Below are 54,544 nucleotides of genomic sequence, written 5' to 3'. Positions count from 1 at the left end.
GATTGCGGGCGGCCTTCTCCACAATGATAAAGGCCTCGTCAGGGCCGATATCCAGCGTGAGCGGCGCGATCTGCACATAGGAGGCCCGCTGCATCTCCCGCGCCTCTGGGGCGACATCCGGAGGGATGCGCCCATCACGAGCCTGGAGCGCGGCGCGCGAGCGGGAAAAGGCGGGCGGATCGTCTGTATCGGTGCTGACATCGGTGATCGGCGGCAGGGTAGCAGCCTTGAGAGCCATGAAGCCCGGATAGGCGAGAACGAGCCCCGCGATGATCAAGCCCCTGACGGCACTGCCCAGACCCCGGCGCCCCTCCTGCCAGATGCGGACGAAGCCCATGAAGGACATGGCCACCGCAAGGAGCGCAATCGCAATCCCCGCGCTGAGCGCGATGAAACCCGATTGATAATCGATTCGGCCGAAGCGGATCAGCAGCATGGCGAGCACGCTCACGACGAGCGCGAACGATGCCAGGGCGGGAGACCATTTCGCCGGACGAGAGACCGGTTCTTCGATGATGAGACGGCGCATCAGGTCGTCTTACAAATCTCTTTGAGCGCGCGCCACTCCTCTCGTGACAGAAGCGGCTTGCCTTGATGGATGTCACCGGCTTTTTCCAAAAGGACCAGCCGGCGCGCATAGCGGGATGGACAGGAAAGCAGAAGCTTTGCTTTTCGTTCCAATCAGGCTTCATAAACTTGAGTACGAGACCTCCTCGGCTCTTCAGCAGGGGTGACGGGGCGGACGGTTTCAATATAAACTATTCGCCTCTACCAGGAGCCAGAAGCCTTTGATGTCTCTCTCGCCAGCCCCTGCCCCGTTCGAAATCGCGGATCCTCTACGGATCTGGTTTCGCTTCATCCGCCTGAACCGTCGGGCGACCAATGCGGTCGCCGCGGAGCTGAAGGAATTGGGCCTGTCGATTCCCCAGTTCGATCTGCTCTCCACGCTCACCGAGCGCGAGGGCATGAGCCAGCAGGAGTTGGCGGAGCGGCTCTACGTCACCAAGGGCAATGTCTCGGGACTTCTCGACCGCATGGTCGAGGCGGAGCTTGTCGAGCGGCGATCGATTCCTGGCGATCGGCGGTCCAATGCCCTGTACCTAACCTCGAAAGGCCACGACCTGGCGAATCGGGGAATGGCTGCGCAGCGGGCCTATGTGATGCGCACGCTCGGAACCCTTCCGGCTCAGGACCTGGCCGAGTTGGAACGCATCGTCCTGGCTTGGCGCGATAAGGCGCGGGTCGAGGAAGCTGCGGCCGATCCCAAAGCCCGATAGGACCTCGATGTTCGACGCGGTGGCCTTCGCAGGCGGCGGTAACCGCTGCTACTGGCAGGGCGGCTTCTGGGAGGCCGCTTCCCCGCTGCTCGGCCTGAAACCCGACATGGTCGTCGGCGTGAGCGCGGGCGCCTGGTCGGCCTGCTACAGCCTTCTTGGACTTGGTCGGCGCGTCAACGAGATGGTGGCGGAAGGCTGCAGCCTCGGGCGCCGCAATTTCGAATGGCGTGCCTGGCGCAGCGAAGGCTCACCCTGGCCGGTCTCGCTCATGTACCGCAGCCTGATCGAGGCCATCATCGATGAAACAGCCCTGGACCGACTGAAGCAGGGACCGGCCATCGTGATCGGGCTTGCCCGCAAGCCGCGCCGCCTGCCCCTCTCGCTCGCTATTCCGCTGGGCATCGCAACTTATCAGATCGAGAAGAAGTGGCGCTCTCCCGTTCATCCGCGTGGCGGCCGGGCTCTGGGGTTCCGCCCGGAATTCGTCCAGGTACGGGACTTCGCATCGCCTGCGGAACTGTCGGCCGCCCTGATGGCGAGTGCCAGCGTGCCGCCTTTCATGCCAGTCGGCCGAATCGGCGGCATGGCGGCCCTCGATGGTGGGCTCGTGGACAACGTGCCGACAGAGCCTCTGCTTCCGGTCGAGGAGCGGGGCGGCAGGACGCTCGTCATTCTCTCGCGCCTCTATCGCGCCTTCCCGCAGGTGAAGGGTCGCACCTATATCCAGCCCTCAGAACCGGTACCCATCGGTCAGTTCGACATCACCAATCCGGCCGGAATCCGCAAAGCCTACGAAATGGGTTTGAGGGACGGCGAGGCTTTTGCAAAAGGTGCGGGCGCGCACGGCATCTAGCGAGGCTTGGCGCTACAGGACACAACGCAGTGCCCATTCACAGATGTGGACGTGAATTCGTCCGCGCCCGAACTCGAATGTTGCACCGTTAAGGATTGATTCAGCTTGAGCAGTTCATCTGCAGCCAAGCCAGCACATGATCACAGCTCTGCCCCAAAGCGGTCACAGCCCTGCAGATCATGAAAACAGGTTGCCAAGACAACCCCATTTCCGGAGAGGATTCATGACCCAGCCAGTTTCAGACCGCGACGTACGACCAGGCGAACAGAACACCGCTACCTCTATCCCGGCCTTCAAGGCCGTGGCCTTGCCTGCCCTTGCGGCAGCGGTCCAGGCCACCAAGAAGCAGCAGGATCCTCCAAAGACGTCGGAGCTTCCCGCGATCCTACGCAAGGAAGCCATGCTGGGCTAAACTTCAATCCCGAAACCAAAAGAGCGCCCTCGAGGCGCTCTTTTCATATCCGGCCGGCTCACACGCCTTATCGGACGACGACCTTCGTGTTCAGGGCGACGCGATTGTAGAGATCGATCACGTCGATGTTGCGCATCCGGATGCAGCCCGACGACACCGCGTGGCCGATTTTCTCCGGCTCATTGGTGCCGTGGATGCGATAGAGCGTGTCCTTGTTGCCCTCGTAAAGATAAAGGGCCCGCGCGCCGAGCGGATTTTCTGGACCACCCTTCGTATACTGCACGTGCGGCCAGCGCGCCTTCATCTCGGCCGGCGGATGCCAATCCGGCCATTCCGCCTTGCGGGCGATCGTGGCCGTGCCGGTCCAGCCATAGGCCTCGTCGCCGACGGCAACGCCGTAGCGGATCGCCTTCTTGTTGGACTGCACGTAGTAGAGCTGGCGCTCCTTGGTGTCGACCACGATCGTCCCCGGTGCCTCGCCCGTGGGATCGTCGATCATGTAGCGGCCGAAACGAGGATCGTCCTCAGCCGTCGGGACCTGCGCCATCCACTCGGTGTCGCGCGCCGAGACCTGGGGGTCAGGGACGCCCTTGAAATTACATCCGGCGAGGGCCGTGATCATTGCCAAAAGAAGGGGCAGACGGGAAAGGCGCATTGTGTAAAGCTCTGCAGGCTCAGCTCGGGCCAAGACGGAGGTCCGTTTGAGCCGGGTTATAGACCCCAAGGTCACCAAGTCGAATCGAAACACACCATGGCACGGCTCCGCCTCGAAGAGTGTTGCATCGCAACAACATAGACAGCCGCTCGTGACGCTGCGACACTCCCGGCGGCCTCTTACTCAAGAATGCACATGTCCACGCTTTACATCGCCCATCCGGCCAGTCTCGACCACCAGACACCGATTGGGCATCCCGAACGGCCCGACCGCATCCGCGCCATCGAGCGCGCCCTGGAGAAGGAGCGGTTCACCTCGCTCGTCCGCGAGCTGGCACCGATGGCCGAGATGGAGAGCCTGACTCTGGCTCACCCGCAAGACTACATCGTCCGGCTGCGGGACATCAGCCCCCGAGAAGGGTTAGTCAGGATTGACGAGGACACGGTGATGTCTCCCGGCACTTTCGAGGCGGCCCTGCGGGGTGCCGGCGGCGCGGTGCTGGCGGTCGACGAGGTCATGTCCGGCCGGGCGACCAACGCCTTCGTGGCCATGCGCCCGCCCGGCCACCATGCCGAGCGCGCGCGGGCCATGGGCTTCTGCTTCTTCAACAACGCGGCCGTCGCGGCCCGCCATGCCCAGAAGCGGCATGGCGCCGAGCGCGTCGCGATCTTCGACTGGGACGTCCATCACGGCAACGGCACGCAGGACATCTTCTGGTCCGATGCCAGCGTGCTCTATTGCTCGACCCACGAAGCCCCCCTGTATCCCGGGACCGGCGCCCTGTCCGAGACGGGCGAGCACGGCACCATCGTCAACGCGCCCCTCAATGCGGGCGACGGCAGCGAGGCGTTCCGGGAAGCAGTCGAGACTGCGATCCTGCCCCGGATCCACGATTTCAGCCCGGACCTGATCGTCATCTCGGCGGGCTTCGACGCCCATTGGCGCGACCCCCTCGCCAGCCTGAACCTGATGGAATCGGACTTCGCCTGGGCCACCCAGAAGCTGATGGATCTGGCCCAACGCCATTGCGGCCAGCGGATCGTCTCGGTCCTGGAAGGAGGCTACGACCTCGAGGGCCTGGCGAGATCGACGGCCTTCCACCTCGACGCCCTCATGGGGCGCGAGACGTGCGTGTGAGCGAGGGATCGTGAGCCACCGCCGTCATGGCCGGCCTCGTGCCGGCCATCTCGATTGCCTGAAGCTCCGGGCTTTTCTCGTCGGGATCACCGGCACGAGGCCGGTGATGACGTAAGGGTTTCAAGCAGCCCAGGACCTCAACACTCGATCGGCTCTTCACTGAGCAGCTCGATCCCGAAGCCGCTGAGCCCCACATAGGACCGGCTCGACGTCGCGAGGTTGCGGATCGACGCGACGCCCAGATCCCGCAGGATCTGCGCGCCGAGGCCGATCTCGCGCCACTGGCTGGAGCGCATGGCCTCCGAGCCCGCCTCGTCGCTGTCGGAGAACGAGGTCGTCGGCACGCCGGCGGTGCCGTCGCGCAGGTAGACGAGGACGCCCCGCCCCTCCTTCACGAAGCGCTGCAAGGCCGCATTCACCGTCTTGCCGCCCTCGAACACATCGGTCAGCGCATTGGCGCGGTGAAGGCGCACGGGAATGTTCGTGCCGTCACCGATGCGGCCGTGGACGAGCGCGATGTGCTGCACGCTGTCGAACGGCGTCGAATAGGCATAACCCGTGAAAGAGCCCCATTGCGTCTCGACCGGGAAGGTGGCGATTCGCTCAACGAGCTTTTCCCGCGCTTGGCGGTAGGCGATGAGATCGGCGACCGAGATGCGCTTGAGCGCGTGCTTCTCGGCGAAGGCGTCGATCTGCGCGCCCTTCATGACCGTGCCGTCGTCGTTGGCGAGTTCGCAGATCACGCCGACCGGCGGCAGGTTGGCGAGCTTGCACAGATCGACCGCCGCCTCGGTATGGCCGGAGCGCATGAGGACGCCGCCGTCCTTGGCGATCAACGGGAAGACGTGGCCGGGACGCACGAAATCGGCCGCGCCCATGTTGTTGTTGGCGAGCGCCCGCACCGTATTCGAGCGTTGCTCGGCGGAGATGCCGGTGGTCAGCCCGTGCTTGACGTCCACGGTGACGGTGAACGCCGTGCCCAGCGGCGCGTCGTTCGACTGCACCATCGGGTCGAGCCGCAGGCGGCGGGCCTCGGACACGGTGAGCGGCGCGCAGACGATGCCGCAGGTGTTGCGGATGATGAAGGCCATCTTCTCCGGCGTGCAGAGGGAGGCGGCGACGATCAGGTCGCCCTCGTTCTCGCGGTCGTCGTCGTCGGTCACGATGACGATTTCACCACGGGCGAAAGCCTCGATGGCTTCGGTAACGGAGTGGGACATCCATGTCTCCTTGGCGGATTCGGGCAGAAAATCGTTGGGCGTGACCGCCCCTCGGGTTTCACGGGCGATCAATTCGGCAGTGTCGCGGGAAATCCAGGCCTGATCGGAATTGCACATCTGGGTGATGGCCCCGGGAGTCACGCCGATCCGGCGCGCGAACGCGACGCGCGACACGCCATTGCGGGACAACCATTCGGCCAGTTTCATGGGGCTGGCTTAGCCGAGGAGCAGATTTTAGTAAAACTAAAATTTGCAAACTTAGGTTTGCGCGCTCGCGCAGCCCTCATCCTGAGGAGCCGCGCAGCGGCGTCTCGAAGGAGGATCCAGAGGGCCCTGAAGATGCCCTGATCCTTCGAGACGCTTCGCTCCTCAGGATGAGGGCTCAGGGAGAGCCGAATGGTGAGCCAAGGGCTCTCCTCCCTTGTGGCAGGGAACACCCCGCAAGCCCATGATGAGCCAGTCTCTCAGGATGAGGCTATGGTGGCGGGAAGGGCCTCAGGCCTCGAATGGCCAGGAGGCGCCCTGCCCCACCTGCCCCCGATGGCGCAAGAGGTGATCGGCCAGGACGCAGGCGACCATTGCCTCGCCCACCGGCACCGCCCGGATGCCGACGCAGGGGTCGTGACGGCCCTTGGTCCGCACCTCGGCTTCGCCGCCCGTGCGGGTGACGCTCGAACGGGGCGTGAGGATCGAGGAGGTCGGCTTCACGGCGAAACGGCACACCACGGGCTGGCCGGTGGAGATGCCGCCGAGCACGCCGCCGGCATGATTCGACAGGAAGGTCGGCGCCCCCTGGTTGCCGGGGCGCATCTCGTCGGCATTCTCCTCGCCGCGCAGGCTTGCGGCCGCAAAACCGTCGCCGATCTCCACGCCCTTGACCGCGTTGATCGACATCAGGGCCGAGGCGAGGTCGGAATCGAGCTTGCCGTAGATCGGCGCGCCGAGGCCCGCCGGCACGCCCTCGGCCACGATCTCCAGAACGGCACCGATGGAGGAGCCGTCCTTGCGCAGGCCGTCGAGATATTCCTCGTAGAACTGGGCCGCCTTCGCGTCCGGGCAGAAGAACGGATTGCGCGCCACCTCGGCCCAATCCCAGTTGCCGCGGTCGATGGCATGCGGCCCCATCTGCACGAGCGCGCCGCGGATGGTGACACCGGGCAGCACCTTGCGGGCGATGGCGCCAGCCGCCACGCGGGCCGCCGTTTCGCGGGCCGAGGAGCGCCCGCCGCCGCGATAGTCACGGATGCCGTATTTCACGTCGTAGGTGAAATCCGCGTGTCCCGGACGGTAGGAATTCTTGATCTCGGAGTAATCCTTGGAGCGCTGGTCCACGTTCTCGATCAGCAGCGCGATCGGCGTTCCCGTCGTCACCTGCTGGCCCGTGCGCTCGTCGATGAACACGCCGGACAGGATCCTGACCTGATCCGGCTCCTGGCGCTGGGTGGTGAAGCGCGACTGCCCCGGACGGCGGCGGTCGAGTTCCGCCTGAATTTCTGCGACTTCGAGCGGGATCATCGGCGGGCAGCCATCCACCACGCAGCCGAGGGCAGGCCCATGGCTCTCGCCGAAGGTGGTGACGCGGAACAGGTGGCCGAAGGTGTTGTGGGACATGGTGCTTCTTCGATGTTCAGGGCGTCTTAAAACCAAAGCGCCCCGGTGTCACGCGCGAGCCGCGTTGGAATGCTTCAGGAGGACCTCTGCAAAACGTGCAACGGCCGGATTCTCACGGTTCCGACGCCAAATGAGAAACGTTGTGGCCGTATTGAAATCGGTCTCGCGGATGGGATGAATGCTGAGGCTCGATCTCTCGGAATAGGTCTGGAGCACGCTCAATGGCATCAGGGCGACTCCCATGCCGGCCGCGGCACAGCCCAACATGGCATGATACGAGGTCAGTTCGACCATCCGCTCAATGGGAGCATCAACACGTCCGAACCAGCCCTCAAGGCGAGAACGATGAGGGCAGCCCGGGTGAAAGATGAGCACGGTGCGAGGCTGCACATCCAGCGGTGAGGCGATGAGCGGATGCTTCGCATTGCCGACGAGGACCAATTCCTCCTCAAAGATCGGCAGGGTGCTCAAGCGTTCGTCGCGCTCGGGGTCGGCGATGAGTGCCGCATCCAGTTCCCCGCCAAGAACGAGATCGATCTGCTCCCGCGGCGATCCTGTCCGAAGTTCGATCGAGACCTCGGGATAGCGCTCATGATATTCGCAGAGCGGCCGCGGCAACCGTGCGGCAGCAGTGCTCTCCATCGTCCCAAGTCGCAGCAAGCCGAAGGGTTTGGCTTCGTGGACGGCCAACCTCGTCTGCTCTACCAAAGCGAGAATCTGCTCCGCATAATCCAGAAGAACCCGGCCTGCGGACGATAGCTGAAGTCTCTTGCCTTCCCGTATGAAGAGCAGAACGCCAAGAGCTTCTTCGAGATTTTGGATTCGAGTGGTTACGTTGGACTGGACACGGTTCAGCTGCTTGGCCGCTGATGTGATGCCGCCTCGCTGAACGACAGCTCGAAAGATGCGCAGGTCGGAAAGTTCCATATCTCACTTAAAGAACGATATAATCTAATATTATTATTTTACAAGATCGATTGGCCGGAGCAACTCTCCTTCCTAGGATTCCGAGGAGATTGACCATGATCGTTGCCGTGTTCCGCAATCGTCTTAAGGAAGGCATAGAGGCGGCTTACAAGAATGAGGCGCAGGCCGTGGCTGCCGTAGCCAGGGAAGTGCCTGGCTACATTGCCCATAAGTCGTTCCTGGCCGAAGACGGAGAACGGGTAACGATTGTCGAGTACGAGTCTGAAGAAGCCCTTCGAGTTTGGGCTCGCGATCAGCGCCATGTGGCGGCCAAAAGGCGCGGGCGCAAAGAATTCTATGCGGAATACAAGGTGCAAATCTGCAGCCTTATCCGCGAGGGCAGCTTTACTGATGAGGCAAGTGCCTGAAGAGGTTGAAGCGCCTCTGCGTCGCGCGCCATTCAGGCCGCCACTTGATCTATTCCCGATCCCAGATCGACAGCCGCCCGTCCGGCGTCACTCCACGCGGATCTTATAGGTATAGGTCATCAGCGTCTGCTGGCCGAGGTCGTTCCAGCTCCAGGGAATGTCGAGCACCACTTCGTCCATCCCCTTAAAACCCTTCTTCGGCGTATAGACATAGGCGAGGCCGCTCACCTTCCTGCCCGGGCACTGCGAGTCCTTCCCCAGGGCCTGCTCGTGCGGGCGGATCTGGATGGAGCCGTTGGCGGGCGCTTGGCGCACCTTCACGTCGGGGATAACCGAGGGGTAGCAGGTATTCACCTCATAGCCGAGAAAGCCGCCGATCGCCGAAATCGTGTTGGCCCTGACGGTCCGCTCGATGGTTTCGGCGGATGCGGAAGATGTCAGCAGTGCCAAGCCCGCCGCGAGAGCAATCGTATGATTCATGGGAGACTCCAGGAAATGCAATATAGTTTCCACTAAGAGCATATTCCTTGGACAAGCTCAACGGCAGCGGCAAAAAAGCTGTGATCATGCACGCAGCAGTGGCTAAAGCATCGGACCCAAAAGTGGATTTGCACTTTTGGGATCGAATCCGATGCTTCCTCTATGAATGAGAGCATCGTTGTCGCGGAAAACCGGGGCCACTTTTCCGCACGATGCTCTAGGGCGCGCTATCCGGTTCGGTCTCTATGGGTCTGTCAAAGAGCCAGCACCTTGGGGCCCGCAGCTTGCGCTGCGAGCCTGTCAGGGATCGAGGGAGGGCGCGAGAAGGCGTCCGGCTCGGTGTGAGTTAAGTGAAGAACCCGACGGCTCCTCGCGCACGGTTCTTTTAGGCGTTTAAACTTGGACCAGCACAGGGCTGCCAAGGGCCTCCTGCCACCGGCTGCGTGACCGGCGGGCAGGACCGTGCCTGCTCCCACAACTTGCGACGCCTCGCGAAGCGCGCCCCTCGTCGGATCAGGCTGTGCAACGATATAGCCAAGGCTGCACGAGCTGTCAAGAACAAAGTGAGAACATAACATTCGCTCATCGCCTCCTCGCCGTCATCAGCGGCCTCGTGCCGGTGATCCCGATGGGTTGAGGCGCGGCGCTTCACAGCAGCGGGATGGCCGGCACAAGGCCGGCCATGACAGTGGAGAGGATGGAACTGGACCGTTCACCGGTAGGGATAGCAATCCGCACGGTTGAGGGTGAGACCGTAATGGTGGCCCAGGGCCGCGATGGCCTCCTCGTGGTCCGGATAGGGGTCACGGTTCGCGGGACCGACGATGATGATCCTGAAGCCCGGGTCGCGGCGGCCCTCCGGCGGCAGCATCACCGTGACGAGGGTCTTGCCTTCCGCGTCCCTCAGGGTCAGAAACAGCGGCATCACGCGCTGCACGTGAGCCTTCAGGCCGATATTGCGTTCGATGAAGGGGCTGGAGGCCGAATGGTAGCTTTTCGCCGCAGCCTCCCAGGCATTGCGAAAGTGCTTCTCGACCGCATGGCTCATCGCGTCGGATTCGAGCGCGGCCTCGCCTTCCGTCTCGATCCGGAACCAGGTCTTCGCCCCCGGGGCATCGCAGATGTATTGCATATCTTGATAACGCAGGAGCGCGGCGAAGGTTGTTCAGCCCCATTTAGATTTCCCTGCGAATGGAAATTATGTAACATATATAAACTCAAGTCTAAATTGAGATGAGGACCTCAGCGGCGATGCGCAACTTTCACATATTGTGTGTTTTTGGATTGCTATTGCTTCCCTTCGAAGCAGACGCAACAGGCATCCAAGCTAGGCGCGAATACATCGCGCGTAATTATGAAGCAGCTTTTACAGCTGCTCAATCGGCTGCCGAGAACACAGACAGCATTGCAATGCTGATATTGGGGCGACTGTACTTCGAAGGGAAAGGCGTTGAGCGAGACTACGCAGCCGCCCTCAAGTGGTGGCGGGCCTCTGCCGATCTCGGGAACAATAAAGCACAGAATAACATTGGCCTTCTATATCAATATGGCCTCGGAGTCTCAAAAGACTACAAGGAGGCCGCTAGGTGGTTCGAGCTCTCTGCAACCAACGGCGAGCCTACTGGTTATTATAACCTCAGCACTTTCTATATTCATGGGCAGCATTATAAGGTCGACTACCAAAAGGCCTTAGAATTTTTGAAAAAATCTGAGGCTCTGTATAACGAAGAATTGCTAAGTGACCCTGAGAATTCAGAAGCAATAAAGAAGGGTCTCGACAGAGTTTCTCGAGAACTTGCGCTTCTGACTAACCATTTGGACAATCTAGCCGCCGTTGCCGCAATTAACAGGGCCAAGGCTAATAACAATTCAATGTTGAAGCCGCAATAAGCCTCCGTCTCACACATACATATATAAAAATGTTCAGGCTGACTCTAAGCCTCCAGTTAGCCCGTCACACCCAGCGGTAGCTGCGCCCTTCGATCACGAGCACCCTGCCCTGCCAGATGTCCATGCTGGCGGCCTGGCGGGGATTCACCCCGCAGCAGATCGACAGGAAAGCCCGGGCGACGCCGCCATGGGCGACGATCACAGTGTCGCGGGTGAGGTCGTCCAGGATCGGGCGGACGCGGTCGACCAGCATGGCGTAGCTCTCGCCCCCGCCGGGCGGCGCATAATGCCACTTGTCCTGCTCGCGCAGGGCGGCCAACGACGGCTCGGCCTTGCGGACTTCCTTCCAGGTCAGCCCCTCCCAGGAGCCGAAGGTCAGTTCGACCAGACGCTCGTCGAGCTTGTAGGTTTCCGGGTGCAGGCCGAGCGTCTCACGGAGGATCTCCATGGTCTCGCGGGTGCGGGTCATGGGGCTCGCCACATAGGCGAGGTCCTCGACATGCGGCACGAGGGCCTGGAGCTTGCGCCCCGCCTCCTCGGCCTGGACCCGCCCGACATCATTGAGCGGAATGTCCTTCTGGCCCTGGAGCCTGCCCTCCAGATTCCAGTCCGTCTCGCCATGGCGAATGAAGTAGATCGTGGGGCGGGACGGGGTCACAGTCTCAATTCCAATACGCTGACGTTACTCTTTGTCGAGGGAGAGGTCCGGTGCTTCCGGGTTCTTCATGCCGACCACGTGATAGCCGGCATCCACATGCAGGATCTCGCCGGTCATGCCGCGGGACATGTCGGACACGAGGTAGGCGGCCGTTTCGCCGACCTCCTCGATGGTGACCGTGCGGCGCAGCGGCGAGTTGTACTCGTTCCACTTCAGGATATAGCGGAAATCGCCGATGCCGGAGGCCGCGAGCGTCTTGATCGGGCCCGCCGAGATGGCGTTGACGCGGATGTTCTTGGGGCCGAGATCGGCCGCCAGATAGCGCACCGACGCCTCGAGCGCAGCCTTGGCCACGCCCATGACATTGTAGTGCGGCATCCACTTCTCGGCGCCGTAATAGGTGAGCGTCAGCAGCGAGCCGCCGTCGTTCATCAGCTTCTCGGCCCGCTGGGCGATGGCCGTGAAGGAATAGCAGGAGATCAGGAGCGACTTGGTGAAGTTGCCCTCCGACGTCTCGACGTAGCGGCCGGTGAGCTCATCCTTGTCCGAGAAGGCGATGCAGTGGATCACGAAGTCGATGGAGCCCCAGAGGCGCTTCACTTCCTCGAACACGGCGTCGATGGTGGCGCCGTCCGTCACGTCGCAATGGCCGACCACATGGGCATCGAGCTCCTTCGCGAGAGGCTCGACGCGCTTCTTCAGGGCATCGCCCTGATAGGTGAAGGCGAGTTCCGCTCCGTGCTGGCGGGCAGCCTGGGCAATGCCCCAGGCGATCGAACGGTTGTTCGCCACGCCCATCACCAAGCCACGCTTACCGGCCAGAATGCCGGTGGCCTTTGTCTCCGCCATGATTCACCTAGATCGTCACTGGACAGGTCAAGAAAGAACGGCCTCTTTAGCCGACACGGCGGCGGGGGGGAAGACCTCTTGAGACAGCTTGAGGCGATCCGGCTATTCCTGAGACATTCTCTCCACGTCATCACCGGCCTCGTGCCGTCCCCTTGACGCCCTCCTCCGTCATCACCGGGCTCGTCGCGGTGATCCCGATTGGAAAGGCGCGGCGCTTCACCGTATCGGGATGGCCGGGACTGGCCCTGCCATGACGTCGAGAGCGTCGTCCAGGCCTACGCTCGGCAGCAGCGCTTTGTGCCCCGCCCCTACTTCGCATTCGCCGAGCGGCGCTTGCGGGCGTATTCCATCAGGTCCTCGTCGACGACCTCGGGCAGCCTGATCTCCGTGGTCACGAAGAGGTCGCCGTGGCCGGTCTTGGTGGGCAGGCCCTTGCCGCGCAGGCGGAAGGTGCGGCCGGAATTGGTCATGGGCGGGATCTTCATCTCCACCGAGCCGGTCAGGGTCGGCACCCGCACGGAGCCGCCGAGGATCGCCTCCTCGATCTCGACCGGCAGGCGCAGGCGCAGGTCGGAGCCCTCGGGCGTGAAGCGCTCGTGAGAAGCAAAATTGATGGTGAGCAGCGCATCGCCGGGATCGATGCCGGGGGCGCCCTGCCCCAATCCGCGCAGGCGGATCACCTGGCCGTTGCTCACGCCCTTGGGGATGACCACGTCCACGTCGCGGCCGGTCGAGAGCCTGATGCGCTTCTTGGCCTCCTGGGCCACCTCCTCCAGGGTCACGGTCAGGGTGGCGGCCACGTCCTCGCCCTTCTGGGCGCGGGCGCGGCCCTGGCGCGGGGCCTCGCCGCCCGAGCGGAAGGCATCGGCGAAGAACTGGGAGAAGAGGTCCTCGCCGAAATCGGCGCCGGCATTGCTCCGGCTCGAACGGCGGGCGCCACCGCTAAATCCGGAGAAGCCGCTGAACCCGGAAAAGTCCTCGGGCCGCGCTCCGCCGCGTCCGCCGCCGAAGCCTTCGAATCCCTGGAAGCGCGGCTTGCCCTCCGCGTCGATCTCGCCCCGGTCGAACTGGGCGCGCTTTCCGGCATCGCCGAGGATCTCATAGGCGGAATTCGCCTCGGCGAACTTGTCCTTCGCCTTGGGGTCGTCCTTGTTGCTGTCGGGATGATAGGTCTTGGCGAGCTTGCGGAACGCCTTCTTGATCTCCGCTTCGCTCGCAGAGCGGGATACGCCCAGAACGTCGTAGGGGTTTCGCATCGTGGATTCCATGAACCGTCGGAAATGAGGAGCCTGAACGCTCAACGGATTTGACGGTCATATGGGCGAAGTGTTGCGCCTTTGCAACGCCTTTGCCCCGAAGAGCTAGGCCTTGGCGGACGCCTTGAGAGGCTTGACCTCCTTGATCGCCCAGTCGCCCCCGGAGGGCCGGCAGGCGGTGCCCTGCAGGGAGGAGGCCGAAGGCCCGCTCAGATGGGCCGAGAAGGCGCGGCAGATCTCGTCGTTCTTCACGAAAGGCGCGCCCATGGGCGTGAAGGTGCCTTTCATGGTGGTGGCGGGGTTGTCCCACGACACCTGGGTGCCCGCCCCCTGCGGATCGAGGGCGACGGCGAGCGCCGCCTTGGCCCGGCGCCAATCCTCCACGTCGAGGTCGGGGGATAAAAGGGTATCCGCCTTGGCCGCGATGGCGCCGGTGGATTTAGGCTCCTCGTCGTCGAGAGCCGAGAGGCCGAAGGAGAAGCTGCATGCGCTCGTGGACAGGGCCACCAGGCCGACGGCCAACAGCTTCATGGCTTCGCTCCGGACGACATCTGATCTATAACGGCGCGCATTGATCCACGTCACGCGTCGGATCCCCCAGAACCTCAAGTCACAGTACGAGATAACCATTGAACCCGTTAACAACCGGTGACTTCACCGAATCGGAAGAGCCCTTCGACCTCTTCAAGAGCTGGCTCGCGGAAGCCGAGGCCTCGGAGCCGAACGACCCCAACGCCATGGCGCTGGCGACCGTCGACGAGACCGGGCTGCCGAACGTCCGCATGGTGCTGCTGAAGAGCTTCGACGAGAACGGCTTCGTGTTCTACACCAACACGGAATCGAACAAGGGCCGCGAGCTCCTGGGGCAGAAGAAGGCGGCACTCGTCCTGCACTGGAAGAGCCTACGCCGGCAGGTGCGGGCCCGCGGGCCCGTGACGCTCGTGTCCGACGAAGAAGCGGACGCCTATTTCCAGAGCCGCGCCCGCGACAGCCGCATCGGCGCCTGGGCGAGCCAGCAGTCGCGCCCGCTGGAGAGCCGCTTCGCCCTGGAAAAGGCGGTGGCGCTCAACACGGCCAAATACGCCATCGGCGAGGTGCCGCGCCCGCCCTACTGGACGGGCTTCCGCATCGCTCCGGTGTCCATCGAGTTCTGGCAGGACAAGCCTTTCCGCCTCCACGACCGGGTCGTGTTCACCCGCCAGGGCGACGGCTGGCGCAAGGTTCGGCTCTATCCGTGATATGCGCATGGTGCCGTAGACCCTGATCCCGAACCGGGATAAGGGTCTGCCCCCTCTCACAAGAGAACCCAGATGTCCGCTTCGCCCAGCAATTCCCGCCGCATCATGCTGCTCACCGGTGCCAGCCGGGGGATCGGGCATGCGACCGTCAAGCGCTTCTCCGCGGCCGGATGGCGGGTCATCACCTGCTCGCGGCACGGCTTTCCGGAGAACTGCCCCTGGGAGATGGGGCCGGAGGACCACCTTCAGGTCGATCTCGCCGATGCGGAGGATACCCGCCGCGCCATCGCCGAGGTGAAGGATCGGCTCGCCGCCGAGGGCGGCTGCCTCCACGCGCTGGTGAACAACGCGGGCATCTCCCCCAAGGGAGACGGCGGCTCGCGGCTCGACGCCATCCACACGACCCACGACGATTGGCTGCGCGTGTTCCAGGTGAACTTCTTCGCCTCGATCATGCTGGCCCGCGGCCTGCAGGACGAGCTCACGAAGGCCAAGGGCTCGGTGGTGAACGTAACCTCCATCGCGGGTTCGCGCGTCCATCCCTTCGCGGGCGCGGCCTACGCCACGTCCAAGGCGGCGCTTGCCGCGCTGACCCGCGAGATGGCGGCCGATTTCGGACCGTTGGGCGTGCGCGTGAACGCCATCTCTCCCGGCGAGATCGACACCTCGATCCTGTCCCCCGGCACGGAGAAGATCGTCGAGCAATTGCCGATGCGCCGCCTCGGCACGCCGGACGAGGTCGCCAAGGCGATCTATTTCCTCTGCACGGATGCGAGCTCTTACGTGACCGGCGCGGAACTCCACATCAACGGCGGCCAGCACGTCTAGAGCATCGAACGAAAAAGCGGAAACCGGTTTTGCGTGCAAAGATGCGAGCAACCGAAATCTTAAAGCATTGGATGTGCGTCCGATGCTTTAGGCCTGTGACAATGCCTCGTTCGCACGCGGCACGAAGCCTCATGCAAGCGTTCATGGCCGTGCTGGTCGTCGGCTCGATCCAGCCCGTGCGCAGCCAGGAAGAGCCTGAGAAAAATCCCTTCGCCGACCCGGACATGCAGCCCTCCTACAGGGCGCAATGCCATGAGGTCCGGGAACTGACCAAGGATCGCGAAACCGGAGAGACCCGGATCGACTTCAGCGTGACGGGGCCCCTAGCCCTCGTGCATTTCGACGGCACGCTGGCCTATCTCGGCCTGTGCGGCACCGGGTCCGAACCGAAGGTTCTCTGCGTCACCTACCAGACCAACGACATGAAGGTCGGCGAGATCGTGACCGTTGCGGGCGGCTACAGCCGCCCGAACCCGGATTTCATCGTCCTCGATCCATGTCTGGCGCGGCGTCCGGAGGAGCCCTGACGAAGGATGCTTCGACTTGGTGGAGCTACAGCATCGGACCCAAAAGTGGATTTGCACTTTTGGGATCCATCCGATGCTTTTTCTCTTGGCTGGCGCATCGGATGGAGCGGACCCGCAGGGCCGCGTCAGCGAATACCGGGTCCACTTTTCCGTCCGATGCGCTAGTTCACTTGGATGCCGAGAGACAGTTCCTTCTCGAATGCGCCACTGAGGCTCCTGGCAAAAGTCGCGGTCAAGTGGTGCCGATCCCGGTAGACGATGATGCCGCCGACCACGACCGGACACCGCTCCCGGTCGCACAGGTAGCTCGTGATATCCAGGATGGACAATTTCAGTTGACTGGCGGTCGTCCCAGGAAGATCCGGTTTGAAGGCGACGTCCCGCTTTGGCGCGCAATCGATGCTCCAGTTCCTGTGATTGATGAGACATTTGTCGGGATCGAAGTCGAGCCAGGGTGTCGGGCGGACAAATCGGACGTCCAACCCCATCGCGAGCAGACGCGACCAGGCTTGCACAATTCCCGGGCTGGTCGTTTCGGGATAAAGGGGAGATTGCGAGATCAGGACGAGATCGGGCCGCTCCCTTTCCAACCAGGCGATGACGTTTTTCGACCATTCGAGGCACTCGGTATAGAGGCGCTTGAAGGTCGGATGGTAGAACGCTTCCAGCGAAAACAGGCATGCCGATTTGGACAGGCCCTGGAAGTAGATCGATCCTTTGCGCGCCAACTCCTCAAAGGCCGGATAGAAATGCCCGGCATGAGAATCTCCGATCATGACGATCTTTCGCTTGGCGTTCGGATCTCCATAAGCGCAGGCTAGGACCTCTGTTTCCCGTTCGTCCTGGTGGCATCCTTTCGTGCTTGAGTAGATCGCCGCCACATCCTTTCTGACCTTCTCCGGCCTGGGGATCACGCTGCCGATATCCTCGTTCCGCCAATCGTACTGAGGATCGGTCATCGCCAGCGCTCCGCGCCTGCTCTGGCCTGAAGCTTGTGTAGCCAGTCCGCTCCTGTCGAGATAGCTTGCACCCAGTAGAAGCGTCGCTGCGATGCAGGTGACGCTGGCGGCAATGGTGCGTCCGATGGACATAGATGGCGTTCGAAAACGATCCTCGACATGGACCTTGCTCAGATGCGCAACGCCGCACGACACCACGAGGAGAATGACACCATCGGCAAGCCCGATGACACGGCCGGTAACCTCGCCATAAACGACGATCAGTGGCCAATGCCAGAGGTAGAGGGAATACGAGATATCGCCGAGATACTGGAATGGTTGCGAACTCAAAAGTCGGCGCGCAGACCACGACGTCAGCGATCCGCTCGAGACAATGACGGCAGCCGCAGCGACGGTCGGAAGAAGCGCGGAATAACCGGGAAAAAGGGTGCTTTCATCATAGGCCAAACAGGCGGCCATGATGCCGGCGATCCCCAGCAGCCCAACGATTGCACGCTGGAAATCGGTGAGCGCATTCTTGGTGAAGACGAGGGCGAGAGCTCCGCCGAGCGCCAGTTCCCAGACCCGGGTGGTGGTCGCGAAATAGGCCACCCCAGGATCAAGCGGTGTGAAGACCATGGACCAGGCGAGTGACACACCGACGATGCCGGCAATGATCCATCCGAACAGGCGTCGGGGGGCGAGGCCAATTCGACCGGCCATTGCTGCAACGGCAGCAAGGATCAGAGGCCAGACGATATAATACTGCTCTTCGACCGAGAGGGACCAAAAATGGTTCATCGGCCCCTTAACGTCGCCGGCCAGGTAGTCCACGGCCTGCGCAGCCAGAAACCAATTCTGGACATAGGCGACGCTTGCCACGATGCTGATGACGGTTTCGTCCCAGTAGCTCCTCGGGAAAAGAGGGATGGACAGCATGACCGCCACGGAGACGAGCGTCGCTGCGGGAAGCAGCCGCCGTATGCGGCGGGCATAGAATCCGAGGATGCCGATCCGTCCCTGAGTTTCGAACTCCTTGACAAGCGACCCTGTGATCAGAAAACCGGAGATCACGAAGAACACGTCGACGCCGACATACCCACCTGGAAGGATCTTCGGCCATAGGTGATAGATCAGGACGGACAGGACCGCGATGGCCCGGAGTCCCTGAACCTCTTTGACGATGCGATCGCGGGCATGATGCATGGGAGCCCCGCTCCGGCGGCCAAGGGACTGGACCAAGTCCCGCAAGCCGATTCTCAGGTTCTCAACCGATCAAGAGCCGCCACTCGCCGCCGCCCGGCAACGACCCAAGGCCCGCTGAGGGCAAAGGCTCATGCGCGGCGCCGTGTCCGATCCGTTCAGCATCATCCTCCGCCATCCAGGAAGCGATTTTATGGCAAAGCCGCCTGGTTCGGACTCGTAAACGGATCACGGTGAAGATCATCGAGCCATTGCCGATGCTCTACTCGTTAAACGGCGCATCGTTCGGAGCGGGAAAACCGGATCCACTTTTCCGCACGATGCGCTAGGTTGTCCCGGATCCAAAGACGCTCTGGGAACCCATCAAGCCGCCTCGGCGGGCCATGCTCCGACGTAGCGCGACTGGGGCCGGATGATGCGGCCGGTGCGGGTCTGCTCGACGGCATGGGCTACCCAGCCCGCCGTACGGCCTGCGGCGAAGAGGGGTGTGAAGCCCTCGCGCGGGACACCGAGGGCATCGAGCAGGATGGCCGTATAGAACTCCACATTGGTGTCGAGCCGGCGACCGGGCTTGCGGCGCTCCAGCACCTTCAGGGCCGTCACCTCCACGGCCTCGGCGAAGGCGATGCGGTTGTCGCGTCCCTTCAGCCGCCCGACGGCGGCCATGAGGACATCCGCCCGCGGGTCGCGCACCCGGTAGATGCGATGGCCGAAGCCCATGAGGCGCTCGCCCCGGGTCATGGCGTCGTCGAGCCAGGCTTCCGCGTTCTCGACGGAGCCGATCGCATCCAGCATGTCGAGGACGGGACCGGGCGCTCCGCCATGGAGCGGCCCCTTCAGGGCGCAGAGCCCCGCCACGACCGCGGACAGGATGCCGGCCTGGGTCGAGGCGACGACGCGCGCCGTGAAGGTCGAGGCATTGAGCCCGTGATCGATCACCGTCACGAGATAGGTGTCGAGCCCCTGCGCCTCGTCGGCCGCCGCGGGCGCGTCGCGCATCATGCGCAGGATATCGGCCGCATGGCCTGCCGAGGCATCGGGCTCCACCGGCGCGAGTCCCTGAGCCCCACGCACCGCCATGGCGGCCGCCACCCCGGCGGCTCCGACCGCGAGGGCCGGATGATCCTCCTCCGCATCGGGCAGGCTCGAGAGCAGCAGCCGCATCCCTTCGACGGGGGTGAGTCCGGTCAGTTGTCGTGCGAGCGGAGCCAGATGCCCGTAGGCCCTGACCCGTGCCTTGCCGATAACCGCGCGAGGATCGGCGACATCCCCAACGAGGCCGCTCCACAGCATGGCCACCACGTCCTCGAACGTTACACGGCCTGCAAGCTCCTCCAGATCGTGTCCGCAGATGATCAGGCGTCCCGCCTCGCCGTCCACATGGCTGAGGGCGGTCTCCGCCGCCACGACGTCGTCAAGTCCGATGCTCATGAACCTTCTCCTGTGTCGCAGGGAGCTTCACGCCGGCCTTGCGCAATCGTCAATCTTGAATCAACATATCAACATATGGACGCCGCATCCCTCGATCTCGCATCTGCCGACGAAGCCTCGTCCCGCCTCGGCGTCAGCCGGGCGAGCCTCTACGCCTATGTGAGCCGGGGCCTGATCCGCTCGTTCTCGTCGCCGCACGATCCCCGTCAGCGGCTCTATGCCGTCGAGGACGTGGAGACGCTGGTGGAGCGCAAGGCGCGCTTCCGCCGCCCCACGGCGGCGGCAGCGACTGCCCTCGACTGGGGCTTGCCCGTGCTGGAGACGAGCATCACCCAAATCCGGGATGGCCGCCTCTTCTATCGCGGGCAGGATGCTATCGCCCTCGCCCGGACTGCTACTCTCGAAGATGCCGCTCGACTGCTGATCGGCGTCTTGAGCGACGACGCCTTCCTTGATCCCTCCCGGATCCCTGTTGCGCTGCCTGGCCCGACCTTCAGCCTCCATGACTTTGTCGCGCAGGCGGTTCGCCTTCTCTCGGAGCCTGTCCCGAAGGAAACCCGTGGCGCGGAAGTCGCCGCGATCCTGCGCCTGATGACCGCCGCAGCCAGCGGCGGCGACCCGGGGACCGCGCCCATTCATCGGCACCTGGCCCTTGCCTGGAAGGCTTCCCCGCAGGCGACCGACGCCATCCGGCGCGCTCTCGTGCTCTGTGGCGACCACGAACTCAGCTCGTCGACCTTCGCCGTCCGGGTCACGGCTTCGACGGGGGCATCCCTGCGCCATGCGGTGATCGCGGGCGTCGTCGCCTTGAGCGGCCCCTATCATGGCGGCATGACGGAGCGGGTCAGGGCCTTCCTGGACGATCCTGCGAGAGTTCCCCGTCCCGGCTTCCGGCACCGCCTCTATCCTGACGGCGACCCCAGAGCCGAGGCCCTTCTGGGAAACGTGCCGCTGCTGGCCTCGGACGCCACGACCCTGAAGATTTTGGCCGAGGCTTCCGGCGGCAGCCCCGGCATCGACGTGGCTCTCGTCATGATGGAGCGGGCCTATGGACTGCCGGCCGGGGCGGCGTTTACGATCTTCGCCATCGGTCGCACGGCCGGATGGCTCGCCCATGCCATCGAGCAGCGCGGCCAGGCGGCCCTGATCCGGCCGCGGGCCCGCTACGTGGCGGCTGATGAACTCCCGTCCCAGAAGCCTTCCCCATGACCTCCGACCGCCTCTATCCCGCCCGCCCGATCCTCGCCGCCTCCGTGGCGGTGATCCGGGACGGGCGCATCCTGCTCGCCGCACGAGGCAAGCCGCCGAGCGAGGGCCTGTTCTCGCTGCCCGGGGGCATGGTCGAGACGGGCGAGACCCTGGGAGAAGCCGCCTTGAGGGAACTTCGCGAGGAGGTCGGGGTTGAGGCCAAGCTTATCGGTCTGATCGCCCCGGTCGAATTCATTGAAAGGGACGAGAAAGGCCATATAAAGCATCACGTCGTCATCGCCGCCCATGCAGCCCGCTGGGTTTCGGGCGAACCCCAGACAGGTCCGGAAGCAAAGGAAATCCGTTGGGTCACGGAACGGGACATCGCCGATCTGCCGATGACGGCAGGCCTCACGGGGATTCTGGAGCAGGCCTTCAGGCTCGCGGGCGAGGCCTCATGAGCGTGAAGCGCTCCGGCCTCCTGCTCGCCCTTCCCGCCCTGCTGCTGGCGACGGCGCAGCCCGCACAGGCTCAAAGCTTCTTCGAACGGCTGTTCGGCATTCCGCCACGGCCGCAGCCGGGCCAGCCTGCCCCGCAGCAGCAATATCGGCCTTCGCCGCAATCGCAGCCGCAATACCGCCAGCAGCAGCCGCAACAGCAGCGGCGTCCCCAGCCGCAGCAGACGCAGAAGCCGGCCGCTCAGCCCCAGCAGCAGGCGGAACCCGCTCCGGCGGCCGAGCCGCCGCCGGCACCTTACGAAAAGGAATTGCTGCGACTTGCCGAGATCATGGGGTCGCTCGCCATGCTGCGCCCCCTCTGCAGCGCGCCCGACGCCCCCGAGTGGGGCCGCCGGATGCAGGTTCTTCTCGATGCGGAAGGGACGACGCCGGGCCGGCGCGAGCGCCTCGCCGGGGCCTACAACAAGGGCTACCAGGCCTATGCCCTCACCTACCGGGTCTGCACCCCGTCGGCCCAGGAAGCGTCCGTCCGGTTCCTGAGCGAAGGCGAGCACCTCGCCCGCAACATCACCGGCCGCTACGGCGGGTGATGCACGAAGAATTCGTTCAGAGATTTCAGTCGGGAAGTCTGGCTCAGAAGGCGGCACGAACCTGAGCCCTCATCCTGAGGAGGTCACGTAGTGACCGTCTCGAAGGATCAGAGCGCTTCCAGTGCTCTCTGGATACTCCTTCGAGACGCCGCTTGCAGCGGCTCCTCAGGATGAGGCGAGAGGGTGATGAGCCATCCTCCGGTGGAGGAGCACAGGTGAGACCGGCACGCAGACATGAGTGTTGCACCGACGCCTCTTATCCACATTTTTCGGGAAATCCCCTCTCGCGTTAACCTCCTTGCAAGGTGATGCTGGCGGTGGGTCGGCGCGACGTCTAGAAATGGTTCAACCGAACTCGCGCGCCGCCCCTCAAAGGGGCCTGGATCATGAACGACAACAACGTCCCTCTCGACGAGCTGCCCGAACTCAGCGCCCTCAAGCAGGCGGCCCTGAGCTATGTGACCGAGGCCTTCGCCGAGGCCGAGCTCGACGGGCTCGACGGCGACTGCATGGCGCAGGCCGCCCTCTTCGCGGCCTTCACCGAACTCGTCGCCACCTATGGCGAGGATGCCGTTGCGGAATACGCCACGTCGCTCGCCGACAAGATCCGCAGCGGAGCCTTCTCCATGGTGGGCGCGCTGAAGCATTGAGGGCACTTGGAAGAGGTAACCTCATCCCAGGTAACTGTCTCACGCTCGGCTTTCCTGAAGCCCTCATCCTGAGGAGGTCACTTCTGTGACCGTCTCGAAGGACGAGGGCGTCTCCAGGGCGTGCTGGATGATCCTTCGAGACGCAGCTCCGCTGCTCCTCAGGATGAGGTCGGTGCGTTGTGAGCCTGCCTCTCAGGATGAGGCCGTGGCGATGCTGTATAGGGCCGAAGAATGGATGGCTGCTGGTTCTATATTCTTCGTTGCGCTGATGGCAGCTACTACGTCGGCACAAGCCGGTCGGAGGATCTGGAAGCGCGCCTCAGCCAACACAACCAAGGCACGTTTGGCGGCTACACAGCGAAGCGACGGCCTGTTGTCCTTGTTTACTCAACGCACTTTGCCAGCATCATCGAGGCGATTGCATACGAAAGACAAGTCAAGGGCTGGTCGAGAGCAAAGAAGGAAGCTCTGATAAGAGGAGATTTCGACGCTCTTCCAGGATTGTCGAAGAGCTATCGATCGGGTCGCAGCCCTGCGAGTACGCCCATCGAGAACTAGAAGCCCATTCCTGTAACCTCAACCTCATCCTGAGGAGGATTGCGCAGCAATCCATCTCGAAGGAGGATCCAGAGTGCACGGGAAACGCCCTCGTCCTTCGAGACGCTCCGCTCCTCAGGATGAGGGCTACGTGAATATAAACATAAGCCGGATCTTCAGAATGAAGCCGCGACGCTTCAAGCTGCTCTCAGAGACGGCCCCTGTCGCTTATTACCCGCCCACCGTCTCCTCGAACCGCACCACCTCGCCCTGCGACGGCGCTTCCAGCGAGCCGTCCCACATCACCACGTTGCCGCGCACGACGGTGCCGATGGGCCATCCGGTGACCTGCTTGCCGTCATAGGGCGTCCAGCCGCATTTAGAGGCGATCCAGTCGTTGGTGATCGTCTCGGTGCGCTTCAAATCGACCACGGTGAAATCGGCATCGTAGCCCACGGCGATGCGGCCCTTGTTGGCGATGCCGAAGAGGCGCTTGGGGCCGGCGCTCGTGAGATCGACGAAGCGCTCCAGCGTGAGCCTGCTCGCATTCACGTGGTCGAGCATGATGGGCACGAGCGTCTGCACGCCGGTCATCCCGGAGGGCGTGTTCGGATAGGTCTTGTCCTTCTCCTCGCGCGTATGCGGTGCGTGGTCGGAGCCGAGAACGTCGGCGATGCCTTCGTCCAATCCCTGCCAGAGAGCGGCGCGATGCAATTCGTCGCGTACGGGCGGGTTCATCTGGATATAGGTGCCGAGGCGCTCGTAATCCTCCGGCCCCACCAGCGTCAGATGATGCGGCGTGACCTCGACCGTGACGAGGTCCTTATGGTTCTTCAGGAGCGCCATCTCCTCGGCCGTGGTGATGTGCAGCACGTGGATGCGTGCGCCCGTCTCCCGGGAAATGCGCACGAGACGCTGTGTGCAGGCGAGCGCCACCTCGGCCGAGCGCCAGATGGGATGCGAGCGCGGATCGCCTTCGACGCGCAGACCCTTCCGCTCACGCAGCATCGCCTCGTCCTCGGAGTGGAAGGCCGCGCGGCGGCGGGTGCGGCTCAGGATTCTGGCGATGCCCTCGTCGTCCTCCACCAGCAGCGAGCCGGTCGACGAGCCCATGAACACCTTGATGCCGGCGGCACCCGGCAGGCGCTCCAGCTCCGGCACGTCGGCGGCATTCTCATGAGTGCCACCGACCCAGAAGGCGAAGTCGCAATGCATGCGGTGATGGCCGCGCCGCACCTTGTCGGCGAGCGCCTCCGGCGTCGTGGTCTGCGGATCGGTATTGGGCATCTCGAACACGGCCGTGACGCCGCCCATCACGGCGGAACGGGAGCCCGATTCGAGGTCTTCCTTGTGGTCCAGGCCCGGCTCGCGGAAATGCACCTGGGTGTCGATGACGCCCGGCAGGATGTGCAGCCCCCGGCAGTCGATCTCCCGCGCGGCGGAGGCCCGGGACAAGTCGCCGATGGCGGCGATCCGCCCATCGCGCACGCCGATGTCGCGCTCGACACGTCCGTCGTGATTCACGACGACGCCGCCTTTGAGCATCAGGTCGAAGGTTTGGGGCATGGCAATCTCATCCCTTGAGGCCGCTGCGGAACGGGCATATGTCACGCTCGTATCAGTGCAAGGAGAGCGGGCACATGCCGTCAGTCCATCTGGCCGACCGGGGCGTGGTAAGGGTTTCGGGCGAGGACGCCAAGAGTTTTCTCGACAACCTCATCACCTGCGACCTGGACCGCGTGTCCCCGCACGCCGCGCGCCTCGGCGCTCTCCTGACGCCGCAGGGCAAGATCCTGTTCGATTTCCTCGTCTTCCAGGCTCCGGCGGAGATCGGCGGGGCCTATTACCTCGACGTGCTCAAGGTCTTCGCCCCCGACCTCGCCAAGCGCCTGGGCTTCTACAAGCTGCGGGCGAAGGTGGCGGTGGAGGACCTGTCCGAATCTCTTGCCGTCATCGCCGGCTGGAACGCGCCGCGGCCGGAGGACGAAGCCGGCTTCGTGGTCGAGGACCCTCGCCTGCCCGAGCTCGGCTGGCGGGCCATCGTGGCGGCCCAGGACGCGGCGGAATTCGGCCGGGACCCGGCGGGAGCCTATCTCGCCCATCGCATCGCGCTGGGCGTGCCGGAGGGCGGGCGCGATTTCCTGTTCGGCGATGCCTTCCCGCACGAGGCCCTGATGGACCAGCTCCATGGGGTCGACTTCGACAAGGGCTGCTACGTGGGCCAGGAGGTCGTCTCGCGCATGCAGCACCGGGGCACGGCCCGCACCCGGATCGTGCCGGCCGTCTATGAAGGCGGGTTCGCGGCGGATGTGGGCGTCGAGGTGACGGCCGGGGGGAAGACCTTGGGCCAGACCGGCACGGGCGCGGAAGGCCGAGGGCTCCTGATGATCCGCCTCGACCGCGCGGCGGACGCGGTTGCGGCCGGCGAGACCATCCGGGCCGGGGGCATTCCCGTGACGCTCGAAAAGCCCGACTGGATCCGCTTCCCGTTTCCGGGCGAAGCGGAGCTCCGGCCTTAAGTTTTGGCCAAGCTTGCGGAACAAGCAGGATCACATCTGCGTTATACGCAACTGGGCCAGGCCACGCGCCGAAGAAGCGCACGAACGGCCCCGCTGGGGAATGTCTGGATGAATGCAGTGTCAGGTGAAACGACAACGTCGCAGGAGAGGCGCTTTCAACTCCTCGTCGACGCGGTCACGGATTATGCCATCTACATGCTCGATCCGACCGGCACCATCGTGAGCTGGAATCCCGGAGCCCAGCGCTTCAAGGGCTATGTGGAAAGCGAAATCATCGGCGAGCACTTCTCGCGCTTCTACACCGAAGAGGATCTTGCGACGAACCTGCCGAAGCGGGCGCTGGAGACGGCTGCGCGCGAAGGCAAGTTCGAGGCGGAGGGCTGGCGCGTCCGCAAGGGCGGCACGCGCTTCTGGGCCCACGTGGTCATCGATCCGATCCGCGATTCCCAGGGCAACCTGCTCGGCTTCGCCAAGATCACCCGCGACCTCACCGAGAGAAAGAAGACCGAGGAAGCCCTCAAGGAAAGCGAGGAGCGCTTTCGCCTGCTGGTCCAGGGCGTGACGGACTATTCCATCTTCATGCTCGACCCGCAGGGCCTCGTGACGAACTGGAATGCCGGGGCACAGCGCATCAAGGGTTATACGGAGAGCGAGATCGTCGGACGCCATTTCTCGCAGTTCTATACCGAGCATGATCGCGCCAACGGCCTGCCGAAGCGGGCGCTGGAAACGGCTGCGCGCGAAGGGAAATTCGAAGCGGAGGGCTGGCGCGTCCGCAAGGACGGCACGCGCTTCTGGGCCAACGTCATCATCGATCCGATCCGCAACGATCGGGGCGAACTGATCGGCTTCGCCAAGATCACGCGCGACATCACCGAGCGCCGGAAGGCGCAGGAAGCGCTCGAAGAGGCGCAGGCCGCGCTTTTCCAGGCTCAGAAGATGGAGGCCGTCGGGCAGCTCACGGGCGGAGTGGCGCACGACTTCAACAATCTGCTGACGATCATCGTCAACAACCTGGATCTCCTGACCCGCAACGCGCACAATGCCCGCGACATCAAGCTGATCGAAAGCGCGCAGCGCGCCGCCGAGCGCGGCGCGAAGCTGACGCAGCAGCTCCTCGCCTTCTCGCGCCGCCAGCCCCTGCAACCCAACGCACACAATCCGAACACGCTCATCGAAGGCTTCGAGGCCGTTCTCCGCCGGGCCTGCGGCGAACTGATCCGGCTGCAGCTGTCGCTCGCTCCGCGGGTGCGGTGGATTTCCGTCGACGCGCCGCAATTCGAATCGGCCCTGCTCAACCTCGTCGTCAATGCCCGCGATGCCATGCCGGACGGCGGCTCCCTCAAGATCATGACGGGCAATGTCGCGCTCAGTGAGAAGGACGCCGCTTCGACAGCCCTGCCGCCCGGCCAATATGTCTCGATCGCCGTGCAGGACACGGGCACGGGCATGTCGCCGGATGTCGTGTCCCGTGTCTTCGAGCCGTTCTTCACCACCAAGGAGATCGGCAAGGGAACGGGCCTGGGTCTGTCCCAGGTCTATGGTTTCGTGACCCAGTCGGGGGGCCACATCAAGGTCGACAGCACGCCCGGCCAGGGAACCAAAGTGATCATGCTCCTGCCCGCTCAGGAAAGCGGAGAGGACATATCCGAGGAGAGCGGAGACGACGCGGAGCGTCCGGTCCGGGACAGCGCGGGAACCGTGCTGATCGTCGAGGACGAGCCGGCGGTCCGGGAGGTGGCGAGCGACATCTTCGACAGCCTCGGCTATGACGTGGTGACGGCGAACGATGCCAACGAAGCGATCGAGGTCCTCGAGAGCAACCCCGCCATCGACATCCTGTTCAGCGACGTGATCATGCCCAACGGAATGAACGGGGTCGAGCTGTCCCGCAAGGCCCGCGAGATGCGACCGAACCTCAAGATCCTGCTCGCCTCCGGCTATCCCATGTCGGCGCTGCCCTCGGACGGCCTGGGCACGGGCGTTTCCTTCATCAGCAAGCCCTACCGTTGGACGGAGCTGGCCGAGATGCTGCGGGTGCTGCGGACCGGCGCGTGAGGATCATTGCCTCACGTGATGCGGCACATCGGGATTTTTGATTGGTCCGGGCCTTCGTGAATCGCTAGCATTCCTGCTCCATTGCTCGGGAATGCCATGTACCAGCCGCCCCATTTTCGCGAGGACGACCTCGCGGTGCAGCACGCTCTCATCAAGGCCCATCCGCTCGGGCTCCTAGTGACTTTCGGCAGCGCCGGCCTCGAAGCCAACCCGATCCCCTTCGTGCTGGAGGCTTCCGCCTCGTCTCTCGGAACCCTCAAGGCGCATCTCTCCCGCGCCAATCCGCAATGGCGGAATGTCGACCGCGAGCAGGAAGCTCTGGTGGTCTTCCAAGGCCCCGAGACCTACATCACGCCGTCCTGGTACGCGGCCAAGCGCGAGCACGGCAAGGTGGTGCCGACCTGGAACTACGCCATCGTCCAGGCTCGCGGCCGCCTGACGATCCGGGACGATCCCGACTGGCTGCTGCGGCAGATCGGCGCCATGACGGACGCGCAGGAGGCCCCGCGGCCGGAGCCCTGGGCCGTGAGCGATGCGCCTGAGCCCTTCGTGGCCGCGCAGCTCAAGGGGATCGTCGGCATCGAGATCGAGATCACCCGGATCGAGGGCAAGTGGAAGGTGAGCCAGAACCGCCCCGAAGCTGACAGGCTCGGCGTGTCGGCGGGCCTGCGCCTCTCCGACGACGACGCCTCGCACCGGATGGCCGATCTGGTCGATGCACGCGGAGCCCCGCCGCGTGAATGATGGGTGGACCCCGAGGATCGAACCCTGCACCCTCCAGTCGCTGGAGGAATGGGCGAGCCTGCGCCATGCGCTCTGGCCGGACGGCCCGGTGCAGGAGCACCGCTCCGAAGCGCAGGCCATGCTCTGGGAGCAGAAGAAGGCCGTGGCCTTTCTCGTGCGCCTGCCCGACGGAACGGCCGCCGGCTTCGCCGAGGCCGCCCAGCGCCATGACTACGTGAACGGCTGCGCGACGTCGCCCGTGGCGTTCCTGGAAGGGATCTACGTCGAGCCGCAATACCGCAACCGTGGCCTCGCCCGGCTGCTGTGCCGCGCCGTCGAGGATTGGGCGAGGCGCCTCGGCTGCCGCGAATTCGCCTCCGACGTCCTCCTCGAGAACACCGCCTCGCAGAACATGCACAGGGCGCTGGGCTTCGAGGAAACGGAACGGGTCGTTTACTATCGCAAGGCGCTGCCGTCCGGGTGATTGGATTTCCGAAGGGCTTAGCCCTTCATCCGGCTGTTCCTGAGCCCTCATCCTGAGGAGGTCGCGTCAGTGACCGTCTCGAAGGACGAGGGCGCCTCCCGTGCGCACTGGACCCTCCTTCGAGACGCAGCTGCGCTGCTCCTCAGGATGAGGTCAGAGGGGGTGAGCACGAAGTTGCAAGGCCCGTGATGACGTGAAGGAAGTGAATTCCCCGTCCACCCCGCATCGCCATCTCTTCCCGTTTCCCCGCCGCCCCGCTACACACGTTCCATGACCGACGGACTGATCCTGCATCCCGACCACAAGACCCGCTGCTGGTGGCCCGGCACCGACCCCTTCTATGTCGCGTATCACGACACCGAATGGGGCGTGCCGGAATTCGATGACCGCGCCCTGTTCGAGAAGCTCATTCTCGACGGCTTCCAGGCCGGCCTGTCCTGGATCACGATCCTGCGCAAGCGCGAGAACTTTCGCCGGGCCTTCGCCGGGTTCGAGCCCGCGGTGATCGCCCGTTTCGATCAGGCGCAGGTCGAGGCGCTGATGCTCGACACCGGCATCGTGCGCAACCGCGCCAAGATCGAGGCGACGATCGCCGGCGCCCGCGCCTGGCTCGTCATCCAGGAACGCGGCGGCTTCTCGCGCTTCCTGTGGGATTTCATCGACGGACGGCCGGTGCAGACGAACGCGAAGACGCGCAAGGACATACCGACCGAAACGGAGGTCTCGCGCAGGATCTCGAAGGCGCTGAAAAAGGAAGGCTTCAACTTCGTCGGCCCCACCATCGTCTATGCGTTCATGCAGGCGGTCGGCATGGTGAACGACCATCTCACCGGCTGCTATCGACATGCGGAATGCGCTGAACTCGCCGGGAAGCTGTAGATGGCGAAGGAACCCCGCGTCTGGCAGCGGATGCTCTCCGGCCGCCGCCTCAACCTGCTCGACCCTTCCCCGCTCGACGTGGAACTCGACGACATCGCCCATGGCCTTGCCCGCGTCGCCCGTTGGAACGGGCAGACCATCGGCCCGCACATCTTTTCCGTCGCGCAGCACAGCCTGCTGGTGGAAGCCATCGCGGGCCACATCGATCCGGACATGTCGCGGGAGTGGCGTCTCGCGGTACTGCTGCACGATGCGCCGGAATACGTGATCGGCGACATCATCTCGCCCTTCAAGGCGGTGATCGGCGATGCCTACAAGACCATCGAGGCGGGCCTGCTCGGCGCCATCCATCTGCATTTCGGCCTGCCCGCCCAGCCGGCTGCGACGCTCAAGCGCTTCATCAAGCAGGCCGACCGGCAGGCCGCCTTCCTGGAGGCGACCCATCTCGCCGGCTTCGGCCGCGAGGAAGGGATCAAGTTCTTCGGACGCCCCGAACCCTTGCCCCGCACCGTCCTCGCGCTCCTGGAGCCCTGGCCCGTGGCCGAGGCGGAGGAGCGTTACCGGGAGAAGGTGACGGCGGCGCTGGCGCGCTAATACCCGTCCCTCAAGCGACCTCTGTCCTCATCCTGAGGAGCAGACGCAGTCTGCGTCTCGAAGGAGGTTTCAGTGCGCTCTGGATCCTCCTTCGAGATGGTCGCTCAGCGACCTCCTCAGGATGAGGTCTGCGGGTTTGTTTCACCGATAATGACGCTCCGAATCGTATAAGACCTCTCTTCAAATCGTGAAAGCCCGCCGAACCATGCCCACCCTGCACGTCTGCCCCCTCTCCCGCCTGCACGAGACCGTGTCGGCGACACGCGCCAGCCATGTGGTGAGCGTCATGGGGGCCAGCGCCAAGGTGGAGCGTCCGGCCGGCATCGCAGCCGAGCGCCATCTCTTCATCGGTGTTAGCGATATCGTCGAGCCTCTGGAGGGCTATGTCCTGCCGGCGACGGAGCACATCGAGCAGCTTCTCGCCTTCGTTCGGGCCTGGGGCCGGGAAAGTCCGCTCCTGTTCCATTGCTGGGCCGGGATCAGCCGCTCCACCGCCGCCGCCTATATCGCCGCCTGCGCGCTCGCGCCTGAGCGGCGGGAGGATGAGATTGCGCTGGCTCTACGGGTGGCCTCGCCCAGCGCAACGCCGAATGCCCGGTTCGTTGCCCTGGCGGACGACCTCCTGGGCCGCCGGGGCCGGATGGTCGACGCGATCCGCGCCATCGGCCGGGGCGCGGAGGCTATGGAGGGCACCCCCTTCATGTTACAGCTTAACAGGGGTTAGCTGATTCCGGTGCACGAGGCGGCCCCGTGCCGTAAGAGGGGCTTCTTCGTGGACGACATGGTGTTCGGTCTTGCCATCCTTCTGGCCGTGCTGATCGGAATCGGCGCTCCCATCATTGCGGTCGTCGGATTGGTGCTTGCCGTAAAAGCGCGGCGGAACCTTCAACACCTCCACCTCCGTCTCGACCATCTCGAGGCGGAGCTGCGCGCAGCCCGACGTCCGGGCGACCTTGCCGCGGAGCCGGGCGCAGCGCGTGCTCCAGCGTCCGAGCAACCCACGGAAGCGTCTCTCCCACCGGCGGAACCCGAAGCGCCGAAGCCGACCTCCGTCCCGCCCATTCCGGCATCTGCGCCCCAGCCTGCGCCGCCCCGCGCGGGCTTCGAGGAAAAGCTCGGCTCCCGCTGGGCCGTGTGGGTCGGCGGCGTGGCGCTGGCGCTGGGCGGCATCTTCCTCGTACGCTACTCCATCGAGCAGAACCTGCTCAGCCCGGGAACCCGCGTTGCCCTTGGAGGGCTCTTCGCCCTCGTCCTCATCGGAGCGGGCGAATGGATGCGCCGCCGCCAGCGCAGCTTCGGCTTGCCTGGCATTCCCAGCGCCAACGTGCCGAGCATCCTCACGGCAGCGGGAACCTGCACGGCCTTCGCCTCGGCCTACGCGGCCTATGCTCTCTACGACCTCACCGGCCCGGCCACGACCTTCGTGCTGCTCGGCGCCATCGCCGTGCTGACCATGGTCGCCTCGACGCTCCACGGACCAACCCTTGCGGCCCTCGGACTCGTCGGCGCGATGGGAAGCCCGCTTCTCGTCTCCTCGAACGATCCGCAGCCCTGGGCGCTCGTGATCTATCTCGCCTTCGTGGTTCTGCCGGCCTACGGCGTGGCGCGCCTGCGCCTCTGGCGCTGGCTGGCGGTCGCCGCCGCCTCGGGAGCCCTGGCCTGGACCTTGCCGATCTTCTTCGTCGACAAGGCCTATACGCTGCCCACCATGGTGCATCTTGTGCTCCAGGCGGGGCTGGCCGCCTTCTTCCTTGGGGTCGATCCCTACCGCCATGTGCCAGACGAGGAGGCACGGACGGACAGGGCCGCCAGCGCCGTCCTTGCCGCCTTCGCGGTGGCGGGGATCATCGTGACCAGTTCCGTCGTCACGGGGGATGGACGCCCGGTCTTCGTCGCGGCCCTGGCTCTCGTTCTGCTGGCGACAGGCTTTCGCGCCGCTCCAGTCGCCTCGGCCACGGCCAGCGCGGCCCTGCTGGCGGCGGGCGCCCTGCTGGTCTGGCCATTGGCCAGCGATATCGGGGATGCGCCGGAGAACCTGTTCTACCAGAGCGGCGACGTCTTCGCCGTCCGGCCCCACGCCCTGAGCACCTATCTGATCCTGGCCGCCCTCCTGCCGGCAGTCATCGCCGGAGCCTCCCTGCTGCGGCTCGCGGTGTCGCGTGGCCTGCGCCTGCCCGTTGCCGCCTGGTATGCGGCTGCTGCCAGCGTCGGGCCGCTGCTCGCGCTTGTCGCCGCCTATTGGCGGGTGACGAATTTCGAGCACAGCCTGTCTTTTGCTCTCGTGGCCGGCGTGCTCGGCCTCGCCTTCGTGCTGGCCTCTCAATGGCTGATGCGCCGAAGCGGGAACGGCGCGGTACGGCTCGGCCTCGGCGCGACCGCGTCGGCGGCCTTGGGCGCCCTCGCTCTCGGCCTCACCTTCGCCCTGGACAAGGGCATGCTCACCGTCGCCTTCGCCCTTGGCGCGCTCGGCACCGCCTGGATTTCGGCAAGAACCGCCATTCCGGCCCTGCGCTATGCGGTGGGCGCCATCGGAGTGATTATCTTAGGCAGACTGATCTGGGACCCGACCATCGTAGGCGGGAATCCAGGCCCGGTCCTCTTCAACTGGCTGCTCTGGGGCTACGGCGTTCCGGCCCTATCCTTCCTGGCCGCAAGCCGCCTGCTTGAGCGGGCGGGGCGCGACTGGACCGTCCGGCTGGCGGAGAGCCTCGGCATCGCCTTCGCGGCCTTCCTAATCTTCTTCGAGATCCGCCACGCGCTTCGCGCCGGGGATCCGCTGGCCGCGACGACCGATCTTCTGGAGATCGGGCTGGTTGCGACAGAAAGCCTCGTCTTCGCCATCGTCCTCACCCGTCTGGACATCCGGCGGTCCGACCCGGTCTATCGCTGGGGCTCGCTGATCTTCAGGACCCTGTCCCTCGCCCTCTGCGCGGGCGGGCTGCTTCTGGTCGCCAATCCGGTCCTGACCGAGGAGGAGATCCGGGGCGGGACGCTCTTCAACGACCTGATCCCCGCCTATCTCGTGCCCGCCGTGCTGGCCGCCGGGCTGGCCCTCATCGAGAGACGCGCGCGGCCGCCCTCCTACAGCCTGTCCTCGGCGGCTTTGAGTCTGCTCCTGTTCTCGGCCTATATGGGCCTGGCAATCCGGCGGGTCGCGGCGGGACCCCAACTTGCGCTCTGGAAGGGGTTCTCCCAGGGCGAGCAGTGGAGCTATTCGCTGGCGCTGCTCCTCGTCGGCATCCTCCTGCTCGGCCTCGGATTCGCCTTCAACAGCCGCCCCGCCCGCCTGGTCTCGGCGATCTATCTGGTCTTGGCGGTGCTGAAAGTCTTCATCGTCGACCTCGCCAACCTGGAGGGCGTGATGCGTGCCCTGTCATTTATCTGGCTCGGGCTTGTTCTCATCGGCATCGGTCTCGTCTATCAGAGACTCCTCGCGCGCCGACCAAGCGATGCCGCAATTCCATCGTGAGATGGCGCAAGGAAAAATACGGATACCCGCATGACCGACACCGCTTCCATCAAGACCCTCCCCTTCGAGAAGGCCCTGGCCGAGCTGGAGGACATCGTCCGCCGCCTCGAGCGCGGCGATGTGCCCCTGGAGGATTCGATCGCGATCTACGAGCGCGGCGAGGCCCTGAAGAAGCATTGCGAGCAGCTCCTCAAGAAGGCCGAGGCCCGCATCGAAAAGATCACCATCGGGCCGGACGGCGCCGCTTCCGGAACGGCGCCTCTGGACGTGGCCGAATAGGCCCCGCATTCAAGGGCTGCACTTAGCAGCAGGTAGCCCTGGATGTTCCGATCATGAGGGTTCCAGCATCAACTGCCTTGCACCCTTCTTTGGCCTATGCGAACGTAATTACGTTATTGCGAGGGCTAAATGATAGCAACAGATGCAACAAGTGCGGTGAAAACGTTCGAGATCGCAGCGCAATCAAGAAATGACGACCTCTTCGTAGCTTTCGTTGGTCCTAATCACGAGACTTACAGCCGAGTCCTAGCAAAAATGCGGGCGAAGGACCCCAGCCTACGCAAAGTACCTCTGACATGGTGCTGGCCCGCATTTCTCATCACTGTTCCCTGGCTTCTTTACCGAAAACTCTATGGCTGGGCCGCTGGTCTGATCGGCGCTGTCGCTATCTTTTCGCTTGTTCTGCCGACAAACTCGACCGGCGGCACATTGGCCGTTCATGCGCTGCTCGGCATGATAGGCAAAGGGTTGTACGTCCAGCGCGCTCTTCAGCGGATTGAAAAGCTGCGCAGCCGCGCCTCCAGCGAAGAAGAGCTTGAAGCGCTCGTTAAGAAGGCTGGAGGTGTTTCGATCCCTGGCGCTGTCATCGGCACCATCCTGTTCATCGGCTTCAACGTGCTGGCTTTTGTAGACAGCTTCGCCAAGCACGGGTAACGATCGTGCCGGACTCTCTCCAGCGAGGGGGCGCCCTTCTTAGCGCTATCGTTCCCATCCTCTGGCTGGGGCTGTTGCTCACCTATGCTGCCCGATGTCGCATGACGGTCGAGGCCGTTGGAACAGCCTTTTCCGCTGGCATCCTCTCGGCTCTGACGATAGCAGTATCAATTCTCACGATCTCGACTCTAACGGCACAGGGCGATGCGATCGGCCTCAAAGGGGTTGTCGCAATCAGCTTTCTGGCTGCTGCTCTGCCCGAAGAGGCAGCGAAGCTCGCCGTTCTCGTCACGATCGTCTATCGGCATGAGGACATCCGAAGTCCTTTGGACTACATCCTGGCTGCTGGCTGGGTCGGATTGGGTTTTGCCGGTCTTGAGAATATCTTCTACGTTTTCGATGAGTTGACAGACAAGGATGGCCGATGGCTGAGCGTTGCCTTCGCTCGGGCCGCTACTGCCATCCCAAGTCACACCATCTCAGGTGTGTTGATGGGTTGCCTGCTCGCGCGAAGTGTCGATGAGAGAGCCCGCAAGACGTGGTGGGTTGCTGCCGCACTCGTCGTGCCATTCCTTCTTCACGGTCTTTATGACATCTGTGCTCTCCCCCTTCGAAAGGAGTTCGCTGGGTTCCTCACCTCTGTAGATCGGTGGCACTTTGCCTTCGGCCTTGGTGTCGTCATGACTATTGAGGCTTGGCTCACGGTCTTCCTGCTCCGCCGGGATCAGGTTATGTGGGGCAGGACAGCTCCGCTTTTAGGCGACCGATCCCGCTGGATCGAGTATTCCTTCACGGGACTCATCATCCTAACCGTTCTTATCTCTCTCGGTCTGATTGGATTCGGAATCTTCGCTGTACAGGAAAGGAACTTCGCATCCAGCTTCGCAGGTGCCGGTATAGCTTGGCTGGCGATTGTTTATGCAACACGCCTTCTTCGCCAGCCGGTCAAAGTTCATCTTTCCGATTTGACCCCCTCGTCCCAAGTCCCTATTTCAAAAGATCTGGCCTCCGGCTGAAGCTTGGCGAGTAAAACGTTGTCCACACCCCTTTTCGACTCCATCAGGACCCCGGACGATCTGCGGCAACTGTCCGAAAACCAGCTCCGGCAGGTGGCGGACGAGCTGCGGACGGAGACGATCAGCGCCGTGTCCGTCACCGGCGGACACCTGGGCGCGGGCTTAGGGGTCGTCGAGCTGACGGTGGCGCTGCATTACGTGTTCGACACGCCCCGCGACCGGCTGATCTGGGACGTGGGCCATCAGGCCTACCCGCACAAGATCCTCACGGGGCGCCGCGACCGGATCCGGACCCTGCGTCAGGCCGATGGGCTGTCGGGCTTCACCAAGCGGTCCGAGAGCGAATACGACCCCTTCGGGGCCGCCCATTCCTCCACGTCGATCTCGGCCGGCCTCGGCATGGCCGTGGCGCGGGACCTCGAGGGCAAGAAGAACAACGTGATCGCCGTAATCGGCGACGGGGCCATGTCGGCCGGCATGGCCTATGAGGCCATGAACAACGCGGGCGCCATGCATTCGCGCCTCATCGTCATCCTCAACGACAACGACATGTCCATCGCACCGCCGACCGGCGCCATGTCGTCCTATCTCGCGCGCCTCGTGTCCGGCGGGACCTATCGCGGCATCCGCGAGACAGCCAAGCAGCTGGCCAGGAAGCTGCCGAAATTCATCTACGACAAAGCCGCCAAGGCCGAGGAATTCGCCCGCGGCTTCTGGACCGGTGGCACCATGTTCGAGGAGCTCGGCTTCTACTATGTAGGCCCCATCGACGGGCACAACCTCGATCACCTGCTGCCGATCCTGAAGAACGTCCGCGACAGCGAGACCGGGCCGATCCTCGTCCATGTGGTGACCAAGAAGGGCAAGGGCTACGCACCCGCCGAGGCTGCGGCCGACAAGTATCACGGGGTCGTCACCTTCGACGTGGTGACCGGCGCGCAGACCAAGGCCAAGGCCAACGCGCCCTCCTACACCAAGGTGTTCGGCGAGAGCCTGATCAAGGAAGCGCAAGCCGACGACAAGATCGTGGCCGTCACGGCCGCCATGCCGTCGGGAACCGGCATCGACCTCTTCGGCAAGGAATTCCCCACCCGGACCTTCGATGTCGGCATCGCCGAGCAGCACGCGGTGACGTTTGCGGCCGGCATGGCCACGGAGGGCTACAAGCCGTTCTGCGCCATCTATTCTACCTTCATGCAGCGTGCCTACGACCAGGTGGTGCACGACGTGGCGATCCAGAACCTGCCCGTGCGCTTTGCCCTCGACCGGGCGGGCCTCGTGGGCGCCGACGGGGCGACCCATGCCGGTTCCTTCGATGTCGCCTATCTCGGCTGCCTGCCCAACATGGTGGTGATGGCGGCGGCCGACGAGGCCGAGCTGGTCCATATGGTAGCGACTGCTGCGGCCCATGATTCAGGCCCTATCGCGTTCCGCTATCCGCGCGGCGAAGGCGTGGGCGTCGACATGCCCGAGAAGGGCATTCCGCTCGCCATCGGCAAGGGCCGGATCGTCAAGGAGGGCAGCCGCATCGCGATCCTGTCGCTCGGCACCCGCCTCGCCGAGGCCCTGAAGGCGGCTGAGGAGCTGGAGGCGCGCGGCCTGTCCACCACGGTGGCGGATGCCCGTTTCGCCAAGCCCCTGGACGAGGAGCTGATCCTAGCGCTCGCCCGCGACCACGAGGTTCTCGTGACCGTCGAGGAAGGCTCCATCGGCGGCTTCGGCTCCTACGTGCTGCAGCTTCTCGCCGACAAGGGCGCCCTTGACCGGGGCAGCCTGAAGGTGCGCTCCATGGTCCTGCCCGACATCTACCAGGACCAGGACAAGCCCGAGCGCATGTACGCCAAGGCCGGGCTCGACGCGGCCGGGATCGTCACCAAGGTGTTCGAGGCCCTGGGGCAGGAAGAGGCGCGGAAGGTTCGGGCTTAAGCTCCAACGCCGTCATGGCCGGGCTTGTCCCGGCCATCCCGATGCTGTGAAGCGCCGCGCCTTTCCGATCGAGATCACCGGCACGAGGCCGGTGATGACGTCGAGAAGACGGAAATCGACCTCCCTTTACATGCTTAAACCGTCAGCGTCCCCGCCTTGGCGGCCGCGTAACGCTGGCCGATCTTGTTCCAGTCGAGCACGTTCCACCATGCCTTGAGGTAGTCCGGCCGGCGGTTCTGGTATTTCAGGTAATAGGCGTGCTCCCACACGTCGTTGCCCATGAGGACCCGCTGCCCGTCCATCAGAGGCGTGTCCTGGTTGGGCCGTGTCGTCAGGGCGAGCTTGCCGTCGCGGGATACGGTCACGAAGACCCAGCCGGAGCCGAACTGCCGCGTCCCGGCGGCATTGAAATCCTCCTGGAACTTCTGAAATCCGCCGAGGTCCCGGTCGACGGCGACCTTCAGCTCGCCCGTGGGCTCGCCGCCAGGGCCGCCCATGATCTGCCAGAACATGGTGTGGTTGGCGTGCCCGCCGCCGTTGTTGCGCACGGCCGTGCGGATCGACTCGGGGACCTTGCTCAGGTTCGCCAGCATCTCCTGGAGCGGCATCCTGGCCGCCTCGGCGTTCTGGGCGAGCGCCGCGTTGAGGTTGTTGACATAGGCCGCATGGTGCTTGTCATGGTGGATTTCCATGGTCAGGGCATCGATATGCGGCTCGTTCTTGGAGGGCGCATAGGGCAACGGATCGAGCTTGAACGGCCCCGTCGGGGCTTGCGCCCAGGCGCGGGGAATGGCAGCGCTGGCGGCCAGCAGGGTTGCACCGGTCAGGAGATGTCGACGGCTCAGCATGGGACCTCCGTTGGCCTGTAGGGATTGTGCACGAGAGATGTTGTAGGGCGGAACTTGGTTCCGGCATCTGAAGGGATCGTAATCCAGATGAGTTCGAGGCTTCCATGACCCGCAAGCGCGCCGATGTGGTTCTCGTCGAGCGCGGCTTCTTCGCAAGCCGCGCCCGGGCGCAGGAGGCCATTGCGGCCGGCCTCGTGACCGTGAACGGGGCCGTCATCCGCAAGGCGTCCGACGGGGTGCCGGAGGAGGCCGTCATCACGGCCTCGCAGCCGCATCCTTACGTGTCCCGCGGCGGCGTGAAGCTCGCGGCGGCGCTCGATGCGTTCCACATCGACCCGAGGGACAGGATCTGCCTCGACATCGGGGCCTCCACGGGCGGCTTCACGGAAGTGCTGCTGAAACGCGGCGCGGCCCATGTCTATGCGGTGGACGTGGGGCACGCCCAGTTGCATCCCACCATCGTGGGCAATGCGCGGGTGACCAATCTCGAAGGCACGGACGCTCGTTCGCTGAACGCCAACCTCATCCCGCAAGCGGCCGATCTCCTCGTGTCCGACGTGAGCTTCATCTCCCTGAAGCTCGTCCTGCCCCCGGCCATCGTGTTCCTGAAGCCCCGGGCGGAGCTCGCCGTTCTCGTGAAGCCGCAATTCGAGGCCGGGCGCGATCACGTGAAGAAGGGCATCGTGCGCGACGAGGCGGTGCACCGCGCCGTCTGCGAGGACCTGTCATCCTTCGTGACATCCCTCGGCTTTGAGGTTATCGGGCTCATCCCGTCGCCCATCGAGGGTGGAGACGGCAATCGTGAATTTTTGTTGGGAGCCCGCCGTGGCTGAACAGGTCATCATCAGGCGCCTCGGCGCGAAAGCCGACGGCATCGCCGACACGCCGGCTGGTCCCGTCTTCGTGCCGAAGGTGCTGCCGGGCGAAACCGTCACCATCGAGCGCGACGGATCGCATGCGCGCCTCGTCAGCGTCGACGTGGCATCGCCCGAGCGCGAGACGCCGTTCTGCCCCTATTTCGACGAATGCGGCGGCTGCGCCACGCAGCACATGAAGCACGGCTTCTATCAGGCCTGGAAGCAGGAAACGCTCGTCCACACCCTGCGCCAAGCGCGGGTCGAGGCGCCCGTCGAGCCGCTTATCGACGCCCATGGCGAAGGGCGCCGCCGCGTGACGCTGCATGTGCGCTTTCCCGACCGCGCCATGCATGTGGGCTTCATGGCTCCGCGCAGTCACCAGATCGTCGAGATCGCCTTCTGCCCCATCACGGAACCCGCGCTGCGGGAGAAGGCGCCCGCCGTCGCGCGTGTGATCGGCGAACACCTGAAAGGCCCGCGCAAGCCGCTCGACGTCCAGATCACCACGACGCAGACCGGCTTCGACGTGGACGTGCGCGGCTATGGCCCCCTGAAGGATCAGGACCGCCTTCGCCTCATCGATCTCGCAGCGAGCCTCGACCTCTCGCGTCTGTCGGTCCACGGCGACGTGATCGTCGAGCGGCGCCCGCCCGCGATCATGATGGGCCGCGCCGCTGTCGTTCCGCCCGCGGGCTCGTTCCTGCAGGCAACGCAGCTCGGCGAGGAGACGCTCGCCAACCTCGTCATGGACGCCTGTGCACGCGCCAAGCGCGTGGCCGATCTCTTTGCCGGAGCAGGCCCCTTCGCGCTGCGGCTCGCGGAGAAGGTGGACGTGCATGCAGTGGAATTCGACAAGGGCGCGATGACGGCGCTCGAGAAGGCCGCGCGCGCGACGCCCGGCCTGCGCCGCGTCACGACCGAAGCGCGCGACCTCTTCCGCCGTCCTCTGCTGACGCCGGAGCTCAACACATACGATGCCGTCGTGCTTGACCCGCCGCGCGCGGGCGCGGAGGCGCAGGCGAAGCAGCTTGCCGTGTCGAAAGTCCCGCTCGTCGTCAGCGTCTCCTGCGACGCCGCCACCTTTGCGCGCGATGCCGCGATCCTGATGAGCAGCGGCTACCGCCTGGAACGTGTGATCCCCGTCGACCAGTTCAAGCACTCGCCGCATCTCGAGGTCGTGGGAATTCTGCGGCGGGACGTGGTGAAGAAGCGGCGGTAATCCGATCCGTCACCTCCACCCTCTCACTCTCCTACCCACTCACGTCATCACCGGCCTCGTGCCGGTGATCCCGATAATTTGAGGCAACTGCGCTTCACAGAAGCGGGATGGCCGGCACGAGGCCGGCCATGACGGCGTGGGTGTCATTCCCGGGAGGACGCGTCCGCGAAGGGGAAAGGAATCCATAGCGCTGAGCGTGAAAGTGGATCCCCTTCCCGGCCTATGGCCGCCGGGGATGACAACGGAGCACTTCTCCTAGAACAAGCTTCCCTGCTCATCCTCGTCGCTGGAAAGCGACTTCTTCGCCTTCGGCTTCCTCTCTTTCACCGGCGCAGGCTCCGGCCGCGCGAGCGGTTCCATCAGGCTGGGATCGTCGTTCTCGACCTTGTTTACGCGGCTGGAGACCGGCACCAGGTCGAGCCACTCGTCGGGACAGGGACGCACGAGGCGCATCACGTCGGCGCGCTCGTCACGGACGTCGAGCCATGTGGCGATGCCGTCTTCGGAGAGGATCACCGGCATGCGGTCGTGCACGGCGGAGAGCGTGCCGTTGGCATCGGTGGTGACGATGGCGGCAGTGTCGATCTCCGCGCCGTCCGGGCTCATATAGGTTTCCCACAGGCCCGCCATCGGCATGGGCTTGCGGCTGCGCGGGCGGATCAGGAAAGGCGTTTTCTCCCGCCCTTCCCGCCGCCATTCATAGAACCCGTCGGCGAGGAAGATGCAGCGCCGGCGCTTCAGAGCCGCCTTGAAAGTCGGCTTGGTCTCCAATGTTTCGCCGCGCGCGTTGATGACGAGAGGAAAATCCTTCGGGTCCTTCACCCAGGAGGGCAGGAAGCCCCAGCGCACCAGCATGAAATGCCGCTCGCCCCGATCCTCCAGCACGATCGGCACCGGCTGCGTGGGAGCCACGTTGTAGCGCGGAGGGAAATTCGGCTGTTCGGAATAGCCGAAGAAGTCCCGATAGGTCTCCGGAGGAAGCGTGATCGCATAGCGTCCGCACATGGTCTTGTCCTCTCGTTCCTGCCCGTCATGGCCGGCCTTGTGCGGCCATCTCGATTGTTTGAGGCGCCGCGCTCTTCCTCATCGGGAGCACCGGCACAAGGCCGGTGATGACGACCGTGGAGCGCCTCTCATCCCTCATCCTGAGGAGCCGCGCAGCGGCGTCTCGAAGGATCCCTCAGTGAGCACTGGAACCGCCCTCGCCCTTCGAGACGGTCGCTTCCGTAACCTCCTCACGATGAGGGCTTAAGTGGAACTTGCTCCCAATGCTAAAGCCATCGCTTCCAGCGGAAGTAGAGATAAGGCAGCACGGCGGCGAGCACCATCAGCATGATGGCCCAGGGATAGCCGAACTCCCAATCGAGTTCCGGCATGAGCTTGAAGTTCATGCCGTAGAGCGACGACACCAGGGTCGGCGGCAGGAAGATCACCGACATGACCGAGAAGATCTTGATGATGTCGTTCTGCTCGATGGTGACGAGGCCGAGCGTGGCGTCGAGCAGGAACTGGATCTTGTTGGACAGGAACGTCGCGTGTTCCTCGATGGATTGCACGTCGCGCAAAGCGGTGCGCCATTCCGTCTTGTAGCCCGCCGTCTTCTGCGGACGCGGCATGCTGGCGGACAGGAACAGCAGCATGCGCTCCACCGATACCATGCTCTCCCGCACGTTGGAGATGACGTCGCCCTTGCGGCCGATGGATTTCAGCGCCACCCGATAGGAAGCGGCGCGGCGTGCGCCCTGCTTCTCGTTCTCGAAGATCGATTGCGACAGGCGGTCGATGCGGGTCCCGACGGTGCCCAGGATCTCGGCCGCCCGGTCGATGATGGTCTCGAGCAATCCGTCGAGCACCGCCTCGGGCTGATGCCGGCAGCCGCCCGGCTTGACGGCGCGCGCCATGAACATGCTGAAGGAGCGCGGTTCGCCATAGCGCACCGTCACGAGAGCCCGCTCAGTCAGGATGAACGACACGTCGATCAGCTTCGGATTGTCCGTGTCGGAACTGCACAGCACGCGCGCCGTCATGTAGCGTGCGTTGTTCTCGTGATAGAGGATCTCGGAGGGCTCGATATCGGCCATCTCTTCCTTGGTCGGGATCTCGATGCTGAGATGGGCCTCGACGAGCCTGTCCTCGTCCTTGGTCGGATCGACCAGATCGATCCACAGCGCATCCTGCGGGATCGGATCGCCCGGCGGGAGCACCTGTCGGTCGAGGGACTCGCCCATCGGACCTTTTACCTGCGCCGGCCTGTGGATCACAATCATACGCGTACCTGTTCCTTGAAAGCCATATCGTTTCCGATCGACGCAGGCTTTGTACTCCCACCGGATCGCCATGTCATTCCCGGCCCTTCGCCACGGGGAGTGACACCCGCCACGTCATGGCCGGCCTTGTGCCGGCCATCCCGATCGGAAGAGCGCCGCACCTCTCCGGTCGGGATCACCGGGACAAGCCCGGTGATGACATGGGAGGGTATTCACCGGCCGGAGTAAAGCGGATCAACCTAACCCAAAGATGACAGCGACGGCGTGTCGTCCGGCACGAAGAAATCAGGCGCGAGGGGCTGGCTCGGATCAACCCGGTATTTCTCGAAATCGGTCACGCCCTCACTGTTCAGGAACACATCGTCGATGAGGAAATGGCCCGAGAAGTTTTTCGAGGGTTTTTGGAAGATCGCATGGGCCGCATCGGCCAGGATCTCCGGGGTGCGGCTCGCCTGCACGAGGGCATCGCCGCCGAGCAGGTTCCTGATGGCGCTCGTGGCGATGGTCGTGCGCGGCCAGAGTGCGTTGACGGCAATCCCCTTGCCTCGCAGTTCGCCCGCCAGTCCGAGCACGCACAGGCTCATGCCGTATTTGGCGAGCGAATAGGCCAGATGCGGCGCGAACCATTTCTCGCTCATGTCGAGAGGCGGCGAGAGCATGAGGATGTGGGGGTTCTCGGCCTTTTCCAGATGCGGGATGGCGTATTTCGAGACCATGTAGGTGCCGCGCGTGTTGATCTGGTGCATCAGATCGAAGCGTTTCATGTCGGTCTGGGGCGTCGGCGTCAGGCTGATGGCACTCGCATTGTTGACCACGATGTCGAGGCCGCCGAAGGTCTCGACCGTTTTCGCGATAGCCCCCTTCACGGCCTCCTCGTCGCGCACGTCGACCAAGAGCGGCAGGGCCTTGCCGCCCGCCGCCTCGATCTCGTCCGCGGCCGTGTAGATGGTGCCGGGCAGTTTCGGGTGCGGCTCGGCCGTCTTGGCCGCGACGACCACATTCGCGCCGTCCCGGGCCGCACGAAGGCCGATGGCAAGGCCGATGCCGCGCGAGGCGCCGGTGATGAACAGGGTTTTTCCGTTGAGGTTCATGGGATCAGCCCGCCAGCGCGAGGTTTGCGTCCTGCAGGAAGCCTGAGCCGCCCATCACCGTCTCCTCCAGGCCCCTGGCGCCGACCGCGATGTTCTCGGCGAAGAAGCGGCAGAGCGCGATGCGACCCGCATGGGCGGGATCCGTGTCGCCCGCGGCCGCCTGCGCCCGCGCGGCGAGCGCCATCTCGGCCAGCGCCGTGCCGCCCTGCGCCAGGGCGAAGAGGCGTAAGTATGGCGTCGCGCCGGCCAGGGCCTCGCCCTGCGCGTTGGACGAGACCGCCTGCAGCAGGTAGCCCGTCGCCCGGTCCAGGCTCTCGACCGCATCGCGCAGGCGCGGCGCGGTCGCGCCGAAGGCGGGTGTCCCCTCCTTCAGGAGGCGCGTGACCGTGGCCCGCATGGATGCGATCTGCCCCCGCACGGTCTCGCCGCCGGAGAGCGGCAGCTTGCGGGTCACCAGATCGATGGCCTGGATGCCGTTGGTGCCCTCGTAGATCGGCGCGATGCGCGCATCGCGAAAATGCTGCGCGGCCCCCGTCTCCTCGATGAAGCCCATGCCGCCATGCACCTGCAATCCGAAGGAAGACACCTCCACGCCGATATCGGTCGAGAAGGCCTTCGCCACCGGCGTGAGCAGGGAGGCGCGTTCGTTCGCTTTTTTCCTGCGCGCGGGATCTTCTTCGAGATGCGCGCGGTCGATGGCCTCGGCCGTCATGTAGCAGATGGCGCGGGCAGCGGCCGTGAGCGCCTTCATGGTGAGCAGGCTGCGCTGCACGTCCGGATGCACGGCAATCGGGCTCATGCCCTCGGCGGCCCCGATGGCGCGGCCTTGCTTGCGTTCATGGGCATAGGCCAGTGCCTGCTGATAGGCGCGCTCGGCGATGGCGACCCCCTGCAGGCCCACGGCGAGGCGCGCGTTGTTCATCATCGTGAACATGCAGGCGAGGCCCTTGTTCTCCTCTCCCACGAGCCAGCCGACTGCGCCGCCCTCGTCGCCGAAGATCATCGTGCAGGTGGGCGAGGCGTGGATTCCGAGCTTGTGCTCGATGGAGTGGCAGCGCACGTCGTTGCGCGTGCCGTCGGGTAGGAACTTCGGCACCAGGAAGAGCGAGATGCCACGCGTGCCGGCCGGTGCATCGGGCAGACGCGCGAGCACGAGGTGGACAATGTTGTCGGTGAGATCGTGCTCGCCATAGGTGATGAAGATCTTCTGGCCGGTGATGCGATAGGTGCCGTCGCCCGCAGGCTCGGCGCGAGAGCGGATCGCCGCAAGATCTGAGCCGGCCTGCGGCTCCGTGAGGTTCATGGTCGCGGTCCATTCGCCGGAGACGAGCTTTTCGAGATAACGGCTCTTCAGGTCGTCCGAGGCATGCCGGACCATCGCCTCGATCGCCCCCATGGTCAGCACGGGGCCGATGCCGAAGGCCATGGAAGCGGCGTTCCACATCTCGACGCAGGCCGAATTGAGGAGCGTTGGCAGGCCCTGCCCGCCATATTCCACCGGACCTGGCAGCGCATTCCAACCGGCTTCCGACCAAGCCCTGTAGGCCTGTTTCCAGCCGGGCGCCGTGGTCACCTGGCCATCCTTGAAGACGGCTCCATGCCAGTCGCCTTCGCGATTGAGGGGCGCGATCACGTCGTTGGCGAAGCGGCCGGCTTCGTCCAGGATGGTTTCGGCCAGATCGGCGGAAAGGTCGCCATAGACGCCGTCGGCCATGGCCCGGTCGAGGCCCGCCACATGCCGCATGGTGAAGACGATATCCGGAACAGGCGCGCGGTAGGTCATCAAGGTTTCCTCTCAAACACGGGGCTTTTCATGTTGACGCGTGTTCTCGCGCCGTTAAACCCGCCCGGCAAGGGCAAAAGCCCCGTCGGAAAAGGATAGTTTAGACGTGAACGATCACGGGTCAATGCGCCAAACGGAGCGTCTGGCGGCCGATGCGGCGGGTCTTGCCCGGGCGGCGGACATCCTGCGGCGCGGCGGCCTCGTGGCCTTCCCGACGGAAACGGTCTACGGCCTGGGCGCCGACGCGACCGACGCGGAGGCGGTGGCCGGGATCTATGCCGCCAAGGAACGTCCGAGCTTCAACCCGCTGATCTCCCATCTGGGCAGCTTCGAATCCGCCAAGAGCCAGGGCATCTTCGACGAAACGGCCACCCGGCTGGCGGAGGCCTTCTGGCCCGGTCCCCTGACCCTCGTGGTGCCGGTCGCTCCCACCTGCACGATCTCGGATCTCGCCCGCGCCGGCCTCGACAGCGTCGGCCTGCGGGTGCCGGCCCATCCCCTCGCCCATGCGCTTCTCGAACGGACGGGCCGCCCGGTGGCCGCGCCCTCGGCCAACCGCTCGGGCCGCGTGAGCCCGACCGATGCGGACCATGTGCTGGGGGACCTCGACGGGCGGATCGACGCAGTGCTTGACGGGGGCGCCGCCCAAGTCGGCGTCGAATCCACCATCGTCTCGTGCCTCGGCGGCACGCCGCGCCTGCTGCGTCCGGGCGGCGTACCCCGCGAGGCCATCGAGGCGCTGATCGGCAGGAAGCTGGAGACGGCTGGCGAGGTAGGCTCCGGCCCGCTCGCTCCCGGCATGCTGGCCTCGCACTATGCTCCGCGGGCACAGGTGCGCCTGAACGCGACAAGCATCCGGCCAGGAGAAGCAGCGCTGCTCTTCGGCCCGGAAGTTCCTCAGGGCGCCGAGGCGGCCCAGGCCGCCCTGAACCTCAGCAAAAACGGCGACCCCGTGGAGGCCGCCGCTCATCTGTTTTCCTATCTCAGGCAACTCGACGCTTCCAGCGCCGCGACCATTGCGGTGAGCCCCATCCCGGAGACCGGCCTGGGCGAAGCGATCAACGACCGGCTGAGGCGAGCCGCGGCGGAGCGGTAGATGCTCTGAACCGCACCATGTCGTCACCGGCCTTGTGCCGGTGACCCCGATTGATTGAGGCTCGGTGCTCTAAAGAAGCGGGATGGCCGGCACAAGGCCGGCCATGACGTATGAGGTCGTTACTTCGCAGCGAGCTTCGCGGCGATCTGGGCGACGTGCCGGCCCTGGAAGCGGGCGCCGTCGAGATCGATCTCGGTCGGCTGGCGCGAGCCGTCGCCGGCGGCGATGGTTGAGGCACCGTAGGGCGAACCGCCACGGATCTGATCGACGCCCATCTGGCCCTGGAAGGAATAGGGCAGGCCGACGACCACCATGCCGTGGTGCAGGAGCACCGGAAGCGTGGTGAGGATCGTGGCTTCCTGGCCGCCGTGCTGGGTGGCCGTCGAGGTGAAGACCGAGCCGACCTTGCCGATGAGCTTGCCTTGCGCCCACAGGGCGCCGGTCTGGTCGAGGAAGTTCTTCATCTGCGCCGTCATGGTGCCGTAGCGGGTGGGCGTGCCGATGATGATGGCGTCGTATTCGGGCAGCTCCTCGACGGTGGCGATGGGAGCCTTCTGGTCGGTCTTGTAGTGAGCGGCCTGCGCCACTTCAGTGGGGACGAGCTCCGGCACGCGTTTCACCACGACCTCGGCGCCGGCCTCGCGGGCGCCCTCGGCAGCGGCATAAGCCATCTGCTCGATATGCCCCCAGGACGAATAATACAGTACCAAAACCTTGGTCATGTGAACTCCGATGGATTGAGATTGGAACGGCGCACCCGGCTTCCGGCTCGCATAGGCTTCAGCTGGAAAAGGGTTGCCGGCTGCTGTTGACGCAAGGGAGGATAAGCTTTCCCTGCTGCAAAACCAGTGTTACATTTGCAGGAACTCTCTTGCGGGAATGCAAACCGATGACCAAGCAGCAGCATCTCGACTGGGACGATTTCAAGCTCGTGAAGATCATCGCCGAGGCCAGCGGCCTCGCCGGTGCCGCCGAACGGCTAGGCGTCAACCACTCGACGGTCTTCCGCAGGCTCGGTCAGATGGAGGAGAATCTCGGCGTCAAGCTCTTCGAGCGTCACCGCACCGGATACGTGCTCACTCCGGCCGGGGAAGAGATGTCGGCGCTGGCCGAGCAGATGGACGAGAACGTCACCGCCTTCACCCGCAAGCTCGCGGGTCAGGCCGTGGCGCCGACGGGCGAGTTGCGGGTCACGACCAACGACACGCTCCTCGTCCATCTTCTGACCCCGATCTTCGCCCGCTTCATCACCGCATGTCCCGAGATGCGGCTCGACGTGGTGCTCGCCAACCAGGCGCTCAATCTATCCAAGCGCGATGCGGACGTGGCGATCCGCGCCACCGACGATCCGCCGGAGACGCTCGTTGGACGCCGCGTCGCGACGATTGCCTGGGCGATCTACGGGCGGGCTGAGGATTTCCCCGATGTCAGGGGCCCAGACGACGTGAACCTCGCCGATCTGTTCGACCGTCACTGGGTCGCGCTCGGCGACAACCTGGCACCCATGAAGGCGGCCCGTTTCGTGCGTGAGCACGTGGCGCCGGACAACATCGTCTACAAGGTCAATACGGTGCTCGGTCTGGCGGAATCGGTCCAGGCCGGAACCGGCATCGGTCCCCTGCCCTGTTTCATCGCGGATTCGAATCCCGATCTCGTCCGTCTGTCGGAGATAAAGCCGGAATTCTCGGCGGGCCTGTGGCTCCTGACCCATCCCGATCTGCGCCAATCGGCCCGCGTGCGCGCCTTCATGGATTTCATGGCGGCCGAGATCACCAGACAGAAGAGATGGATTGAGGGAGTCGGGAAGAAAGTATCAGACCCGGTTCCGGCGGTTTAGTTCGCAGCTGTCGCTTCGCAACCTGTCCACGTCATGGCCGGCCTTGTGCCGGCCATCCCGATGCGAAGAACGCCGCACTTCATCGAAGCGAGATCACCGGCACAAGGCCGGTGATGACATCGAGAGGCAAGACACAGCGTCGCTACAGGTTAGCCAATCTCCACCACCACGCGTCCCTTGATCTTTCCCTCGACGATCGCCCTCCCTGCCTCCAACACCTGATCGAGCGGGATCGTCGATGTCATGGCCGCGAGCTTGTCATGGTCGAGTTCACGGGCGATCCGATTCCAGGCCTCGGTCCGCAGGGCCTTCGGCGCCATGACCGAATCGACCCCGAGCAGCGCCACGTTGCGTAGGATGAAGGGCGCAACGGTTACCGGCAGGTCCATCCCGCCCGCGAGGCCGCAGGCGGCAATCGCGCCGCCGTATTTCGTCATTGACAGGACGTTGGCGAGGGTCGTCGAACCGACCGTATCGACGCCTGCGGCCCAGCGCTCCTTGGCGAGCGGCCGCCCTGAAGCGGAGAGTTCGCTGCGGTCGAGAATCTCGGCGGCTCCGAGACCTCTCAGATAGTCGGCCTCCTCCGGCCGTCCGGTGGAGGCGACCACGTGCCAACCGGCCTTGGCGAGCAACGCCACCGCCACCGAGCCGACACCGCCGACCGCGCCCGTCACGATGGCAGGCCCGCGATCGGGGCTCAGGCCATGGCGCTCCAGGGCCATGAGGCAGAGCATCGCCGTGTAGCCCGCCGTGCCGACCGCCATGGCCTGAAGGGGCGAAAGGCCTTGCGGGAGCGGAATCAGCCACTCGCCCCTGACGCGCACCTTCTCCGCGTAGGCGCCGAGATGGGTCTCGCCCAGGCCCCAGCCGTTGAGCACCACCGCATCGCCGGGCTTGAAATCGGGATTCGTGGAGGCTTCCACCGTGCCGGCGAGATCGACGCCGGGAATCATGGGAAAGCGACGCACCACCGGCGCCTTGCCGGTGATCGCGAGGCCGTCCTTGTAGTTCAGCGTCGAGTGCGACACGCGTACGGTCACGTCGCCGTCCATGAGATCCGCCTCGTTGAAGGACCGGATCTCGACGCTTTGACCGGCTTCGTTCTTGTCGATGACGATGGCTTTGAACGTGCTCATGGCGCTTCCTCCCCGGTCCATTTGTGGCGCGGCCGGTGACCGGGGCAAGCGGAAAGACCTTAGCCCTTCGGAGCAGTCCGAAGCTTACTCCGCCGGTTGCAGGGCCGGCCCGCGCTGCACGGGCTGTTCCTTGATCGGCAGGTTGATCAGGGCGGAGGCGAGACCCAGCAGAACCGAGAGCCACCAGACCGCGCTGTAATTACCGTTGATCTCATAGAGCAGGCCGCCGAGCCACACCCCGAGGAAGCCGCCGACCTGATGCGAGAAGAACGCGAAGCCGTAGAGCATGGCCATGTAGCGCGTGCCGAACATCAGCATCACGAGCGAGGATGTGGGCGGCACGGTGGAGAGCCACAAAACGCCGATGGAGACGCCGAACAGGATTGAGCTGAGAGGCGAAGCCGGGACCAGGATGAAGGCGGCGATCGCCACCGAGCGGCCGAGATAGATCCAGGCGAGCAGCCAGCGCTTCGACATGCGCGTGGAAAGCCAGCCCGAAGCGAGCGAGCCGACCGCATTGGCAAGGCCGATAGTGGCAAGCGTCCATCCGCCGACGGCCGCCGAAAGGCCGGCGTCCTTGAGATAGGCCGGCAGGTGCACGGTGATGAAGGCGAGCTGGAAGCCGCAGGTGAAGAAGCCGAGCACCAGCAGCACATAGGAGCGGTGCCGGAAGGCTTCCGTCAGGGCCTGCTTGATCGACTGGTTCGGCAGCGCGGCCGCTCCGGCCTGGGCCGAATCGGCGGTCGGCCGCGTGGCGAGCGCAAGCGCCAGGGGCATGACGATGAGGACGCTTGCCGCGAAGACCAGTAGGGCCTGATGCCAGCCGAAGCTGTCGATCAGCACGTTGCCGATGGGCGGGAACAGGAACTGGCCGAAGGATCCCGCCGCCGTGCCTGCGCCGAAGGCCATGGGCCGCCACTTCTCCGGCAGGAGCTTGCCGAAGGCGCCGAGCACCAGATTGAACGAGCAGCCGGACAGACCGAAGCCGATGAGCACGCCGGCGCCGAGATGCAACATGCCGGGCGTGGTCGCATAGGCCATCACGACGAGGCCGAGGGCATAGAGAAGCGCACCTACGCAGAGGACCCGGAACGCCCCGAACCGATCCGCCACCGCTCCGGCGAAGGGCTGGCCCAGGCCCCAGAGCAGGTTCTGGATCGCGATGGCGAACCCGAACGTATCGCGCCCCCAGCCGTATTCCGTGATCATGGGGAGCTGGAACAGGCCGGAGGATGCCCGCGGCCCGAAGGTGATGAGGGCGATCAGGCAGCCGCAGACAACGATGAGTTCCGGCGAAAAACGAGAACGAGCGGGAGAAGCGGACATGCTCACGGCCCTCAGGGGAGGCAACAAGGGTGCGCAGACTATCCCAACTCATGCATCAGCAACATTGAAAGTTTGTAGGCTTTGGTATGATGAAACGTGATGGATGAAGAAGGCTCGGAAAGTCTCCGGCCTTCGCACGCATTCAAACCACAAAAAAATCCTGGTGGCCGAGCTTCAGGTTCTTGTCGAGGGTGGCGAACTTCACCGGCGCGGCGGCGCCGGTGCCATCGGAATCGTAGGAGAGCGCTCCGGTTTTCCTGTCATAGACGATCCGATCCTCCCGATCCTGCGCTTTCGCGGCTCGAACGAACATGTCGGCCTTGAGAACCTTCGGGGCGGACGCGTTGCCGGCGCCCAGCTTTGTGAAGATCCTGTTCTCGAGCAGGATCGAATCATGGACGGGATTGAAATCGTAGATCCGGTCGATGTTCGCACCCTTGCCGATCTTGCTGTCGAACAAGAAGCTGTCCCGGTCCGCTCCGCCGTAGAGCCTGTCGTCGCCAGCTCCTCCCTGAAGGGTGTCGTCGCCTGCGCCGCCAAGGAGCGTGTCGTTGCCGCCATTACCCTTCAGCAGGTTCGCGGTGGAATTGCCCTGCAGCCTGTCGGCGTAGCGCCCGCCGAACGCATTCTCGACCGTCACACCATTTGCAATCGTATAGCCGCCCGCGACACCGTTTTCGCGGGAGACGAAGCCTCCTGCATGGGGATCGCCCTGCAGCAGCGTCGCGGGGCGAAGATCGATGACAACGCCCGCATAGGCACGCGCCGCGGTGATCGTGTCCTGTCCGCCTGAATCCCAGAGGCAGTACCATCCCCGCTCGTCGACATACCCATTCCAGGTCGGCAACGCATAGACGTCGTTCCCCTGGCCCGTCTCCATGTTCTTTCCATAGAGAGTCTGCAAGGCGGCAATATCGAAAGCACCAAGCCCGGCCTGGTTGCCATAGGTCGGATCGTAGCCGGCGCCGTCCCAGCCAGTGTTGTAGGACATGATCGTCCAAATGCCCTGGTTCAGACCGTTCTGCCCCGTCGAGAACGAATCCTTGACGCCCGGAAAGGTAGTCGCGTCCTCGTCTGTGCCGCCATCATGCGGATGGGCCAGTCCCATTCCATGACCCAGTTCGTGCAGCACGGTATTGAGTGCATCGCCACCGAAATAGAAGCTGTTCCATGTGGGCGCAGCAGGATCGAAATATCCCCAGACCTGCTCGTTGTCCGGCAATTCGTGCAATCCGAGCGTATCGCCGGCCAAACCCGTCTTCCACCAGACGATGTCGGCGTCCGCAGCGGAGCTGGCGAACTCGAATGTCAGGCCGCAGACGCTTTCGTAGACCTGGGCCGCATAATCGAAGGCGGACTTCTCGGTGTCGGTCCAGTTCTGAGCCGACGCGCCGCTCGTCAGAATATCGCTGGGGCCGTGAACGGCGCTCGCCGCCGCGAAATCCGCACTCTGGCCGAACCAGACCTTGATCGGACCGCGCGTGATGTCCCAGGCCGAGCCGCCCCAGATGAGGGAATCCACATAGGCATTGCCATAACCGGAACCCGGAACGGAACCTCGGATGCTCGCCACGTTATCCTCGCCTTCGATGCCGCACCCTGATGTTCTAGTATTTTATCACGTTTCTCCAAGTGCCGAAGCGCACGCGTGAGGGATCCCTCTCAGGTCTGCCCGGGCTTGAGCTTGTAGAAGATGTGACGGCCGATCACGTCCATCTTCTTCAGGCGGCGGGCCCAGTAGGGCTTCACGTAATCCGCATGGTAATGGGTCGCGCCACCCACATCGGCCAGGTACGTCTTGCCTTCGAGCACGGCGCTCGCGACGGTCTTGGCGCGGTCCCAGGACTCCGCATCGCGAATGCGAAGAGCCTTGCCCTCGCAGGCGAAGGTGAACTGGCAGGCGAGATGGCGGTGTCGGTTCTGGTAGACGACGCCGCAGATGCTGGACGGATAAAGTCCGCTCTTCACCCGGTTGAGCACCACCTGGGCCACGGCCGCCTGCCCCTCCAGGGATTCACTGCGGGCCTCGAAATAGACGGCCTCGGCGAGACAACGCTGCTCTTTGCTCACGTTGTCCGGATCGATCAGGTCGGCATAGCGGGGACGATCCGCATCGTCGCCCTTCGGCAGGATCGTCAGGGCTCCGTAGCCGCCACGGTCGAGGCGCGGCGATTGCAGGGATACGGGCGCCGCTGCAATCTCGATGGGCGTTGTCTCGACCGCAGCCGGTGTCGACGAAGACAGGGCGATGGCGCGCTTGACCATGGGGGTCGTTGGACTCGCCGCAGCTCCGGTCGAGCCGGCCGCGGCAGCCGCCGGCGACTGCACGGAGGTGGTCTGACGCGTCGTAGTGTATTCTGGCGTCTCCCAGGGCTCGAAAACCTGCTCAGTCTCCGGCGCCTCAAGCTGGCCTTCCATGAGGACTGTCGGCGGCAGGAGCCGCTCGTCGTGGCTGTAGAGCAGCCGCGCGCCGGTCACATGCTCGAGCGTGGGACGCAATTGCTTGGCCCGGCGGGACAAGGTGGCATGCGGCGCGACCAGCGGGCTTCCCTTCAGCGCACGGTCCACGACGGGATCGGGTCCCGCATCGGCCTTCCTGTCGGCCTTGAGGGGCTCTGAATCGGCCGTTTCATCGGGCAGGTCATAGCGCGGCATGGAGCGAAGGATGTCGCGGTCGATTCCCAGCTTTCCATCGGCGATGGAAGCGCCAGTGGGCGGGATGAGCGCAGTCTCGACGAGACGGGCGGTCGCGCTGCGCGGCGTGAAGCTGACGCCGGAATGCAGGTCGTTGCTGGCCGAGGCCGTGAACGAGATCAGGAGACCGGTCGCCAGCGCCCAGGGAGCCGTCGTGGCGCAGATCCATTTCACTCGAGAACGACGATACGGAAGACGCACGCGCAACACCCTGCAAAAACTCGTGAACATCACGGAGCATCCAGCAGGAGGGCTCCGATGTCTTAAAGTTATCGCGGGTTAAGGTTGATGGGTGGTTAAGGCTGGCCTCCCCTCATCCGGCCATGGCTGCGGCAGCCTGACGCTTCTCGGCAAGGCACCGCAGAGCCGAACCCGTTTCAGGATCGGCCGGGAAGAACGCCTCGATGGCGAGTTCCGAGAGAGTGACGTCCACGGGCGTTCCGAAGATCGTCGTGGTACTGAAGAGCGTCAGCACACCCTCTTCCGCCTGGAGTTGGAGCGGCACGACGATGCCGGCATAATCGTGGTTCGTCTTTGATCCACGCGCCGCCGCATCCGGGGTCGGATAG

At 64.5% G+C, this 54,544-nt stretch carries 55 protein-coding genes (2 of these 55 only partly in view); 30 read left to right on the top strand and 25 right to left on the bottom strand.

Going from position 1 to position 54,544, the window contains the following annotated elements; all coding sequences use genetic code 11:
• Window positions 1-529, bottom strand: partial view of a DUF1499 domain-containing protein gene (locus AB4097_RS02845; RefSeq protein ID WP_442037051.1) — the 5' portion only. 251 nt of this gene lie to the left of the window's left edge; the window shows 529 of its 780 coding nt (coding positions 1-529); its start codon is at window positions 527-529; its stop codon lies off the left edge, out of view.
• Window positions 530-791: 262 nt separating this feature from the next.
• On the opposite strand from AB4097_RS02845, the gene AB4097_RS02840 reads away from it, so the two are divergent.
• The 3 genes from AB4097_RS02840 (at window position 792) to AB4097_RS02830 (ending at window position 2,542) form a co-directional block, all read left to right on the top strand.
• The gene (locus AB4097_RS02840; protein ID WP_442037049.1) at window positions 792-1,277 is read left to right on the top strand and encodes a MarR family winged helix-turn-helix transcriptional regulator; all 486 of its coding nucleotides are present in this window, start codon (window positions 792-794) and stop codon (window positions 1,275-1,277) included.
• A gap of 7 nt (window positions 1,278-1,284) precedes the next feature.
• Window positions 1,285-2,130 (top strand): patatin-like phospholipase family protein, encoded by an 846-nt coding sequence (locus tag AB4097_RS02835; protein WP_442037047.1) that lies wholly within the window; start codon window positions 1,285-1,287, stop codon window positions 2,128-2,130.
• Window positions 2,131-2,353: 223 nt separating this feature from the next.
• The gene (locus AB4097_RS02830; RefSeq protein ID WP_442037045.1) at window positions 2,354-2,542 is read left to right on the top strand and encodes a hypothetical protein; all 189 of its coding nucleotides are present in this window, start codon (window positions 2,354-2,356) and stop codon (window positions 2,540-2,542) included.
• 67 nt (window positions 2,543-2,609) lie between these two features.
• Here AB4097_RS02830 and AB4097_RS02825 read toward each other — a convergent pair whose 3' ends face one another.
• Window positions 2,610-3,197, bottom strand: coding sequence for a L,D-transpeptidase (locus AB4097_RS02825; RefSeq protein ID WP_442037043.1), 588 nt, complete (start codon window positions 3,195-3,197; stop codon window positions 2,610-2,612).
• A gap of 195 nt (window positions 3,198-3,392) precedes the next feature.
• Here AB4097_RS02825 and AB4097_RS02820 point away from each other — a divergent pair, with 195 nt between their 5' ends.
• Window positions 3,393-4,334 carry a histone deacetylase family protein gene (locus AB4097_RS02820; RefSeq protein ID WP_442037041.1) on the top strand — a complete coding sequence of 314 codons (942 nt, stop codon included), beginning with the start codon at window positions 3,393-3,395 and terminating at the stop codon, window positions 4,332-4,334.
• 137 nt (window positions 4,335-4,471) lie between these two features.
• Here the strand turns inward: AB4097_RS02820 and ribB are convergent, their stop codons facing one another.
• The 3 genes from ribB to AB4097_RS02805 form a co-directional block, all read right to left on the bottom strand.
• On the bottom strand, window positions 4,472-5,761 hold the full coding sequence (ribB, locus tag AB4097_RS02815) for a 3,4-dihydroxy-2-butanone-4-phosphate synthase (RefSeq protein ID WP_442037039.1): 1,290 nt from the start codon (window positions 5,759-5,761) through the stop codon (window positions 4,472-4,474).
• 288 nt (window positions 5,762-6,049) lie between these two features.
• The gene (aroC, locus tag AB4097_RS02810) at window positions 6,050-7,165 is read right to left on the bottom strand and encodes a chorismate synthase (RefSeq protein ID WP_442037037.1); all 1,116 of its coding nucleotides are present in this window, start codon (window positions 7,163-7,165) and stop codon (window positions 6,050-6,052) included.
• 48 nt (window positions 7,166-7,213) lie between these two features.
• A complete protein-coding gene (locus tag AB4097_RS02805) occupies window positions 7,214-8,092 on the bottom strand; it encodes a LysR substrate-binding domain-containing protein (RefSeq protein ID WP_442037035.1) in 879 nt (292 codons plus the stop codon).
• 95 nt (window positions 8,093-8,187) lie between these two features.
• On the opposite strand from AB4097_RS02805, the gene AB4097_RS02800 reads away from it, so the two are divergent.
• Window positions 8,188-8,499: an antibiotic biosynthesis monooxygenase family protein gene (locus tag AB4097_RS02800; RefSeq protein ID WP_442037033.1), complete on the top strand. Its 312-nt coding sequence runs from the start codon at window positions 8,188-8,190 to the stop codon at window positions 8,497-8,499.
• An 87-nt stretch (window positions 8,500-8,586) separates the two neighbouring features.
• On the opposite strand, the gene AB4097_RS02795 is transcribed toward AB4097_RS02800, so the two are convergent.
• Together AB4097_RS02795 and AB4097_RS02790 are read right to left on the bottom strand one after the other, a co-directional pair.
• Window positions 8,587-8,979: a hypothetical protein gene (locus AB4097_RS02795; RefSeq protein ID WP_442037031.1), complete on the bottom strand. Its 393-nt coding sequence runs from the start codon at window positions 8,977-8,979 to the stop codon at window positions 8,587-8,589.
• Between the two features lie 712 nt (window positions 8,980-9,691).
• Window positions 9,692-10,111, bottom strand: coding sequence for a hypothetical protein (locus tag AB4097_RS02790; RefSeq protein ID WP_442037029.1), 420 nt, complete (start codon window positions 10,109-10,111; stop codon window positions 9,692-9,694).
• Between the two features lie 119 nt (window positions 10,112-10,230).
• Between AB4097_RS02790 and AB4097_RS02785 the strand changes: the two genes are divergently transcribed.
• Entirely contained in the window at window positions 10,231-10,869 is a 639-nt protein-coding gene (locus AB4097_RS02785; RefSeq protein ID WP_442037027.1) for a tetratricopeptide repeat protein, read from the top strand.
• A gap of 64 nt (window positions 10,870-10,933) precedes the next feature.
• Here AB4097_RS02785 and AB4097_RS02780 read toward each other — a convergent pair whose 3' ends face one another.
• The 4 genes from AB4097_RS02780 to AB4097_RS02765 form a co-directional block, all read right to left on the bottom strand.
• Window positions 10,934-11,527: a histidine phosphatase family protein gene (locus AB4097_RS02780; protein ID WP_442037025.1), complete on the bottom strand. Its 594-nt coding sequence runs from the start codon at window positions 11,525-11,527 to the stop codon at window positions 10,934-10,936.
• A 24-nt stretch (window positions 11,528-11,551) separates the two neighbouring features.
• The gene (gene fabI, locus AB4097_RS02775; protein WP_009764813.1) at window positions 11,552-12,376 is read right to left on the bottom strand and encodes an enoyl-ACP reductase FabI; all 825 of its coding nucleotides are present in this window, start codon (window positions 12,374-12,376) and stop codon (window positions 11,552-11,554) included.
• A gap of 308 nt (window positions 12,377-12,684) precedes the next feature.
• Complete coding sequence (locus AB4097_RS02770; RefSeq protein ID WP_442037023.1) at window positions 12,685-13,632, bottom strand: DnaJ C-terminal domain-containing protein; 948 nt, start codon at window positions 13,630-13,632, stop codon at window positions 12,685-12,687.
• A gap of 105 nt (window positions 13,633-13,737) precedes the next feature.
• Window positions 13,738-14,163 carry an RT0821/Lpp0805 family surface protein gene (locus AB4097_RS02765; RefSeq protein ID WP_442037021.1) on the bottom strand — a complete coding sequence of 142 codons (426 nt, stop codon included), beginning with the start codon at window positions 14,161-14,163 and terminating at the stop codon, window positions 13,738-13,740.
• Window positions 14,164-14,261: 98 nt separating this feature from the next.
• On the opposite strand from AB4097_RS02765, the gene pdxH reads away from it, so the two are divergent.
• From pdxH to AB4097_RS02750, 3 genes are all read left to right on the top strand, one after another.
• Window positions 14,262-14,870, top strand: coding sequence for a pyridoxamine 5'-phosphate oxidase (gene pdxH / locus AB4097_RS02760; protein ID WP_442037019.1), 609 nt, complete (start codon window positions 14,262-14,264; stop codon window positions 14,868-14,870).
• A gap of 105 nt (window positions 14,871-14,975) precedes the next feature.
• Window positions 14,976-15,698: an SDR family NAD(P)-dependent oxidoreductase gene (locus AB4097_RS02755; protein WP_442037077.1), complete on the top strand. Its 723-nt coding sequence runs from the start codon at window positions 14,976-14,978 to the stop codon at window positions 15,696-15,698.
• A 131-nt stretch (window positions 15,699-15,829) separates the two neighbouring features.
• Complete coding sequence (locus AB4097_RS02750; protein ID WP_442037017.1) at window positions 15,830-16,225, top strand: hypothetical protein; 396 nt, start codon at window positions 15,830-15,832, stop codon at window positions 16,223-16,225.
• Between the two features lie 161 nt (window positions 16,226-16,386).
• Here the strand turns inward: AB4097_RS02750 and AB4097_RS02745 are convergent, their stop codons facing one another.
• Both AB4097_RS02745 and AB4097_RS02740 read right to left on the bottom strand, forming a co-directional pair.
• On the bottom strand, window positions 16,387-18,369 hold the full coding sequence (locus tag AB4097_RS02745) for an acyltransferase family protein (RefSeq protein WP_442037015.1): 1,983 nt from the start codon (window positions 18,367-18,369) through the stop codon (window positions 16,387-16,389).
• A gap of 360 nt (window positions 18,370-18,729) precedes the next feature.
• A complete protein-coding gene (locus AB4097_RS02740; RefSeq protein ID WP_442037013.1) occupies window positions 18,730-19,797 on the bottom strand; it encodes a citrate synthase/methylcitrate synthase in 1,068 nt (355 codons plus the stop codon).
• Between the two features lie 75 nt (window positions 19,798-19,872).
• On the opposite strand from AB4097_RS02740, the gene AB4097_RS02735 reads away from it, so the two are divergent.
• From AB4097_RS02735 to AB4097_RS02715, 5 genes are all read left to right on the top strand, one after another.
• The gene (locus AB4097_RS02735) at window positions 19,873-21,006 is read left to right on the top strand and encodes a citrate synthase family protein (protein ID WP_442037011.1); all 1,134 of its coding nucleotides are present in this window, start codon (window positions 19,873-19,875) and stop codon (window positions 21,004-21,006) included.
• Entirely contained in the window at window positions 21,003-21,446 is a 444-nt protein-coding gene (locus tag AB4097_RS02730; protein ID WP_442037009.1) for an NUDIX hydrolase, read from the top strand. The genes AB4097_RS02735 and AB4097_RS02730 overlap by 4 nt, the downstream gene beginning before the upstream one ends.
• On the top strand, window positions 21,443-22,033 hold the full coding sequence (locus tag AB4097_RS02725) for a TIGR02301 family protein (RefSeq protein WP_442037007.1): 591 nt from the start codon (window positions 21,443-21,445) through the stop codon (window positions 22,031-22,033). Before AB4097_RS02730 ends, AB4097_RS02725 begins: the two co-directional genes overlap by 4 nt.
• Before the next feature lie 386 nt (window positions 22,034-22,419).
• Window positions 22,420-22,683, top strand: a complete 264-nt coding sequence (locus AB4097_RS02720) for a hypothetical protein (RefSeq protein ID WP_442037005.1) — start codon at window positions 22,420-22,422, stop codon at window positions 22,681-22,683.
• A gap of 231 nt (window positions 22,684-22,914) precedes the next feature.
• Window positions 22,915-23,241: a GIY-YIG nuclease family protein gene (locus AB4097_RS02715; RefSeq protein ID WP_442037004.1), complete on the top strand. Its 327-nt coding sequence runs from the start codon at window positions 22,915-22,917 to the stop codon at window positions 23,239-23,241.
• 210 nt (window positions 23,242-23,451) lie between these two features.
• On the opposite strand, the gene AB4097_RS02710 is transcribed toward AB4097_RS02715, so the two are convergent.
• Complete coding sequence (locus tag AB4097_RS02710; RefSeq protein WP_442037002.1) at window positions 23,452-24,786, bottom strand: dihydroorotase; 1,335 nt, start codon at window positions 24,784-24,786, stop codon at window positions 23,452-23,454.
• A 74-nt stretch (window positions 24,787-24,860) separates the two neighbouring features.
• Here AB4097_RS02710 and ygfZ point away from each other — a divergent pair, with 74 nt between their 5' ends.
• The 12 genes from ygfZ to dxs all read left to right on the top strand — a co-directional run bounded on the left by ygfZ (window position 24,861) and on the right by dxs (window position 37,821).
• A complete protein-coding gene (gene ygfZ / locus AB4097_RS02705) occupies window positions 24,861-25,739 on the top strand; it encodes a CAF17-like 4Fe-4S cluster assembly/insertion protein YgfZ (RefSeq protein WP_442037001.1) in 879 nt (292 codons plus the stop codon).
• A gap of 108 nt (window positions 25,740-25,847) precedes the next feature.
• Entirely contained in the window at window positions 25,848-27,797 is a 1,950-nt protein-coding gene (locus AB4097_RS02700) for a PAS domain S-box protein (RefSeq protein WP_442037000.1), read from the top strand.
• A gap of 96 nt (window positions 27,798-27,893) precedes the next feature.
• Entirely contained in the window at window positions 27,894-28,541 is a 648-nt protein-coding gene (locus AB4097_RS02695; RefSeq protein WP_442036998.1) for an FMN-binding negative transcriptional regulator, read from the top strand.
• 16 nt (window positions 28,542-28,557) lie between these two features.
• Entirely contained in the window at window positions 28,558-29,004 is a 447-nt protein-coding gene (gene aac(6') / locus AB4097_RS02690) for an aminoglycoside 6'-N-acetyltransferase (protein WP_442037075.1), read from the top strand.
• Window positions 29,005-29,274: 270 nt separating this feature from the next.
• A complete protein-coding gene (locus tag AB4097_RS02685; protein ID WP_442036996.1) occupies window positions 29,275-29,883 on the top strand; it encodes a DNA-3-methyladenine glycosylase I in 609 nt (202 codons plus the stop codon).
• Complete coding sequence (locus AB4097_RS02680; RefSeq protein ID WP_442036994.1) at window positions 29,884-30,477, top strand: HD domain-containing protein; 594 nt, start codon at window positions 29,884-29,886, stop codon at window positions 30,475-30,477.
• A gap of 205 nt (window positions 30,478-30,682) precedes the next feature.
• Window positions 30,683-31,201 (top strand): tyrosine phosphatase family protein, encoded by a 519-nt coding sequence (locus AB4097_RS02675; protein ID WP_442036992.1) that lies wholly within the window; start codon window positions 30,683-30,685, stop codon window positions 31,199-31,201.
• Between the two features lie 57 nt (window positions 31,202-31,258).
• Window positions 31,259-33,946, top strand: coding sequence for a DUF2339 domain-containing protein (locus tag AB4097_RS02670; RefSeq protein WP_442037073.1), 2,688 nt, complete (start codon window positions 31,259-31,261; stop codon window positions 33,944-33,946).
• A gap of 30 nt (window positions 33,947-33,976) precedes the next feature.
• Window positions 33,977-34,225 carry an exodeoxyribonuclease VII small subunit gene (locus AB4097_RS02665; RefSeq protein ID WP_009764792.1) on the top strand — a complete coding sequence of 83 codons (249 nt, stop codon included), beginning with the start codon at window positions 33,977-33,979 and terminating at the stop codon, window positions 34,223-34,225.
• A gap of 129 nt (window positions 34,226-34,354) precedes the next feature.
• Window positions 34,355-34,879, top strand: a complete 525-nt coding sequence (locus AB4097_RS02660; RefSeq protein ID WP_442036989.1) for a DUF2628 domain-containing protein — start codon at window positions 34,355-34,357, stop codon at window positions 34,877-34,879.
• A 101-nt stretch (window positions 34,880-34,980) separates the two neighbouring features.
• On the top strand, window positions 34,981-35,895 hold the full coding sequence (locus tag AB4097_RS02655) for a PrsW family glutamic-type intramembrane protease (protein ID WP_442036987.1): 915 nt from the start codon (window positions 34,981-34,983) through the stop codon (window positions 35,893-35,895).
• Between the two features lie 18 nt (window positions 35,896-35,913).
• Entirely contained in the window at window positions 35,914-37,821 is a 1,908-nt protein-coding gene (gene dxs, locus AB4097_RS02650) for a 1-deoxy-D-xylulose-5-phosphate synthase (RefSeq protein ID WP_442036985.1), read from the top strand.
• A 134-nt stretch (window positions 37,822-37,955) separates the two neighbouring features.
• Here dxs and AB4097_RS02645 read toward each other — a convergent pair whose 3' ends face one another.
• Window positions 37,956-38,669, bottom strand: a complete 714-nt coding sequence (locus tag AB4097_RS02645) for a superoxide dismutase (RefSeq protein ID WP_442036983.1) — start codon at window positions 38,667-38,669, stop codon at window positions 37,956-37,958.
• Window positions 38,670-38,773: 104 nt separating this feature from the next.
• On the opposite strand from AB4097_RS02645, the gene AB4097_RS02640 reads away from it, so the two are divergent.
• Entirely contained in the window at window positions 38,774-39,502 is a 729-nt protein-coding gene (locus AB4097_RS02640; protein WP_442036981.1) for a TlyA family RNA methyltransferase, read from the top strand.
• Window positions 39,495-40,745: a class I SAM-dependent RNA methyltransferase gene (locus AB4097_RS02635; RefSeq protein WP_442036979.1), complete on the top strand. Its 1,251-nt coding sequence runs from the start codon at window positions 39,495-39,497 to the stop codon at window positions 40,743-40,745. The genes AB4097_RS02640 and AB4097_RS02635 overlap by 8 nt, the downstream gene beginning before the upstream one ends.
• A 255-nt stretch (window positions 40,746-41,000) precedes the next feature.
• Here AB4097_RS02635 and AB4097_RS02630 read toward each other — a convergent pair whose 3' ends face one another.
• The 4 genes from AB4097_RS02630 to AB4097_RS02615 form a co-directional block, all read right to left on the bottom strand.
• The gene (locus AB4097_RS02630) at window positions 41,001-41,750 is read right to left on the bottom strand and encodes an SOS response-associated peptidase (protein ID WP_442036977.1); all 750 of its coding nucleotides are present in this window, start codon (window positions 41,748-41,750) and stop codon (window positions 41,001-41,003) included.
• 266 nt (window positions 41,751-42,016) lie between these two features.
• Window positions 42,017-43,012, bottom strand: coding sequence for a magnesium transporter CorA family protein (locus AB4097_RS02625; RefSeq protein ID WP_442036975.1), 996 nt, complete (start codon window positions 43,010-43,012; stop codon window positions 42,017-42,019).
• A 239-nt stretch (window positions 43,013-43,251) separates the two neighbouring features.
• Window positions 43,252-44,103 carry an SDR family oxidoreductase gene (locus AB4097_RS02620; protein WP_442036973.1) on the bottom strand — a complete coding sequence of 284 codons (852 nt, stop codon included), beginning with the start codon at window positions 44,101-44,103 and terminating at the stop codon, window positions 43,252-43,254.
• 4 nt (window positions 44,104-44,107) lie between these two features.
• The gene (locus tag AB4097_RS02615; RefSeq protein WP_442036971.1) at window positions 44,108-45,886 is read right to left on the bottom strand and encodes an acyl-CoA dehydrogenase; all 1,779 of its coding nucleotides are present in this window, start codon (window positions 45,884-45,886) and stop codon (window positions 44,108-44,110) included.
• A gap of 124 nt (window positions 45,887-46,010) precedes the next feature.
• Between AB4097_RS02615 and AB4097_RS02610 the strand changes: the two genes are divergently transcribed.
• Window positions 46,011-46,982: an L-threonylcarbamoyladenylate synthase gene (locus tag AB4097_RS02610; protein ID WP_442036969.1), complete on the top strand. Its 972-nt coding sequence runs from the start codon at window positions 46,011-46,013 to the stop codon at window positions 46,980-46,982.
• A 119-nt stretch (window positions 46,983-47,101) separates the two neighbouring features.
• On the opposite strand, the gene wrbA is transcribed toward AB4097_RS02610, so the two are convergent.
• Window positions 47,102-47,704, bottom strand: a complete 603-nt coding sequence (gene wrbA, locus AB4097_RS02605; protein WP_442036967.1) for an NAD(P)H:quinone oxidoreductase — start codon at window positions 47,702-47,704, stop codon at window positions 47,102-47,104.
• A gap of 167 nt (window positions 47,705-47,871) precedes the next feature.
• Here wrbA and AB4097_RS02600 point away from each other — a divergent pair, with 167 nt between their 5' ends.
• On the top strand, window positions 47,872-48,819 hold the full coding sequence (locus AB4097_RS02600; RefSeq protein WP_442036965.1) for a LysR family transcriptional regulator: 948 nt from the start codon (window positions 47,872-47,874) through the stop codon (window positions 48,817-48,819).
• 149 nt (window positions 48,820-48,968) lie between these two features.
• Here the strand turns inward: AB4097_RS02600 and acuI are convergent, their stop codons facing one another.
• From acuI to AB4097_RS02575, 5 genes are all read right to left on the bottom strand, one after another.
• Window positions 48,969-49,955 (bottom strand): acrylyl-CoA reductase (NADPH), encoded by a 987-nt coding sequence (gene acuI / locus AB4097_RS02595; protein ID WP_442036963.1) that lies wholly within the window; start codon window positions 49,953-49,955, stop codon window positions 48,969-48,971.
• 84 nt (window positions 49,956-50,039) lie between these two features.
• Window positions 50,040-51,281, bottom strand: a complete 1,242-nt coding sequence (locus tag AB4097_RS02590) for an MFS transporter (protein ID WP_442036961.1) — start codon at window positions 51,279-51,281, stop codon at window positions 50,040-50,042.
• A 142-nt stretch (window positions 51,282-51,423) separates the two neighbouring features.
• Window positions 51,424-52,854: a M10 family metallopeptidase gene (locus AB4097_RS02585; RefSeq protein WP_442036959.1), complete on the bottom strand. Its 1,431-nt coding sequence runs from the start codon at window positions 52,852-52,854 to the stop codon at window positions 51,424-51,426.
• Between the two features lie 89 nt (window positions 52,855-52,943).
• Window positions 52,944-54,149, bottom strand: a complete 1,206-nt coding sequence (locus AB4097_RS02580) for a cell wall hydrolase (RefSeq protein ID WP_442036957.1) — start codon at window positions 54,147-54,149, stop codon at window positions 52,944-52,946.
• 139 nt (window positions 54,150-54,288) lie between these two features.
• Window positions 54,289-54,544: the 3' portion of a helix-turn-helix domain-containing protein gene (locus tag AB4097_RS02575; RefSeq protein WP_442036956.1), read on the bottom strand. Its footprint extends 569 nt past the window's final position; 256 of the gene's 825 nt are visible here — the last part of the coding sequence; the start codon falls outside the window, past its right edge; it ends in the stop codon at window positions 54,289-54,291.

It is taken from the genome of Microvirga sp. 2MCAF35 (assembly GCF_052115545.1).
Lineage (GTDB): Bacteria > Pseudomonadota > Alphaproteobacteria > Rhizobiales > Beijerinckiaceae > Microvirga.
Note: the sequence above shows the minus strand (reverse complement) of the source record. Positions and strands in the feature narration are given on the sequence as shown.

What these genes read in the sequence shown, in the direction of transcription:
- AB4097_RS02600 (WP_442036965.1), top strand. Translation starts at nt 47,872, where the DNA reads ATGACCAAGCAGCAGCATCTCGACTGGGACGATTTCAAGCTCGTGAAG.
- AB4097_RS02790 (WP_442037029.1), bottom strand. Translation starts at nt 10,111, where the DNA reads ATGCAATACATCTGCGATGCCCCGGGGGCGAAGACCTGGTTCCGGATC.
- AB4097_RS02680 (WP_442036994.1), top strand. Translation starts at nt 29,884, where the DNA reads ATGGCGAAGGAACCCCGCGTCTGGCAGCGGATGCTCTCCGGCCGCCGC.
- AB4097_RS02745 (WP_442037015.1), bottom strand. Translation starts at nt 18,369, where the DNA reads ATGCATCATGCCCGCGATCGCATCGTCAAAGAGGTTCAGGGACTCCGG.
- AB4097_RS02785 (WP_442037027.1), top strand. Translation starts at nt 10,231, where the DNA reads ATGCGCAACTTTCACATATTGTGTGTTTTTGGATTGCTATTGCTTCCC.
- AB4097_RS02725 (WP_442037007.1), top strand. Translation starts at nt 21,443, where the DNA reads ATGAGCGTGAAGCGCTCCGGCCTCCTGCTCGCCCTTCCCGCCCTGCTG.
- AB4097_RS02805 (WP_442037035.1), bottom strand. Translation starts at nt 8,092, where the DNA reads ATGGAACTTTCCGACCTGCGCATCTTTCGAGCTGTCGTTCAGCGAGGC.
- AB4097_RS02755 (WP_442037077.1), top strand. Translation starts at nt 14,976, where the DNA reads ATGCTGCTCACCGGTGCCAGCCGGGGGATCGGGCATGCGACCGTCAAG.
- AB4097_RS02655 (WP_442036987.1), top strand. Translation starts at nt 34,981, where the DNA reads ATGACGGTCGAGGCCGTTGGAACAGCCTTTTCCGCTGGCATCCTCTCG.
- AB4097_RS02620 (WP_442036973.1), bottom strand. Translation starts at nt 44,103, where the DNA reads ATGAACCTCAACGGAAAAACCCTGTTCATCACCGGCGCCTCGCGCGGC.
- AB4097_RS02610 (WP_442036969.1), top strand. Translation starts at nt 46,011, where the DNA reads ATGCGCCAAACGGAGCGTCTGGCGGCCGATGCGGCGGGTCTTGCCCGG.
- AB4097_RS02735 (WP_442037011.1), top strand. Translation starts at nt 19,873, where the DNA reads ATGGACGCCGCATCCCTCGATCTCGCATCTGCCGACGAAGCCTCGTCC.
- AB4097_RS02750 (WP_442037017.1), top strand. Translation starts at nt 15,830, where the DNA reads ATGCAAGCGTTCATGGCCGTGCTGGTCGTCGGCTCGATCCAGCCCGTG.
- aroC (WP_442037037.1), bottom strand. Translation starts at nt 7,165, where the DNA reads ATGTCCCACAACACCTTCGGCCACCTGTTCCGCGTCACCACCTTCGGC.
- acuI (WP_442036963.1), bottom strand. Translation starts at nt 49,955, where the DNA reads ATGAGCACGTTCAAAGCCATCGTCATCGACAAGAACGAAGCCGGTCAA.
- AB4097_RS02670 (WP_442037073.1), top strand. Translation starts at nt 31,259, where the DNA reads ATGGTGTTCGGTCTTGCCATCCTTCTGGCCGTGCTGATCGGAATCGGC.
- AB4097_RS02730 (WP_442037009.1), top strand. Translation starts at nt 21,003, where the DNA reads ATGACCTCCGACCGCCTCTATCCCGCCCGCCCGATCCTCGCCGCCTCC.
- ygfZ (WP_442037001.1), top strand. Translation starts at nt 24,861, where the DNA reads ATGCCGTCAGTCCATCTGGCCGACCGGGGCGTGGTAAGGGTTTCGGGC.
- AB4097_RS02820 (WP_442037041.1), top strand. Translation starts at nt 3,393, where the DNA reads ATGTCCACGCTTTACATCGCCCATCCGGCCAGTCTCGACCACCAGACA.
- AB4097_RS02695 (WP_442036998.1), top strand. Translation starts at nt 27,894, where the DNA reads ATGTACCAGCCGCCCCATTTTCGCGAGGACGACCTCGCGGTGCAGCAC.
- AB4097_RS02645 (WP_442036983.1), bottom strand. Translation starts at nt 38,669, where the DNA reads ATGCTGAGCCGTCGACATCTCCTGACCGGTGCAACCCTGCTGGCCGCC.
- AB4097_RS02825 (WP_442037043.1), bottom strand. Translation starts at nt 3,197, where the DNA reads ATGCGCCTTTCCCGTCTGCCCCTTCTTTTGGCAATGATCACGGCCCTC.
- AB4097_RS02765 (WP_442037021.1), bottom strand. Translation starts at nt 14,163, where the DNA reads ATGAAGCTGTTGGCCGTCGGCCTGGTGGCCCTGTCCACGAGCGCATGC.
- AB4097_RS02665 (WP_009764792.1), top strand. Translation starts at nt 33,977, where the DNA reads ATGACCGACACCGCTTCCATCAAGACCCTCCCCTTCGAGAAGGCCCTG.
- fabI (WP_009764813.1), bottom strand. Translation starts at nt 12,376, where the DNA reads ATGGCGGAGACAAAGGCCACCGGCATTCTGGCCGGTAAGCGTGGCTTG.
- wrbA (WP_442036967.1), bottom strand. Translation starts at nt 47,704, where the DNA reads ATGACCAAGGTTTTGGTACTGTATTATTCGTCCTGGGGGCATATCGAG.
- AB4097_RS02770 (WP_442037023.1), bottom strand. Translation starts at nt 13,632, where the DNA reads ATGCGAAACCCCTACGACGTTCTGGGCGTATCCCGCTCTGCGAGCGAA.
- AB4097_RS02795 (WP_442037031.1), bottom strand. Translation starts at nt 8,979, where the DNA reads ATGAATCATACGATTGCTCTCGCGGCGGGCTTGGCACTGCTGACATCT.
- AB4097_RS02830 (WP_442037045.1), top strand. Translation starts at nt 2,354, where the DNA reads ATGACCCAGCCAGTTTCAGACCGCGACGTACGACCAGGCGAACAGAAC.
- AB4097_RS02835 (WP_442037047.1), top strand. Translation starts at nt 1,285, where the DNA reads ATGTTCGACGCGGTGGCCTTCGCAGGCGGCGGTAACCGCTGCTACTGG.
- AB4097_RS02625 (WP_442036975.1), bottom strand. Translation starts at nt 43,012, where the DNA reads ATGATTGTGATCCACAGGCCGGCGCAGGTAAAAGGTCCGATGGGCGAG.
- AB4097_RS02590 (WP_442036961.1), bottom strand. Translation starts at nt 51,281, where the DNA reads ATGTCCGCTTCTCCCGCTCGTTCTCGTTTTTCGCCGGAACTCATCGTT.
- AB4097_RS02800 (WP_442037033.1), top strand. Translation starts at nt 8,188, where the DNA reads ATGATCGTTGCCGTGTTCCGCAATCGTCTTAAGGAAGGCATAGAGGCG.
- AB4097_RS02675 (WP_442036992.1), top strand. Translation starts at nt 30,683, where the DNA reads ATGCCCACCCTGCACGTCTGCCCCCTCTCCCGCCTGCACGAGACCGTG.
- AB4097_RS02640 (WP_442036981.1), top strand. Translation starts at nt 38,774, where the DNA reads ATGACCCGCAAGCGCGCCGATGTGGTTCTCGTCGAGCGCGGCTTCTTC.
- AB4097_RS02685 (WP_442036996.1), top strand. Translation starts at nt 29,275, where the DNA reads ATGACCGACGGACTGATCCTGCATCCCGACCACAAGACCCGCTGCTGG.
- AB4097_RS02710 (WP_442037002.1), bottom strand. Translation starts at nt 24,786, where the DNA reads ATGCCCCAAACCTTCGACCTGATGCTCAAAGGCGGCGTCGTCGTGAAT.
- AB4097_RS02630 (WP_442036977.1), bottom strand. Translation starts at nt 41,750, where the DNA reads ATGTGCGGACGCTATGCGATCACGCTTCCTCCGGAGACCTATCGGGAC.
- AB4097_RS02740 (WP_442037013.1), bottom strand. Translation starts at nt 19,797, where the DNA reads ATGAGCATCGGACTTGACGACGTCGTGGCGGCGGAGACCGCCCTCAGC.
- ribB (WP_442037039.1), bottom strand. Translation starts at nt 5,761, where the DNA reads ATGAAACTGGCCGAATGGTTGTCCCGCAATGGCGTGTCGCGCGTCGCG.
- AB4097_RS02615 (WP_442036971.1), bottom strand. Translation starts at nt 45,886, where the DNA reads ATGACCTACCGCGCGCCTGTTCCGGATATCGTCTTCACCATGCGGCAT.
- AB4097_RS02840 (WP_442037049.1), top strand. Translation starts at nt 792, where the DNA reads ATGTCTCTCTCGCCAGCCCCTGCCCCGTTCGAAATCGCGGATCCTCTA.
- AB4097_RS02660 (WP_442036989.1), top strand. Translation starts at nt 34,355, where the DNA reads ATGATAGCAACAGATGCAACAAGTGCGGTGAAAACGTTCGAGATCGCA.
- AB4097_RS02715 (WP_442037004.1), top strand. Translation starts at nt 22,915, where the DNA reads ATGGATGGCTGCTGGTTCTATATTCTTCGTTGCGCTGATGGCAGCTAC.
- AB4097_RS02700 (WP_442037000.1), top strand. Translation starts at nt 25,848, where the DNA reads ATGAATGCAGTGTCAGGTGAAACGACAACGTCGCAGGAGAGGCGCTTT.
- AB4097_RS02720 (WP_442037005.1), top strand. Translation starts at nt 22,420, where the DNA reads ATGAACGACAACAACGTCCCTCTCGACGAGCTGCCCGAACTCAGCGCC.